The sequence below is a fragment of the Microcoleus sp. ARI1-B5 genome, assembly GCF_036705795.1.
Classification (GTDB): domain Bacteria; phylum Cyanobacteriota; class Cyanobacteriia; order Cyanobacteriales; family Microcoleaceae; genus Microcoleus.
The window spans coordinates 1-57,671 of record NZ_JAUBVK010000006.1 but is presented as its reverse complement, the minus strand read 5'-3'; the positions used below and the strand labels follow the sequence as shown (position 1 = coordinate 57,671).

Genomic DNA, 57,671 nt, shown 5'->3' with positions numbered 1-57,671 from the left:
CTAATTAATACCACAGAATGTCACAAATGCGGCAGCCGATCGAACTTTTGCACCCTGGCGATCGACTTTTGGCATCGCTGCCCCCGCAAGACAAGTCTGAGGCGAAGTCATCTAAGTTGAGTATAACTTGATGACTTACCAAAAGAAACTGGGTTCCTGGGAGTCAGTCGATTTTCCATTTTTCGATTTGAGATTTTAGATTTACTCTACAGATGAATCTGGCAGCAGGAACAGGAGTCTAAAATTTTGATTTCTCGACAAGGCGAGTGTACGCGGCACGGTATCCGTTTTTGGTGGGGTCAACTGCTGGCAATTGCGATCTCTCTCTGGAGTAGCAGCGGTTAATTCGATCGCACAAGCTTATACCAGTTCAAAAAAACAATGCAACTCTAGGTAAGCTCTAAACCCTTAGACAATAAGTCATTCCCAATTCTTTAATCTTCAATCTAAAATCTCAAATCGCATAACTTACCGTTTCTACCCAAAGCTTCATCGGCCAATTCCACAATCCAGCGATTCGGCCTGGCTTGGGGTCTGGCGGCGAGCACAAAGGCCCAAGCTTCCCGTTCTTGGCCCCGGCCCAACAGGGCAGCACAAACAGTCAAAGCGACGGCCGTTGAACGGCTGATGCCGCTTTGGCAGCAGACGAGCAAATTGCCCGGGCCCGCCGACATTTTGAGGGCGAAGTCAATAATTTGGAGTACGTCATCAAGTGCAGGCAAAACCCGATCGGGGTCGTCAACCGGGGTTTCGAGGTCGTTAAATTCTAGCCGCAGTCGGTTCGGGACTTTGTGAAAAGTTTTGGGCTCGGGTACGCCGGGAGTGCCGATCGAGATCAGGTATTTGAACTCGCGCCCCGCAGCGCGATCGATAATGTATTCGCAAGCTTCTGCTTCCGAAGCAATCAGGATTTTCGGCAGTTTTTGGCCCCAGAAATCTGCAGAAGCTGAACTCTGAACATCAACTGTTTCTGCCTCAGTCCTGACATCCGGCAAATATTGGGCAGCCAGGGCGCGAACGTCAGCCAATTCGCGGTTTAAAGCTGCTTCTAGAGCCAAAATAGCAGCGTTCGAGCCAATTTGACCGAGGCATTTAACAGCCTTTTGGCGCACTCCAGAGGTTTCGTCTTCCAGCAGCCGCACCAAACCTGCTACAGCCTCGTCTGTCCCAATCTGCCCCAAAGCAGCAGCAACTCTCCACCGCACATAAGATTCGCTGTCGCCTCGCGCGATCGCCAGTCCCGCAGCCACCATTTTTTGCAAGTTACCATCTCCGGCTGTATTGATGTTCCCGAGGGCAACCGCCGCGCGGCCGCGCACGAAAATGTCTCGATCCGAGAGCGCTCGCATTACTGCCACCGCAGCCACCTCGCTGCTGATTTCTCCCAACGCAGAAACTGCACTGCCGCGCACATCTGAGTCGTCGTGGTTGAGGGCTTGCAGCAGCCCCGCCACAGCCGTTTCCGTGCCGATTTGTCCCAAGGCCTCGGCGGCCCTCAAAGAAACTGCATAGGAGTCGGGATCGTGGAGCAATTCTACTAAGCGGGGTACTGCCTGACGATCGCCGATTTTCCCCAAAGCCGCAGCGGCCCTAGCGCGGACGATGAGATTTTCGTCTCTGAGGGCGGAAAGCAGCCCGGGAACTAGCTCAGAGGAGACAATTTTCCCGCAGTTGACGGCCGCCCGCCAGCGCACTTCCGAGTCTTGATGTTTCAGGGCTTCGATCAGTGCGGGGACGGCTGTTTTCGGGTTGATTTTGCCCAAGGCCCAAACCGCCCAGGCGCGCACCCCGCCGGCTTTGTGGTTGAGGGCTTCGAGCAGTGCCCGGGCTGCTGGTTTCGAGTCAATTTCTCCGAGGGCCCAAGCTGCCCAAGCTTGCACTTGGGAATCTTCCGATTCGAGCGATCGGGCTAATTCAATTACTGCCGCGGACGAGCCAATTTTCGCTAGCGCCCGAATGCTGTGAAAGCGCACGGTACTGTCTTTGTGGTTCAATGCTTTTACCAGCATTGGAATTGCCCTATCGGAACTTGTTAGCGCCAGCAGTTTAATTTTGAGCTGCGGCGAAGTTTTAATTTTTGCGATTAATCTTACTGTTGCTTTTTGAAATTCTGGCTTTACCGTTCCTGCTAGTTTCGAGCCGAGTTTTAAATTTACTTTTAGGGCTAATTTTATTGCGCGCAAAGCCAGACTTTGCTGTTCTACTTGCGGCAATATAGCCGCCAATGCGTGCATCCCTTGTTTTTGTTTCAAATATTTTTGGTTGAATTGATCGTCGCTGAGCTCTGGTAGCTGTTGGATGAGGGTTGCTGCTGAGTTCATTGATTTATCCTCATATTTTGGCGGTCGCGTGAGATTGCTCTTTTTAACTCGCCGGAGCGTCGATTTTCCATTTGAGATTTTAGATTTTAGATTTACTCCACAGGAGATGAATCACCGGAGCAGGAACTAGGGTTTAAATTTTCGGCTATCCACGATTTAAGTCAGGGGCTTGTCCCTGTTTTTGGGCGGACTGTCAAAAAATCTAGCTGCACCACAAAACTCTCATTATAAAAAAACTTGCACCACTTATAAAATATGTCCGATTAGACTATTTTTGCAACTCCCCAATGATTAACGATCGGGTTTTTTGGGGCGCGAGGCTTAACAATTAGTAGCGCTTGCTGCTGGGCATCCCTGCGCTCTTAACTAGGCGAGCTTCGCTATATCATTTTATACCAAGTTTGCTGCAAATATCGATCGGCTCCGTTGAACCCAACAAACCGGAAACAGCCGGATTCCGGTACAGTGTCACCTGTAGGGCCCATTTTTCAAAGCCTCAGCCAAAGCATTACCGTTATCTCGCAAACCTTCGTAAAAAAACAGCACTTCTCCAGGAATGCCGCTCTGGCGGTTGTAAGCAATTACTTGCAACAACAGCTCCGGATTCATGCTATAATGGCTGCCTCGATTCGCCAACAAAACACCGGGCGACACGCAGTGCAGTTGCTCGCAGGTAAGTTGTCGATCGATCAGTCGATCGACCAATTGTTTGTAACCGTTAAAATCCCGGCGGTAAAACTGGGGGTGAAGCATATCGACCAACTTTCTGTCAACCCAAGCTTGAGAATCTTGCAAATATTCCACCAATCCCCATTCATAAGGACTCGGCGACATCGACAGCAACAAATCAGGATTAATAGCCTTCAATTCTCGGTGCAAGCGAGCCACAAACTCAGTAATAATATCGGCGCGCCAGTGCAGCCAATGTCGCTCTTTCGGATTCTGCGGCGGTTCTCTCCCGCACTCTTGGAGGTAGCGTTTAACCGTTTTTTCGTCATAACCGCCTTCGCAAGGAAGCGCAATGCGATCGTCTCCTTGAACGCCATTTACCGGATAATTTCTAGCAACTTCCAGCATCAACCCCAGCAAAAAATCTTGCACTTCCGAGTCAAGAGAATTCATCCATTCAAACTTATTTTTCTTAAGTAAATTGCCGCTGCAATCGCGCGCCGCCCATTCCGGTTTTTTCGCCAGCAAATGACCGCCGTTGAGATTGTAAGAACTGACAAATCCGTATTCAAACCAAGGAATCACTTTTAAATCAACTCTGTTGGCTTCAACAATTAACTCTGCCAAAGGGTCGCGCCCTTGATAGCGCGCGTCAATTTCCGCGCCAAATTGTTCGCGCATAATTTGAGAAGGATAAGCAGTAAAACCCCGGTTCCAAACTACAGGAAAAACTGTATTAAATCCCGTCTCGGCGAGAAAGTCCATTGCTGAAGCAATCCGCTGTTTTGAAGTGAGAACTTTGCAGTCGGTGCTGGGTATCCAAACGCCGCGAATTCCACTGTCAGGCGCCCACGAACTTGGCAGCGCTGCTTGATTTTGTTGTGCCAAAAATCCCGCGGCAAATCGCTGTTTTAGTTCCGAGGCAAATCTGCGAATTGCTGACTGGAAAGAAGGAAAAAATGGCATTTCTTTTGTACGGCGCGTCAGCTATTAGCAGATCGATTATAGAGAAAAAAACACGCTACTGGCGCACCCTATGGAACTTAATTTTTAGTTAGGTACGTTGTTGCGCTTGGGCGCTCTTATATATAGCCTTTAATTACCAATAATCAAATAATAAGGGCGCCCAAGCGCCCCCAAATTGTACTATCGAGCTACTCCAGACAACTGCTGGCTCAAGGCTTCCTTCAAAAGCTGTGCCTTATCAGTTTGCTCCCAAGGCAACTCTAAATCAGTGCGTCCGAAGTGACCGTAAGCCGCCACATCTTGATAGAAACGGCCGCCTCTTTCCGCAGGCAAATTCTGCAAATTAAATGCCTGAATGATGCCCGCAGGACGCAGTTCAAAAAGTTGCTTCACAACTTCCAAAAGGCGATCGTCATCAACCTTACCAGTGCCAAAAGTTTCGATCATCATGCTAACAGGGCGCGCTACGCCGATCGCATAACTCAACTGCACTTCGCACTTATCGGCCAAACCAGCCGCCACGATATTTTTAGCAACGTAGCGACAAGCATAAGCCGCGCTGCGGTCTACCTTCGTGGGGTCTTTTCCAGAAAAAGCGCCGCCGCCGTGACGGGAATAACCGCCGTAGGTATCCACAATAATTTTGCGGCCCGTCAAACCCGAATCTCCTTGAGGCCCGCCGACGACAAATTTGCCAGTGGGGTTGACAAGGAAGCGAGTTTCTGCATCCGGCTTGACGCTAATATCGGCAAACACGGGTTCGACGACAGCAGTCCAAAGGTCTGCTTTAATCTTGGCTTGAACAGCGGCTGTTTCTGCGATATCGCCGATCGTCTCAGTATGCTGGGTAGAAATTAAGATCGTATCAATGCCAACTGGTTTCCCGTCTTCGTAAGTTACGGTAACTTGGCTTTTGCCGTCGGGACGCAGGTAAGGCAACTGACCTGTTTTGCGGACTGCTGCCAGTTGGCGGCAAATCCGGTGCGCTAAACTAATTGGCAGAGGCATCAATTCCGGCGTTTCGTTGCAAGCAAAGCCGAACATCAAACCTTGGTCGCCAGCGCCGATGGCATCCAACTCCTCTTCACTGGATTGTTCCCGACTTTCGTGAGCCGTATTCACCCCTTGGGCAATATCGGGAGACTGAGCATCAAGAGCCACCAACACCGAGCAGCTACTGGCACAAAAGCCGTTGTCAGCGTGGATGTAGCCAATATCGGCTATTTTTTTCCGCGCCAATTCTATGTAATTTACGTGAGCTTTCGTGGTAATTTCGCCCGTCAGCAGCATCAAGCCGGTGTTGACGACAACTTCGGCTGCGACCCGGCTTTTAGGGTCTTCGGTCAGCAAGGCATCTAAAATCGTATCTGAAATTTGATCGCAGATTTTATCGGGATGACCTTCAGTGACGGATTCAGAGGTAAACAGGTAGCGGCGTGACAATGATTGTTCCTCCTTTGATGGGGGCGAAGCCTGCGCTCAAGTTGGCGACCGACGAGTTATTTTTCAGGTAGAGGCGCAGAATCATCGCGTCTGGGCCGCCGTCGAATTTTTGTCGGTCAGCAGAACTGTTGAAGCAGGGTTTGAGATTGGGTAAAGTCACACTACTATAGCAAAGTCAGTCGTGGGAAGTCCTTAAAAACTTAGATTTTGTAGGATTGTCGATCGATCTTTGACAGCGCTCCTCTACCCCCCTAACCTTGAGATGTAAGATACAGTCAGGGTATCGCCTCGCACTCTTAACCATGGCAGGAATCCAAAAATCACCAAACTTAATCCAAACGGTTGCAGACCTAGAATTTCCCGGCGGCCCAATACCGCTTGACTCTCGATTTTATATCGATCGATCGCCCGCCGAAGCCCGAGCTTGCGCAGAAATTAGCAAGCCCGGGAGCCTGATTCGGATTAAAGCTCCCCGAAAAATGGGCAAAAGTTCGCTGATGCTGCGGATAATTCACGCGGCGGTCGATCGGGGATACCGCACAGTTACTGTAGACTTTCAGCAAGCCGACGCAGCAGTTTTTGCTAGTTTAGATAAATTTTTGCGCTGGCTGTGTGTCAATGTCGCTCGCCAACTCAAACTCGAACCAAATCTCGATGAATTCTGGGATGAAGATATGGGGAGCAAGGTAAGCTGCTCTCTTTACTTTGAAAACTATTTGCTCGAACAAATTGACAGTCCCCTTGTCTTGGTACTCAACGAAGTAAACCGAGTATTTGAACGCGCCAATATTGCTCGAGAATTCCTGCCGCTGCTCCGTTTTTGGTACGAACAAGCGCGACAGAGCGAAACCTGGCAAAAACTCCGCATCGCCGTCATTCACTCGACAGAAATTTATATTGCTTTGAGTCTCAATCAATCTCCATTTAATGTAGGACTGCCGATTAAACTCTCAGAATTTACTGCCGAACAAGTCCAAGATTTGGCGCGCCGACACGGATTGAACTGGAGCGACAGCTATCCGGTCGAGCAATTAATGAAAATGGTAGGCGGGCATCCTTATTTAGTGCATTTAGCGCTCTATCACCTGGCAATTTTGCTGCAAAACCGCCTGTCTGTCGGGGATGATGCCTGGGAGGAGCTGGGGCGAGCCGAGTTGGAAGAACTGTTAAAAGCAGCTCCGACTCAAAGCGGAATTTATAGCGACTACCTGCGAAATCAGTCGATCGCCATTCAACAGCAGCCCGAACTAGCCTCGGCATTCCAACAGGTTCTGGATGTTAAAAATAGCATTCACCTCGAACCTTTGATGGCCTATCAGTTAGACAGCATGGGACTTGTCAAACTAGAGGGAAATAACTGTAGCTTGTCTTGCGAATTGTATCGCCTGTATTTTCAAGAGCAAAATTTTTGCGAGGAAAGTTTCTCTGCTGTTGGTTGGGAGGAGTTGCAGCAAGAAAATGAAAGGCTGCTAGCTTTGGTGAATGTGGACGAACTTACTCAAATTGGCAACAGACGGCATTTTGACAGTTGCTTGCGAGCCCAATGGAAACACATGGCTCGCGATGGAGCGCCGATATCTTTGATTTTGTGCGACATCGATTATTTCAAAATATATAATGATACTTACGGACATCAAGCTGGAGATGATTGTTTGCGATCGGTAGCTCAAACAATTCGCCGATCGCTCCAGCGTCCTGCTGATGTAGCCGCTCGCTACGGTGGCGAGGAATTTGCTATCATTTTACCTCAAACTGATGCGGCGGGCGCTCTGGTTATTGCCGAACACATTAGAGCGAAAGTTAAAGCTTTGAGTATTATTTTTAACCCGGAGACTGTTGACTGTTTGCCTAATTATGTGGTAACGATTAGTTTGGGAATTGCCAGCGTTGTTCCGGGGGCGGAAAATGATGCAGCAACGCTGGTACTGGCGGCTGATGAGGCTCTTTATGACTCGAAAAGGCACGGGCGCGATCGGCTGACTATGAGCACGCTTTTAAATTTTCGATTTGCTGCTGTTAATTAAGATTCAGATCCTGTCCGCCCCAACCCGATAATAAACAAAGGTTCGCAGCATCGGAATGCGAGTCCGCATCCATAACTAGGACTCGCATTCCTGACGGAGAACCTATATTGCGGTAGTTGGAGCGGGCATCAGATTAATAGCGGGGGATGCTGCGATCGACCAGCATTGAGTAAGCATCAATGCCGCCAACGATATTTTTAACGTTGGTAAAGCCTCGATCGCTCAGCCACTGGCACATTTGAGCCGATCGCACTCCGTGGTGGCACAGCACTAGGGTTTCTGTATCGCTCAAAAGTCGATCGTCAATATCACCAGACCATTCGGCAAACTCGCTCAGCGGAAAAACTGCAAATCCCGGCAGAGCAGCGAGTTCAATTTCGTAAGGTTCCCGCACATCTACAAGCTGCAATCGATCGGCATTGGTTTCTGCTAATTTACGACCTAATTCTTCGACTGTAATTTGACCAAAATTTTCTGACATTTGATTAGAAGAAAGAAGGAAGTTCGGCAACGGATTTTGTAACGGATTTAACGGATGTTAGTCAGTAGGAAGACTTGTCCTGAGCGTAGCCGAAGGAAGGAAGAAGAAAGAAGGAAGAGAGAAGAAGGGAGAGGGAACAAGGGAGAGGAAGAGGCGAGATTTGCCTAATTACCAATTACCAATTACCAATTAGCAATTCCCAATTCCCCAGGACCAATTCCCAATTAGCAATTCCCCAGGACCAATTACCCATAACTAATTGACCCGCGAAGGCGGTGGAATTAGCTCCGCAGGAGGAGTCGGTGCAGGACGCCCGTCCAACTGGCTCACTGTGCCCCTGGGATCGAGACAAGTGGCAACTAACCTGTCCGTGGGAAAGTCGAGCCTGCCGCTCAACCCGATGACGCATTCAGCAAACAGTTCTGGCAATAAACTGCGGCGGCACCCATCGAGGACTACCAGGGGAGCAGCAGGTTGAGTTTTAGTTTTGCTGTTAATATTCACCACGCAAGTAGTTAATTCGTCGGGGCGCCTCACCCGCCGACAGCTAGAGAGCGCTTCGATACCAGAAATATTGGTTTTGCGGTTGATTTGCAGGGCGCATCTGGATATGTCCCGGGGGTGGAGCGCGTCGGCACAAGCTGCTGCTGCTTCCTCTGCACCGACTCCGGCTTCGATTAGTTCCTTGGCGCAGACGCGATAGGGATTTTGACTTCGGGGGAATCTCAGAGTGATGGCTGATGCTGGCGAGATTGGCAGTGCTGCTGCCAACAAACTCAGCGCGACTAAGGGAGTGCCGAGAGCCAACATCCAGCGCGGTGCGGGCTTTGAGGAAGAATTTTGGGAAAATTTGCGGTTGTGCATGGCAGCTCGGTTTGTGAGTTTTTTGGGCTGGTTGGGTCGATCGCTCGATCGGCTTTTACTTCAGAATTTACCGCACATTACGGATGGCTGCGGTCGATCGATTTTTTTTATGGATATTTGTGGGAATTTTGACCGTTACACACATATAATATAGAGTCTGCATAAAATTGCATACAGATATTAGAGAGGAAAATAAATGTCTCGATATCGAGGCCCCCGATTGAGAATCGTCCGTCGCCTGAAAGAGTTGCCGGGTCTAACCCGCAAAACCCCCAGACGAGATTATCCGCCCGGACAGCACGGTCAAAACCGCAAAAAGCTCTCTGAGTATGCGGTTCGCTTGCAAGAAAAGCAAAAACTCCGTTTCAATTACGGTGTGACGGAACGCCAACTGCTCCGTTACGTCCGCAAAGCCCGCCGTGTCACGGGCTCCACAGGTCAAGTGTTACTGCAATTTTTGGAAATGCGCTTGGACAATACTGTGTTCCGGATGGGAATGGCTCCAACCATTCCGTCCGCTAGACAATTGGTAAATCACGGTCACATCACTGTTAACGATCGTGAAGTCAATATCGCCAGCTATCAGTGCAAGCCCGGTGATGTGGTTGCTGTGAAAAACAGAGAGCGATCGCGCGCAATGGTTGAAACTAATCTCAAAGATCCAGGCTTGGCTCACTTGCCCAATCACTTGGAATTTGACAAGCAAAAACTGGTTGGCAAAGTTAACGGCGTTATCGAACGCGAGTGGATTGCTCTTCAGATTAACGAACTGCTAGTGGTGGAATACTACTCGCGTCAAGCTTAATTTATTAGTCATCAGTCTTTGGTCATTAGTCATCAGTTAGTTGCTAGCCAGTAATTAATAATTCGGTACAAACCCAGTTATTGATTAATTGCTACTGAATAATGAGGATTAAGGACTGAGGACTAAGAATTAATAATTTTCAACACTCCCACCCCCTAAAAAGGGATGGGATTTTTTGAAGGTTTCGCTTGTTAACTTCTTTGAGTTGCTATTTGCTCAGACGACACCTGCCTGATGGCATTAAATCATGTCCGGCCCCAAATTCTTCCCTTAAAAAGTTTCTTCTCCTGTTGGTTCTTGGTGGACAAGACCTCGCTTTTGAAGGCGATAATTCGCTACAACGGGGTAAACAACACCGCGTATCCGATTGATCGCACCTACTGGACGATGAACTGCTAAGCCGTTCCAAGGAGAAAATCGCAGGTTTTCGTTGAAATCAGATTGTTTTTCATAATCAATAATCTGATGCTTGACAGTGAGACGACCTACTCTCAAGAAGGGTGATTCCTGTTCCTTCCAGACATTGATGCCATCGTCGATCGGCATTTTTAGGCTGGTTTGGAACTGAAGGCCAAAATCCCACCAGTATTGAGCATTAGGTTTCGCCAAGGCTTGAATTAGATCGTCCCGGTAATAATTGTCTGGTTTATTGGGATCTAAACCCAAGGCTTTAGCGCGATCGACAAAGGGAAATTTAGGAATTCCCGGTCGAGATTCTTCTGGAATTATCTCGTGGGGTGGTTTGCATGAAACCGGAGTAAACCCATACTTAATTACAGCAGGATATTCGACAGGAACTAGACCAGGCTGGGAGGGATCGAAATCGGGATAGAGACCCAAAGCAGAGGGTGAACCGCTCCAATATTTGGCTGTTAGCAAACTCTTCGGAGTCCGGCTACCCGTAAGCGTCGAGACTGCTATAAAGTGTCTGGGATGTCGTATTAGCCACTTTTTTAATGCCTCTTTTGATTCAACCAGAGCAGAAAAAAAGCCGTAGTAATCTTTGATGGTTTGGCTCACAAATAACTCTGAATTGTGAACAATGATGTCCTGGGTTTTTGACTCGTGGCTTTGCGCCAGTCGTTCCCCTTCCACCCCCATCACTTTCACTGACATTGAGCGCGAATCTTTTTGGTAATCAGGGTATACTGTGGTAGCCCCGTTAGCAAATCGCAACCAAACAGGATATTCTTTGGGTTTTGCTAGCAAACCTTGCTTAAGGGAAATAGCATTGAGTTGGGAAGAACTTAACGAAGCGCGTTTGCCCAATTCCCGTTTAATCGCTTCCTCATCAAAGTCAAAAATTTCCAGAGTTCCTTTAACGCAGGCATGAGTTTTGGCGTGAGTATCTCGCAGCGCCCGCTCCTTATCACCGTAAAGATTATCCATCCGAAGCTTGGCCTGCTCAACCAAAAGATCGTAGTATTTGCGTTCGTCCTGTTCGGGATATTCGGTAAATAACTTCTTGCTCATAACATAACCTTCGGTTAATAGCTAAAAAAGGTTCTACACAAACCGTTGCCTCTGTTAAATAGTATAACTGCTGGTGCAATTGCTTCCGAATAGCCGTAGCTGATCGCTTGCGAAAAGATCGCCTTTTTCTTCCTCATTTTTGAGGGCGCAGGTGTGTTTGCGCCCCCCACTACCTTGAGTCTTAGTTGTCAGCTACAACTTAAAGCTCGAAGGAGACTTTGTACTTAGGATCGCTTGGAGGAACATTACGATTCACTAAATCAGAGACTGTTTTGGTATTTTGGATAATTTCCCAACCAACCTCGGAAAAAGTTTCCTTATTGAAGACTTTAGGCGATAACAAAGGATTAGTTAAAGCTTGGGAGAAAGCATCAATGCCGATTATCCGTGCTACTAAAGGCGGAATTGCTGAATTTTTCCGGACATCTTCAGCGTACAATCCGACAAATAATTCAATCTTATCAACATGACCGTACAACTCTTTTAATTTCTGTTGAGCGTATTCGTCACCCGTAATTTGATTGAAATCAGTCACCCTGGGATAACCACACATTTCGCGGTAATCGTTATAACTGGCTAACTGCGCCTGCCGTCCGAGTTTAACAGATGCTAGTTCGGTAGCATCAATAAATGTATAGGGTGTTCCTGCGATCTTAAAATCAGGTGTGTTAAACAAACCAATTCTAGTGCCTGGTTGGGAACAAGTTTCTTCCATCAATGCACCCAACCCTTTATCGATTAACATCTGATTATTCCAGAGGGAATCGTACATGGATTTTTCTTTGCCGTCATAGATAAAGGTTTCAGGAACCGCACTATGCCAGCGATAGACAAAACTAAACTCAATCGCCATCCAATTTTCTCGATACCAACTTTCCTTGGTAAAAGCTTCAGGATCGGCAAAAAACCTAAAATTATAGGGCGTAATGTGGAAAATGTACTCTTCCATAATGATATTGAGAACAATCACCATGAGAATATTTCTCGCGGTTTGGAAGAGCCTCTCATCGTCCCATTCCGGATAGCTTTTGGACAAAACATCACAAATTCGATTATGCTCCCTGATACATAAAGTGTTGAGCATGACATAGCCAATTTGGACGTTTGCCCGTTCAACTCCCATTGCAAATAGCTTGCTTTTCTTTTCGGGGGGTTGTCTTTTCTCATCATTAAGGGGTGCATGAAGGCCTTCAAATTGAGGATCGATAATACCCTGCTCAGGATCGGCATAATAAAAGAGTGGATACTCTTCTTCTACGCCATCTTTGCGCTTGAGTTTTTGGGTTTTAAATTTACCGTCTTTGAAAGCTCTGAGCATATTTGTTTGTTTGCGGGTCAACCCGTAAACATTACACATATCAATCTGATGGTTGGAGGTATTTTTGAAGCGGTTTTGCTGATCGATCCGGAGAAAACTATCTGTAAACCACTGCACCCAATAGGGAAAGAGCAGAGTCGATTTTTCCGAATAAATGGTTTTTCCGTCTCTTTTTTGGAATAAGGTCTTTACTTTGTCCAGTGGTGGTAAATTCCCTTCTTTGTTAAATTCCGGATCGGGAGGTAAATGTCGCCCAGTATAAGTCTTGTCTGTAAGTGAATCCCAAGAGATATAGGTATCAGTTTTCTTGGGAATATCTGTCCCGGGAATTTTGGGATCTAAGCCCATTAAGCTATAGGGAAGCGGGCGAGTCGGAAGTTTGTAAATGATGCTATTGAGAAAAAATTTGTTTAGTTTACGTTTCAGAGGCTCGTAACTTTGAACTAAGTTCCAAATTGGTTTGAAATGAGTCAACGTATATGCTAAAGCTTTGTTGCTCAATCCATCTCTAGATGTATCTCTTGTCATGATTCCTTTTCCTTTCGATTGTTGTAGATTAGGTAGATTACAAAGTCTTCTGATGTTCGGTTCTGAGAGTTTGATCGAGTTTTATCATTTTTCTAGATTTTCAATTACTTGGGAGAGAATTTTTTGCAGATTCTTAGGCCGATAGTCTTGGCTTTTTTTCAATCGCTCGATCGCGCTTTCATGAAGATCCTCAAGGGTCTCCCCCACCTCGCGCCACTTGATTCCTGCCAATTTGAAGAACCCAGGATCGTTTTTAAATGGAGCCTTATAATCAGGCTTGATATCCTCAATTGCCTCTGGCTCGAATTCCAGCTTCAATTCCAACTCACTGATTTGATCCAACATCCACTTCAAGACAGCATCTGATAACCCCCGGTATTCTGGCGTACCACCGCCGATGCAGCCATGCTCGCCTGGAAACCAAACTTGACGAAGCTTCTGCTTGGGGGCATCAGGATTTTTCTTCATCAGGGTAACATCAAAGACTTCGCGAATTTCGTCGATCGCAACGGCGTGCAACGCATTCTCAATATCCTTATTTAAAGTGGTGTCGTGGAATTTGTACCTTGTTTTGAGCTGTCCCTCAAATTTCTTAAAGGCGGGTACAAGAGGAATACCAAGGGCTCCAACGGTGTCGAAACAACCAAGCAAGGTAATCGGGACCCGCTCGCCGTTATCTTTGCCGTAATTTTCGCGGAAACTCTTTGCTTTGTCATCATTTGGTTTAACGCCTCGCTCACGGTAAAGCTCGTAAGCTTCTGATGCCTTGGTAATATAACGGCGGGATAGGAGACCGGAGCAATAGATCATCCCCGCTAAGCTCCTGACTGTGTAAGCACCGCGACTGAACCCGAATAGATAGATTTCGTCACCCCGATCGTAGTTGAAAGAAAGAAAACGATAGGCATCTTGTATATTTTTATCGATTCCCAGCCCAGTGACTCCGCCCACAATCTTGTTACTGTCCACTCCAATCCCCTCGTCATAAAACACGATCTGCGGAACCCCGTCACTGGCTGTCCGTTTCACGGCCTGGGCAAGCTTAACCACATTAGTTGGGCACTGAGTATCTAGTTTGTTCCAAGTTCCATCACAGCAAACTATCAGACGTTTCCCTGGTTTCGTCATTTTTATATTCTCCCTTTGAATCTGAAATTTGATAGGGACCTGTCATTGGTAATCGGTTACTTGAGAATTGCCAATTCCCCTTTTTGGGTCGCCTCAGGCAAGCCCTCCTAATTTCTTACTCGACGAAATTGTTATCGGGTTGGGCAATCTTGAGTTATTTCGATTCTCCGGATATTAGTCCCAAAATACCATCTAGTCTAGTTGGCTGTATTAAAATGTGAATTTTATTTATATTTCTTAAATTAAAAAATTTACAGTGTGAAATAGTAGGTTTGGTTCTGGGAAAATGCTCGATTCTCCTAAAACGTAAAAAATTCCGAGCGTGAGATCGTAGGTTTGGTTCTGGGAAAATGCTCGATTCTCCTCACTGGAGTAGCGATCCGACGCCCTACCTAACAAACCTTTAAACACATTTACGCTCTGCCTTGTCAGCTTTTAAAACAGCTATATCTTGTAGATTTGTGGGTTGGCGACAAGATAATAGTGACGTATTAGCCACACCCATAGCAGATTTGGGCTGTGTTTAGGGTTAAAATTTGTTTCAGTCACTCTCAGATTTTCTGCGATGTGCTTTAAGTTTTTAACAATGTGTGGGCTTTTCTGGTTTCTCGATCGGTAAATTTGTGCGAAAATTTCCTAGCCCCGGTTAAATTTGAAACGTCCAAAAGTGGGGACGATCGACCGCAGCGACAAACTGCGGGGTTCTCGCACCAAAATCAAAGGCAGCAGGCCCACCAACCGCACAGCAGCCGAGAGGGCAAACAGTGCCCCCAAACTCATGCCCGGAAGTTCGGCAAGAAAGCCTCCGGCGGTAGTTCCCAAAGCCCCAGCTACTCCCGAAACTGCTGCGGCGATCGCAAAATAAGTCGAAGGTTGCTGATGAGGCGCGATCTCCATTTGAATGTTGTTAGTACACAGGGCGATCGCCCCTAAAGTCGTCCCCCCCACCAAGTGCAGCAGCGGCAGCCACACCCACACGGCAAATGGGTAATTGCCCGTACCCAACCACAGCAAAGGCGTTACCGCTACCACCAGCCCCACCGCAATTAGCAGCGGGCGATTTCCCCAGCGATCGGCCAACTTGCCCCAAAACAGCAGCAGCAACAGATTTGCTCCCGAACTCAAGCTGCTGTAAACCGTTACCAAACTCACATCCAAGCTTAAATCTTTCAGCAGGTAGATATTAAAAAAAGGCGCGCTGAGATTAACTGCAAACGTCCACACGCTAAAGTAAAGAATAAACATTAAGAAATTAGAATCTTTCAGCACAGAAGGTACAAAATCTGTTGATTGCTTTTCTTTTTTCTCTGTAAGTCGATCGCTCTGTGCATCTTTTCCGTATACCTGCGGATTCACATCAACCATCAAGAATTGATACCCCAAACTAATCATTCCCGCCACAACACCCAAAAATAAAACCACACCGTAGCTCAAAATTGGATCGGCGCCCCAAGTTGACACGAACAGTCCCATCAGCGGCACTCCCAGCAAAGTAACTAAGCTGGTAGCACTGTTGCGAAAGCCAAAATAGCGTCCCCGCAAGCGGTGAGGAACCACCGCAGCCATCCAACTAAACCAGTTAGAAGTGGCAAAAGCTGCCAGCACGCTAGCGGCTATGACAGTTACCAGCGTCCACTGGAGTAGTTGTTGGGGGTCTGCGTGCTGCCGGCCCCAAACAATTGCCACCACGAGCACCAGCCACAGCAGCCGCGACAAGCCGAATATCGCTAGGTTGTACCAGTGGCGGCTGGTTGTGCGATCGGCGATGTATGCTCCTAATGGTTGCAGGAGATTTACCAGCATCGGAATAGCAGATAATATACCTATTTCCACGCTGCTCGCGCCGACTTGCAGTAAGAAGTTGCTCAGCAGCAGGCCGGTAGTCGCCGACTCGAAGACAGTGGCAAAAACGCCCTCTATAGTTGAGGCTTTGAGGGTCGATCGAACGTCTTGTTTAGAAATTTTGAGAGCTGTTTTTGCAGGTCGAACGAGCTGAGATATTGTCTTTTCTAATATTTCTGAAGTTTGAAGAGCTAGAGGCTCATTTAACTCTGCAACTGGTTCAACCATAGTCATAGGATTTTAGATTTTAGATTTTAGATTTTAGATTTTAGATTTGCACAATCCTTGTTTGGTCAAGGTTTGGGGCTTGCTGGCGATTAAATTATTGTTGGCGCACGGGCGTCAATACAATTTAATCCTGCGGTCAATTGCTGAGCTAACCTGCTAAGATAAAGCCAGCCTAGCCTTCAAGATGTTAGCTTGAAAGCTAGACTGGCACTTCCGGGTAATTATTATCAATATAGATGGCAAGCCCTCGCTGGGACATCAACCGCTTGGGAGATATAAATTTGCTAATTGTAAACAAGTAGGTTTTAGGGCTTAACCAGGAAGCGATCGCAACATTTCGCCTGCCAAAAATTGCTCGAATTCCCCCTCGAATAAGTCGCCCCAAGGGCCAAAACAAATTTCGCGCGAGATCCTCCACTCGGCTCTCAAACCTTTACGGCTAGCTAAATCTATAGAATGAAAGACGATCGACTTGCCGAGTATGGCTGCTAACTCCAGCCCTCGGGCGATCGCGGCTATTCCCTCTGGGGCGACAGCATCCACTTGCTGCATATCCACGACAACTCTCAGGGCGGCCCTTTCCAAAGCTTGCTCCAAATTATTTTGGAAATCTAGGACAGCGATGCCGCCGAGACAGCCCTTGGGTTGCAAAACAATGGTGTGGGATGCGGTGGTTTCGGGAGCGAGTTGAGCGGTTGAACCGCAAACAAATGAAGGCATGAGGGTAGTGGCGGTTTTCATCTTTCTTCCCCCTGGGAGACAGTCATAGCTGTAGTCAGTACGGGGTAGATGGGGCGATCGAGGATGCAAGGTGTATGGAAGATAGCTATAACCATCTTGTTTTTTGAGCCTGTTTACAGTATTTGTACTTAATTCCAGGAATCAGTTTGTTGCTCTTGGACGCGCTGGCGCTCAGTATTTCGGGTGTTTTGTGAAAATCCGCCGCACGTGCCCGTAGGACTTCGGAGTAGGTTGCGCCCGATCGCACTTCCAAAAAAGTCTGGCTTGCTTCAAGGCAACTAATAGCACAAAATTATCACTTGACAAAAATTACGGTAACTGCTGATAATAGCAAACCCTAGAATTAAGCTTAAATGTTTGAGGGGTATCACTGCTACTGCGTGATGTCGATCGCCGGCAAATTTACTGATTTCTGCATTTGAGCGTGACAAAAACTCAACCTTTATCCGGGTATACACTGCCAGTATTTGCCTGTGCAGCCGCACTTGCAGCTTTGCGGTGCTTGCGCGCAGGTATTCAGTCTGTAGATAGCGTATCAGTAAATTTACTGGAACCGCCAATAACGGCAGAAATTCCGATCGAACAAGCATCTGTACTCAAAACTGGTACAGCTTTAGGCGTGACTCGCTCAGATCCGGGAGACAACCTCGATCTGACTCGCAATACTCCCGTTTGGGCAATGGTGGAATTGCGGAGAGAGGGAGAGGGGGAGAGGGGGAGAATGGGAGAGAGGGAGAGGGGGAGAGAGGGAGAGCAGATTGTGATTCTCGGCGGTGAAGGTATAGGGCGTCACGCAGTCGGTGGAGGAGCGGCAATTTATGATTACGCAATGCGGCTGCTGCGATCGAATCTGGGCCGAGAACTCGCACCGTCCGAGAGAATTACTGTCACCCTGATTCTGCCCTTGGGGCGCCAGCTAGCCGCCCGGACTTCTAACGAAGCTTTCGGCGTCGTAGAAGGACTTTCGCTGCTGGGTACAACTGGCATTTCTCAACCCCTGAGCGCCCCCGGACAGTTGGAAGTTTACCGCGAACAACTGCAACAAAAAGCCGAACTGTTTGACACTTTAGTGTTTTGCATCGGCGAAAACGGCTTGGATTTGGCGCGACAACTGGGCATCGATCCGCAGCGGCTGGTGAAAACCGCTAACTGGCTCGGCCCGCTGCTGGTAGAGGCTGGAGTTCAGGGCGTGCGATCGATCTTGCTGTTTGGCTATCACGGCAAATTGATGAAATTGGCGGCGGGGATTTTTCATACTCACCACCACCTCGCTGACGGGCGCCGGGAAATTCTCACAGCTTACTGTGCTAAGGCTGGAATGCCCGCCGATGCGTGTTCCGCAATTTTTGCCGCAGCGACAGCCGAAGATGCTCTCGGGCAACTGCGGGCTTTGGATGGGGCAACTGGCAGCAATTGGGTCGATCGAATTTACGGCGACATCGCCCGAGAAATCGACTTGCGATCGTCGGATTGCATTTTTACTCACACCAACCAGCGTATCCCCGTGGGATCGGTGATGTTTGGGCGCGATCGCAAAATTATTGTTAAAAGTGACATAGGAGATACATTTTTGACCCAAATTTGTTAATGTAGTGTGAATATCCCTGAATTCTGTTTAAAACATCGGTCAGGGATAATATTTAACAAGTAATAATTTTCAGTCCCTAGACCTTAATTATACTAGGTTGCTTCAGGACGCACTTTCTGAGGCAAGAGTTCAAATTAATTAGGGTAAGGCTTGAAGTAAATCTATGCTTGTCCTCGGCCCTATTAATTGACTAAAATCGCAGACAGCAATCTAGTATAAATAAGATTTATTCCTAGCGACCATTTGTCGCTCGCCTTAATCACTCTTACACTCAGGCGGCGACAAATACCTCCGCAACTTTCGGCCCAATTAGCAATTAGCAACTACGCAATAACCGTGACTACTAAAATAGAAACTGAATCAGACCTCACAAACTCTTCTCTGGGGGAAATAGCTCGCCAGACGATCGTGATTCTCGACTTTGGTTCGCAATATTCCGAACTGATTGCTCGCCGCATTCGCGAAACTCAAGTATATTCAGAAGTTATTTCTTACCGCACTACGGCAGAACAGTTAAGAACTATCAATCCTAAAGGAATTATTCTTTCAGGAGGCCCGAGTTCTGTATACGATGAAAGAGCTCCCCAATGCGACCCGGAAATTTGGAATTTGGGAATACCGGTGTTGGGCGTCTGCTACGGGATGCAGTTGATGGTAAAGCAACTCGGCGGGACAGTTGAGCGGGCTAAGTTGGCCGAATACGGCAAGGCATCGCTATTTATTGACGATCCTACGGATTTGCTGACAAATGTCGAAGAGGGCAGCACGATGTGGATGAGCCACGGAGACTCCTGTAGCGAGCTGCCGGCGGGTTTTGAGATCCTCGCTCACACAGATAATACTCCGTCTGCTGCTGTTGCTCACCACGATAAAAATTTGTACGGGGTGCAGTTTCACCCAGAAGTGGTTCACTCGATCGGCGGACAAGCTTTGATTCGCAATTTTGTTTACCATATTTGCGAGTGCGAACCGACTTGGACGACAGCTACTTTTGTTGAGGAAACTATTCGCGAAATTCGCGCCCGAGTGGGAGACCAACGAGTTTTGTTGGCTCTATCAGGCGGGGTTGATTCTTCAACTTTGGCTTTCTTGCTGCACAAGGCGATCGGCGACCAACTTACTTGTATGTTTATCGACCAAGGGTTTATGCGCAAGCAGGAACCGGAACGGTTGGTGAAATTATTTCAAGAGCAATTTCACATTCCGGTGCAGTATGTCAACGCTCGCGATCGCTTTTTGGCTCAGCTTGAAGGCGTTACCGATCCTGAAGTAAAACGCAAGCGGATCGGTCACGAATTTATCAGTGTATTTGAAGAAGAATCGAAGCGCCTCGGCCCCTTCGATTACCTCGCTCAAGGTACTCTTTACCCGGATGTGATTGAGTCGGCTGACACGAATGTAGACCCGAAAAGCGGCGAACGAGTTGCTGTTAAAATTAAAAGCCACCACAATGTCGGCGGTTTACCAAAAGATTTGTGTTTTAAGCTGATCGAACCGCTGCGGAAATTGTTTAAGGATGAGGTGCGAAAAGTCGGCAGATCGATCGGGCTTCCTGAAGAAATCGTCAACCGACAACCTTTCCCGGGCCCGGGATTGGCGATTCGGATTACCGGAGAAGTTACCGCAGAGAGACTAAATATTTTGCGGGATGCTGACTTCATCGTGCGCCAAGAAATTAACCGGCACGGATTGTACGGCGAACTTTGGCAAGCTTTTGCAGTTTTGCTCCCGATTCGCAGTGTAGGCGTTATGGGCGATCAGCGCACGTATGCTTACCCGATCGTTCTGCGATTTATTAAGAGTGAAGACGGGATGACGGCTGACTGGGCGCGGGTTCCTTACGATTTGTTGGAATTGATCTCGAACCGGATTGTGAATGAGGTTAAGGGCGTTAACCGGGTGGTTTACGATATTACTTCTAAGCCGCCTGGTACGATCGAGTGGGAGTGATTGCTAGTTAGCTAATTGAGTGGGCGGACAATAAGTAGGTGGACATAAATAAATATAATAATGTCCGAAGAGAGGAACGAAGCAATCGCAGGGTTTTGAGATTGCTTGGTTGTCTCGAAGGACAGGAAATATATATGTCCACCTACTTAGTTTTGTCCCTCTGCTGGACTTACGAACTCTTGAATGAGAAACGCGGTTTCTGACTAGGAATTTGGGCGGCACTCTGGCACTGTGCAGTGTTAGGTAACATTTTGATACTTCTTTTGATACTTCTATCCTAAAGGAAGAAACCTAACTTGCCCCTCCCATTCTCCCTCAATACTGCACTCAGCAATCAGTATAATTTCCTCGATTGCTAACCCCACTGAGACTCGGCGGCTTACTTCAAATAATCCAGGCATAGACAATCCTGATTCAATCCGATCGCACAGCAAAAGCGATCGTGGTTGCAACATCATGGGTTAGGACAATACGCCCTTGCTGTGCAGCCCATTCTAAAACAGTTGGATCGTCAGTTCCTGATAATTCCACATCTTGAACGCGCACAATATCAACATGACGACTCTGCCGAAAAATACCGCGAACAATCTGATTATTGAAATTCTCGTCAGCAAGGAATCGAGCCATGTTAGATTACCTCTGCCGATATCGTCTAGCCAATAACCGAGATCGTATTCCAATCGGATTAAAACGCTGCTCAGTTTCCTGCCGAATTGCTGCTGCTTGATGTTGACGTTCTAAAAGATAAACATCAACTTCAGCCTGATGTCTCAAGTAGTAACCAATGGTTGAATAAATATCTTGGATCTGAAGTGAGGTGTATTGCTCTCCTATCTCTTCTGCTGTAGCACCTTCCAGGAAAGCCATCACAACGGTGTCTAGGGTGACGCGAGTTTTACCGACTCGTACAACGCCATGAGCATCAATTTCTAAAGGTGCTGGTTCGATCGCAATTGCTAATGTCATAGGCTCTACCAAGTTACTACTTCGATTATTTTTCGCTCTTTACATCAATTGTATCATTAGTTATCAAAGCTAAGTCTAGAGGATAATCGCCAGTTGTTAGTTGCGCTTCAACTTCTATTTTGCCATCTATATATACATTTGAATCTGGCTTCGTATATTTAATTTCCGCACAGTCGAAATAGCTAACAGCTCCTAACAATGAAATAAGATGCTCTCTTAAATTATTCAGATCGAAGTCCTCAATCTTAATTGTATGACCGCTCTTTAACTCAATTTCAATCTGGTCGTAGGTTCCATCAAGCTTTGTTCCATGAAAAATATCAATTTCTTTTCCAGTTAGTTGAGTGTAACGTTTAGCTAATTTGCTCATACCATAAAGAGTTCCTATTTCTTTGGTCGTAAACTCGATAGATTGAATTGCAGCAATATCAATGATGTGAGTGTTGTTGAGGTTGATAAATTTTCCCATGCTGCTTCACCAAAAGACCTACCCATGAAACCTTATCTAAGAATATTAAAATATTTTAGCATTGAACGCGAATAGATGACCTCTATAAACTGCAATATCGACAAGAGAGGCTGTACAACTAAACATCAACTTGTAAAGGCGGGATAAACGCATTATCTAAGCCCAAGATACCGCATAGTTTGTGTCTTGTCAAATTCTACCAAGTAATTCATTGACGCCAAGTGGGTATGCCAAATTCGTTAATGAAGCCATTGTAAATCTGTTCAAATCCTATTGCAGCAACCCGATCGCACACGCAGGTTGCTGCAATCCAGCATCGCGCTAAAGCCGATCGTTTCAATAACATATCCTGATTGCAACTTCCTTTACAACCATAAAAAAAGATGTGCTAATCAGCAGATTTAGGAAATGGCTAATTCAACTTCAAGTCATCCATAGGGCCCTTAAAAATTGCCGAGTCCCGCACCGGACACGGCATTGCCGTGTCCCTGCGGGTATCCCGTACAAATTAGCCAACAATTAAGGCAAAGTCGAGCAATTGTGTGGTTCTATGTATTCATTTTCCCACACCAGCCGGCTGGCGGTTGCGCACTTCCAGAAAAATCAACAAAGCATTAACATCAGCCGGATTCACCCCACCAATCCTCGACGCTTGCCCAATAGTCAGCGGCCTCACCTTAGTCAACTTTTCCCGCGACTCCTTCGAGAGAGTTGTAATCGCCATATAATCCAAATCCGCAGGCAATTGTCGGCGTTCGTGTCTCACAATTTCATCAATTTGATTTTGCTGTTTTTGCAGATAGCCAGAATATTTGATATCAATTTCCGCACCTTCTTTTTCAGCCAACTTCAGACTAGAATCTCCCAAATTGTACCGTTCCAAATCGACATAGTGAAAACCGGGACGGCGCAGCAAATCAGCGAGAGTAATTGAACCTTTAATCGCTTGTTGGGTATCGGCAAAAATTGTCTTACCAAGCTCCTCGTGTTCTTTCACCCGCGTCGAGTACAACCGTTCTTTCTCCGCCACAATATTAGCTTGCTTCCGCTCGAACAACTCCCAGCGCCGATCGCCAATCAAACCAATTTCCCGTCCCAGCGGAGTCAAGCGTTGGTCGGCATTGTCCGATCGCAGCAACAGCCGGTATTCCGATCGCGAAGTCAACATCCGGTAAGGTTCCCGCAAATCCTTCGTACACAGATCGTCAATCAAAGTCCCGAGATAACTTTGCTCGCGAGGAAACACAATCATCTCCTGATTTTTCGCAAACCGAGCCGCATTAATCCCCGCCACAATCCCCTGTGCAGCGGCCTCCTCATATCCAGTCGTACCGTTCACCTGTCCCGCGCAAAATAGACCTTCAATCTTCTTAGTCATCAGCGTCGGAAAGCACTGAGTTGCCGGCAAATAATCGTACTCCACAGCATAAGCAGGGCGCATCATCTTGCACTTTTCCAAACCCGGAAGAGTCCGCAGCATTTGCAGTTGCAAACTTTCCGGTAAACCAGTCGAAAAACCTTGGATGTAAAGTTCGGGAATATCCCTACCTTCCGGTTCAATAAAAATCTGGTGGCTTTCCTTATCCGCAAACCGCACAATCTTATCTTCAATACTCGGACAGTAGCGCGGCCCCTTGGCATCAACCCAGCCGCCGTAGACTGGAGAAAGGTGCAAATTGTCTCTAATTAATTGATGAGTTTCTGGCGTAGTTCGAGTTAAATAACATGGCATTTGTTCGCGTTCGATCCAAACTTCTGGATCGAAACTAAACCAGCGGACATCTGCATCTCCCGGCTGCGGTTCCAAGTTGGTATAATCGAGGGTGCGCTTGTCAACTCTGGCCGGAGTTCCGGTTTTCAACCTGCCTGTTTCAAAGCCCAAACGGTTGAGAGTTTCCGTCAAACCGACGGCGGCAAATTCTCCGGCGCGTCCGGCTGGCATCGATTTATTGCCCACCCAAATTGTGCCGCCTAAAAAAGTGCCTGTGGTGAGAATTACGGCTTTGCATTCAAAGGCAACGCCGAAGTATGTTTCAACTCCGATTACTTCTTCGTTTTTGCCCAAAACTAAGTCTGTTACCATCGCTTCGCGGACGGTCAAATTAACTTGATTTTCGACAATATTGTTCATGACAGCGGCGTATTCCCGCTTGTCTGTCTGTGCTCTCAGCGCCCAAACTGCGGGGCCTCTCGAAGCGTTGAGGACGCGCTTTTGTAGGTAAGTGCGATCGGCCATTTTGCCGATTTCTCCGCCTAGGGCATCGACTTCGTTAGTAAGTTGAGTTTTAGCCGGGCCGCCGACAGCGGGATTGCAGGGTTGCCACGCGATTTTGTCGAGGTTGAGGGTGAGTAAAAGGGTGCGGCATCCGAGGCGAGATGTGGCGAGGGCGGCTTCGCAGCCGGAGTGTCCGCCACCTACTACGATGATGTCGAAACTATCTTGGAATTGTACTGGTGTTTGTGCGGTCATGGGATTTTAGATTTTAGATTTTAGATTGAATAATAGACATCTGGCAAAATTAGGTTTTGGTCTGGGTAGGACTAGGCTTCCATAATCTTTTTAGGAGATGTCTAATTGACTTCAGAGCGTTCCACGAGCGCCTCGCGCCCGTTATGGATGAAAGAAACTCTTTCTCCCCCTCTCCCCTTCTCCCTCTCTCCCCCTCTAATATCATAGATAATCTAGATGCACAACACCTTAAAATCGATGTACGGTAAGTCCCTATACCCTCACCCACCAACACCATGACACAGATCGCCCTTTCCGACCTTCCCGAAACCATCCAAGCCCTACTCACCCAAGCCATACAAACAGGCGAACCCCTCACCATCGCCCAAAACGATCGCCCTGTTGCCATTATCTCCCCCATCAAAAAAAGTAAACGAGCAGCCTTCGGATCTGCCAAAGATAGCGGCAAAATTATCGGAGATATCATCGAGCCAACCTCGAACTTCGTAACTTGGGATGTCCTGTCATGAAACTCTTACTAGATACCCACATTTGGCTTTGGTATCGTCTTGGGAATCCTCGCCTATCAACTACTTTACAAACGGCGATCGCTAACGAAGAAAACGAACTTTGGTTAAGTCCCATTAGCATTTGGGAAACCCTGCTACTCGCCGAAAAAGGAAGATTAATCCTAGAACCCACACCAGAAAAATGGATTAAAAAAAGCCTACAAGAACTCGACACAACAGAAGCAATCCTCACCAATGAAATTGCCCTTCTGAGCCGTCAACTAGATATAATACACCAAGACCCCGCCGATCGATTCATTGCCGCCACCGCCGTTCATTACGGACTAACCCTCGCCACCGTCGATGCCAACCTAACCCAAGCTACTTGCCTAAATACTCTCAGCTAATCCAAAATTTTGCACACCGCAAACAACTTTGAAGACTCGATCGATCGCACTCAAACAACAGGTGTTCGTCAATTAAAACTCTTCCTCTCCATTAGTGTAGCTGCTTTCTTCAAACATCGATGTTAATCCAGTAATTTTTACGGGGGGTCGATCTTTTAATTCTACGACAAATGACAACTCCCCACCCATTTGGGATTAAATATCGCGCAAACCTTGGTTTCGCTGATGGGAGGCGAACTCAATGTCGAAAGTTGTTGGGGCGTTGGGAGTACGTTTTGGTTTGAAATTGAATTGTCGAGCACAGATTTTGCAGCACCAATTTCGCCCCAGCAGCAACAGCCCGTCATTACAGGTTATGAAGGAAAACGGCGCCAAATTTTAATTGTTGACGATCGCCCATAAAATCGCTCTTTGATGGTGGATATTTTAGCACCGCTGGGTTTTGAGTTAATTGAGGCCAATTGCGGTGAAATAAATTGAGAAACAGCCATTTCTGAGGAACCGGATTTGATTGTTGCTGATTTGTTGATGCCCGGAATCAGCGGTTTTGAACTCTGCGCTAAACTGCGCTGTTTGCCAATGTTTCGGGAGACGCCCATCTTAATTGCTACTAGCGGGCTGTGCGAGTTGGAGTTGGAAAAGCAAGAGGAAATAGGCTATAACGATTTTATCAGTAAATTTTTTCAAATCGATGATTTTTTGGCAAAAATACAAAATTATCTGGGACTGTCTTGGATTTTTAAGGCTGCGGGCGATTCACGCTCGGGATAGCTTCGCTTCACGACATGAATCTGAATTGGCTCACGGCTCACAATACCCAGAAATGCCTCCGGGCTAAGAGTTGCTCGATTTGTACGAAGCAGCTCAAATCGGTAATTTCGAGCAAATTAAGCGCCAAGCGCACCGCCTGCAAGAGTTAAATTCCAAGTATGCGCTATTTGCTCGGAAAATTTTGCAGTTAGTCGATCGCGCTCGACGATGACGCGATAATTCTACTAATTCAGCCTTGTTTAAATATGGATGAATAAATAAAGCGGGCGCGAGTTTACCTGGATTTAAATAAACCCCGTGTCTCTGAAAAAATCCGATTTAGCCACGAGTTATCTAGGAATAAACCCAAACTTTTCAACAAATGCGCGCCACTCCTCAACATAATTAAACAATTATAAAAGTCGCTTCGAGCGAATAATTTAGAAGTATAAATAGTAATGAGGAGAGGGGGAAAATACGTAAGTAAGTTTTTGCGGGCGAAACGCAATCGTTGAGCTCGGCTCTGAAAGCTGCTGGCATTTATGACGGTTGTACTTCGCGACTTTGAGAAATCGGTTTTTTAGCCCGCGCCGCAAGCAACCCGGTTTCTCACACCCTAAAGTTGATATGAGGAGAGCAAAATAGAAGTATAAATAGTATTATGATATATTGCAGATACTGCCTCCATCTGGATCGTCCGCTCTGTTGCACCAATTTCAACCAAACCCAAGCAATCGCGTAACAGGAACGCAACTTCTCGGCTATCAGGTTGGGTGCGAGTGCCTCAACCCAACCTACTTTGTATTAATTGCCGAGTTTGTTTTATTTTAAAGGATCAAAAAATATGCAGTATCAGCAAAAAAGCAAATTATTAATCGTAGACGACCAACCGGATAATATTAATATTTTATCTTATTTCCTGGAGGAATACGGATTTGAAATTATTGTAGCGACGACCGGAGAAAAAGCGCTGCAGAGAGTCGAGAAAATCGTGCCGGATCTGATTTTGCTAGATATTATGATGCCGGGAATAGACGGATTTGAAACCTGCCGCCGCCTGAAAGCAATAGAAGAAGTTAAGGACATTCCCGTAATTTTTATGACTGCTCTTTCCGAGGCTGCGGATAAAGTGAAAGGGTTGACTTTGGGAGCAGTAGACTACATCACTAAACCGCTGCAGCACTCCGAGGCGATCGCCCGGATCAACCTGCACCTGCAACTGCGAAACCTCACCAAACAATTAGAACAACAAAATACGCTGCTGCGAGCAGAAGTGCGATCGCGCCAATTAGCCGAGTTAGGGCTGCGCTTGGGCGAAGAAAAATTTGCCAAAGCTTTTCGCAGCAGCCCCGCCGCCATGACAATCGCCACCTTGGAAGAGGGATACTTGACGGAAGTCAACCAAAGCTTTTGCAATCTCACCGGCTATTTTCCCGAGGAAATATTGGGCAAAACCGATCGCCAAATCAATTTGTGGGAGAATCTCCAAGAGCGATCTCGTTTCTCGCAACTCTTGCAACTATCCGGCGCTATTTACAAACAAGAATTCCAGTTTCGTACCAAGTTCGGCCAAATCAAATTTGTCCTGGTATCCGCAGAAATTATTAGCATTGGGGACATCAACTGCATTCTGATGATGACTTACGACATTACCGAGCAAAAGCTGGCCCAAGAAACCTCATACCGCCGCGAACAAGAATTCAGAGCCTTAGCGGAAAATTCCCCGGATATCATTGCCCGATTTGACCGGCAACAGCGCCACCTTTACGTCAATCCAGCAGCCGAATTAGCCACAGGAATCCCCGCCGAAGCATTCCGAGGTAAAACCCATCGAGAGTTAGCAATCCCCGCAGAAGTGGTGGCGCTCTTTGAAGCAAATGTGTCCGCCGTGTTCGCTAACGGAAGCGAACAGTGCTTTGAGTTTAATTGTATCACACAATTCGGCACTAAATTCTATCAAGTTTGCATGGTTCCTGAATACAAGCGCGATCGGACAATTGCATCTGTCCTATCTGTGGGCCGCGATATCACCGCTGTCAAACAAGCAGAACTAGAACTGCGAAAAAGCGAACTGCGGGAACGAGAAAAAGCTGCTCAATTAGAATTAACATTAAACAATTTAAAACGCACCCAATCCCAACTGATTCAAACCGAAAAAATGTTTAGTCTCGGGCGAATGGTAGCAGGAGTTGCTCACGAAATTAACAATCCCAATAGTTTTATTTTGGGCAATATCAATCCAGCCCGCCACTATTTCCAAGATTTAAACAATCTCCTGGAACTTTACAAAAACAAATATCCATCACCCGGAGCAGAAATAGAGCAACTAGCTGAGAGTATAGATTTAGATTTTTTGCAAAAAGATTGGTCGCGGCTGATGCAGTCAATCGAGTCGGGAGCCTCGCGCATTCAACAAATTGTTGAGTCGTTAAAGTTTTTCACCAAACTCGATGAATCCGGCATTAAAGATGTAAATCTCAATCAAAATATTGATAATACTCTGCTATTCGTCCAGCACAGAGCGCGAGGCAAAGGCATTAGCAAAAAAATCAACGATCGCATTATTTCCCAAGAGATTGAGGTAATTAAAAACTACGGCAGCCTGCCGCAAGTTGCCTGTTACAGCAGTCAGTTGAATCAGGTGTTTGCCAGTTTGCTCAATAATGCCATTGACGCCCTAGAGACTCAACCTGACCCGAGAATTGTGATTCATACTGAGCTGGAAACGGCAGAATGCTCCGGGGTTGACAAAGACTCAGAAGCAAGAGCTGACCATCAGTTGTCAACAGCAATTTCTCCCGACAATCCTCCTAGTCTATTCGCGGTGATTCGGATTGCTGACAACGGTATTGGCATGAGCGAAGAAGTGTTAAAAAAGATGTTTGACCCATTTTTTACCACAAAACCTGTAGGGAGCGGCACCGGATTGGGTTTATCTATCAGTCACCAAATTGTTGTCGAACAACACGGCGGTCAAATTAGTTGTATTTCTGCTCCCGGGAAAGGGACAGAATTCGTTGTAAAGATTCCTTTACAACCCGTAACTTGCGAGCAGGAAACTCGACACGCGGTTTCTTTGTAGCAGGAGTTACGCAGAATATGTAGCAATACCCGATTGTTAAGACTCCTTATACTCGGAGATCCTTGCAGCGCATACCCCCTACTCGACCCCTACTCCCCGATCGCGCTTTCTTGACGCAAGAGAGCTTTCTTATTCCCCCCGATCCTCGGGGGGCGGGCGAGTGGGATCTGCCTCGGGCGATCGCCTATTGGAATATGTAGGGCGATGCACACCGCACCGGATAGTTCAAGCATTTGAGGGACTTTTTGACCGCCCGGCCAGCGGGCTAGCAGCGCGCACCCTACAATAACTGTTCTGCCGAATGCCGAATGCCGAATGCTATAACAAATAATTAACAACCGTGCACAGCAAATGAAATATTTCTTTTTATCCGACGGCTGGAAAGTGGGGCGAGTCTGGGGGGTAGGCGGCGAGTGGACAGCAGCCGGCTGGAGGCGCCAGCCGGACATCCAACAGCTCAACCTCTCTCTTTGCGATCGCAGCGAAAAAATGTGGCTCTACCGCGTAGAAGACGCCGTACTAATGGTAGAAGTCAAACCCTGTGCCCCCCCCGATCCAGCCGCTCCGGCAAAAAATATCGGCAACGTCACGCTCACCAGACTGATCGATGCCGAGCAAGTCCTCGAACGCCTCGGGACGATCGCCACCCGGTGCCAAATCGAGAACCCGCAATTAATGTAAGGCCGAACATATTGCAATCGGTTCTAACACTCGATACACTTCTTTAAATAACTTTCATTTTTATGCCTCCACCTGTGAAGGTAGAAAGGATTCGGCAAAAGGCAGAATTTAAACCCCGGACGTAACTGCTGGGGATGGAGAATCTGATTTTTCCGTCAAAATAGACATCATCACTTACACCTTGGAGAACCGCAGTCAATGGGACTACCCTGGTATCGCGTACACACAGTCGTCTTAAATGACCCAGGCCGATTGATTTCTGTACACTTAATGCACACTGCCCTCGTGGCAGGTTGGGCCGGCTCGATGGCCCTTTACGAACTAGCAGTTTTCGATCCCACAGACCCAGTTCTGAACCCGATGTGGCGTCAAGGGATGTTCGTGCTACCCTTCATGACTCGCTTGGGAGTCACCGGTTCTTGGGGCGGTTGGAGCATCACTGGCGAAAGTAACGTCGATCCTGGCTTCTGGTCTTTTGAAGGCGTCGCCGTCGCTCACATCGTCCTTTCTGGTTTGCTGTTTTTAGCAGCAGTCTGGCACTGGGTATTCTGGGACTTGGAACTCTTCAGAGACCCTCGCACCGGCGAACCAGCCCTCGACTTGCCAAAAATGTTTGGCATTCACTTGTTCCTCTCCGGCTTGCTCTGCTTCGGCTTCGGCGCATTTCACCTTTCGGGACTTTTCGGCCCGGGAATGTGGGTGTCCGACCCCTACGGCTTGACCGGTCACGTCCAACCAGTGGCGCCTGCTTGGGGCCCTGAAGGCTTCGATCCGTTCAATCCGGGCGGTATCGTCGCTCACCACATTGCAGCGGGTGTAGTCGGCGTAATTGCCGGTTTGTTCCACTTGACAGTGCGGCCGCCGGAACGTCTTTACAAAGCCCTGCGGATGGGTAACATCGAAACCGTACTTTCTAGCAGTATCGCTGCTGTGTTCTTTGCAGCTTTTGTGGTTGCGGGTACGATGTGGTACGGTTCTGCTGCTACTCCGATCGAACTTTTCGGCCCCACCCGCTATCAGTGGGACGGCGGTTATTTCCAACAAGAGATCGATCGCAGAGCTCAAGCTAGCTTGGCTGCTGGCCAAAGCTTCCAACAAGCTTACGAGCAAATTCCCGAAAAATTGGCTTTCTACGACTACGTGGGCAACTCTCCGGCTAAAGGCGGTTTGTTCCGCGCTGGCGCAATGGTCAACGGCGACGGCATTGCTAAATCTTGGCTGGGCCATCCAGTATTTACTGACAGCGAAGGTCGGGTGTTGTCGGTGCGCCGCCTCCCGAACTTCTTTGAAACTTTCCCAGTCATTTTGACAGACAAAGATGGGGTCGTTCGCGCTGACATCCCCTTCCGCCGCGCTGAATCAAAATACAGCTTTGAACAAAGCGGAGTTACTGTCAGCTTCTACGGTGGCGAACTTAACGGTCAAACCTTTAAGAATCCTCTAGATGTTAAGAAGTTTGCTCGCGCCGCCCAAAAGGGTGAAGTATTTGAATTCGATCGCGAAACCTTGAATTCTGACGGTGTTTTCCGCACTTCAACTCGCGGTTGGTTCACTTTCGGACACGCTTGCTTTGCTTTGCTGTTCTTCTTCGGCCATATCTGGCACGGGTCTCGGACTATTTTCCGCGACGTGTTTGCTGGTGTTGAGTCTGACATGGAAGAACAAGTCGAGTGGGGCTTGTTCCAAAAGCTGGGCGACGTGACCACCAGAAGAGAAGAATCTCTCTAGATTTCGCCAGCCTAACAGAGCACCGGGAAACTTCCCCGGTACACAAAAACCCGGTTTCTTCAAGAAACCGGGTTTTTTTAGTTAATAATCAAACCACTAATTACGATAAAATAATACGGCAAGGGAAGATAGGGAAAATTTAACATGGAAAGCGTTGCTTACATTTTGATTCTGGCTTTAGCCATAGGTGTACTATTTTTTGCGATCGCCTTTCGGGAACCACCCCGGATTGGCAAATAATTAGCTATACGCCCGCGGCCTTTCGTCGTGTCAACTTAATGAAAACCTTTGTCTCTGTCGTTTATAGCTGAGGCCCGATACCCCTCGCATCCCCGCAACGATTCGGGGGACGAAAGAGAGAATTTTCGGTTCCCCCCGGATAGTCGGGGGACGGAAGACGCTCTTGTCCCCCCGCAACGATTCGGGGGATTCGGGGGCTCTTCCGGCGGGGGGATCGGCCCGAGTCATCAAACAGCAGACTGATACTAGGTTCGCAGCTCAAGTTGACACACATCCCGGGCGCTGTATCCTGAGTCATTTTTCGAGTCCAGCCATTCATCAGACCGGGCGCGGTTAGATGAATGGCAATTTGCTGGCAACGCCTGTTAAAATCAGCAATCATGCGCTGTTCCTCCTGCCAACACACAAATAGCCGCGTTCTCGAATCGCGTTCAGCCGAATCAGGTCAAAGCATCCGTCGGCGGCGCGAGTGTTTGAGCTGCCAGCACCGCTTCACAACTTACGAACGGATAGAATTTGTGCCGATTACGGTGATCAAGCGGGACGGCAAGCGCGAATCTTTCGATCGGTCAAAATTAGTTAGGGGACTGGTTCGGGCCTGCGAAAAAACCGGTTTGTCTTCCGGGCAGCTCGAAACCCTGGCAGAAGAAATCGAGGCGCAACTCCAAGGTCGATCGCTCCGAGAAATCGCCAGTTCAGAAATAGGGGAACTGGTGCTGTTGCACCTGCGGCCGCTCAGCGAAGTCGCTTATGTCCGTTTTGCCTCGGTATACCGCCAATTTCGAGGCATCCGAGATTTTGTAGATACCCTAAATCACCTTCAGAATCCCCTCAACGAAGCTGAAGATACAGAAACGGGGACAAATTTTGACGCAGATTTGCCGGATGCCGAAGCAGTCGATCGAGAAAGCCCAGCATCCTGCGCTAGTCCCAGCTAAGCTCGCTTAAATTAATTTATAGAAATATTCTGGGAGATTGAAAACCGTGTCGCGAGGAAGGCCCGGAGGAATAGCGACTCAAGGGACTCTCATTCGAGCGAGTGTTCTTTTTTCTCAGTAAGAGTGCTGGGTGTGATATGATCGTCATCGGTCTAAAATAGAGTATAACTAGACAACGTAAAAACTTAACTGGATTAGTTGAGTGCGTAGTCACACCGATAGGTGTTGCAGTTTAGGAAAGCTCGCATTTGAACAAAACCTAACTAAAGATCGGTGACTAATTAAATACGGTAGGGCATACCGAAATTTACGCTTCTGGAGAAACCGACCTCTACTTAGACTGGAGTAATCCTGTCGCCAGCAAGTCGGCTCGTTGAATGAAGAATCTCAGTTTATTTATACCTGAGAGTGTCAAAATAGTCTACTTGACTCGGAATGTTAAGATTCAACGTTTTAACACAGAGTATGGACTAACAGTAATGGCAAGCGCTGGTGTGCAGTTGCACCTGGCAAAAGTTAGCGAAAACTGACTTTAGTAAAAGATTTTGAAAAAAGTTAATCGCTTTTTCACCAAAATCTCTAATATCTGCCGGCACAAACGAAAAACATGAAGGAGAGAAATCCTAGGAAACTATTCGCATGGTCAATCTCAAAACCACAGTCAAAGACATCGGCTTTACTCACGAAGATTTTGCAGCCCTACTAGATAAATATGACTATCACTTTAGCCCGGGCGATGTAGTAGCGGGTACAGTTTTTAGTATAGAACCGAGGGGCGCTCTGATTGATATCGGTGCTAAAACAGCAGCGTACATTCCCATTCAGGAAATGTCGATCAATCGAGTCGAAAGCCCTGAAGAGGTATTGCAATCAAACGAAACCAGAGAATTTTTCATTCTAACCGATGAAAATGAAGACGGACAATTAACCCTGTCCATCCGGCGCATCGAGTATATGCGGGCCTGGGAAAGAGTGCGACAACTGCAAGCAGAAGATGCCACAGTACGATCGCAAGTATTTGCCACCAACCGCGGCGGCGCACTCGTGAGAATAGAAGGCTTGCGAGGCTTTATTCCCGGTTCTCACATCAGCACCCGCAAACCGAAGGAAGAATTAGTCGCCGAAGAATTACCATTAAAATTCTTAGAGGTAGACGAAGACCGCAACCGCTTAGTGTTGAGCCACCGCCGCGCTTTAGTAGAAAAGAAGATGAACCGTCTCGAAGTCGGGGAAGTCGTAACCGGTACAGTGCGCGGCATCAAGCCTTACGGTGCTTTCATCGACATTGGCGGTGTCAGCGGCTTGCTGCACATCTCGGAAATTTCGCACGATCACATCGATACGCCCCACAGCGTGTTCAATGTCAACGACGAAGTGAAAGTGATGATCATTGACTTGGACGCTGACAGGGGCCGGATTTCTCTCTCCACCAAGCAGTTGGAACCGGAACCGGGCGCGATGGTCAAAAATCGCGAGTTGGTTTATGAAAAAGCTGAAGAAATGGCAGCTAAGTTCCGCGAGAAAATGCTCGCTCAAAAGCAAGCTAAAGCAGGCATAGATGTTCCTGTAGAATCAACCGATGCTTTGGACATCTCCGATGAAATACTTGAGGACGTACCCTCAGCAATGGAAGAGGATCTGCCGGAAGCAGCAGCGGAAGCAGTATTAGATGTAGAAGAGGAAGAAATCCCTCCTGCGACGGTCGAATAACATCGCAGTCTCTGTGATTAAAAGAGGGTATTGTCCCTCTTTTTTTTTGCAGTTAGTCATGAGTCATTAGTCATTAGTCATGAGTAATTAGTCATTAGTCATTAGTCATTAGTCATTAGTCGCTGCTTAGTGGTTGACAATTTACAATTCACAATTAGCAATTCACAATTTACAATTTACAATTTACAATTCACAATTTACAATTACCAATTCACAATTTACAATTACCAATTACCAATTACCAATTACCAATTACCAATTACCAATTACCAATTACCAATTATTTAACATCTTCCTGCCGACAGATGCAGCGATCGCTCTTTGGATTAATCCAAGGAGCAACTACCTCTGCCTCAAGAAACATCGCCTTTAGCGTGAAAATTTGTTAAGATTTATAAACATCAGGGACAACTGCACAGGTGCCAACTCATCCTAATTCTTAGGCAACAACAGAGCAGACGAGCAAATCCTACAACAAAATGCTTATAAAATTCTTGCCCTGAGGCTCAAAGGCAAGCCGACAATGAACCTCAAACTATTAAAAGAAAAACTAGAACAGCTTAAAAAACGTCCCAATTGCAGCAAAGGAACGATCGACCAAATCGAAAACTGGTTAATCGGTTCCCACATTTTGCAGCGATTGAGAATTAACCCTTACTACGTAGCAGGCGATACTGTCAAGAATGTTAAAAAAATTACTTCGGAATTTCTGCACGGAGTAAAAGCTGGCGCCTTCGACCTGCACTGGGACATCCACTGCCCGCACTGCAACATGATAGCAGACGAATTTAAGGATTTGGCAGACACATCGGAAATGTCTTTTTGCCCGATGTGCGATCGCGAGTTTAAAATTGATTTGCTCGATCGCGTCGAAGTTACTTTTTCCCTCAACAAAGAAATCGAAGACCCGCAACTGCGGCCCGTCTGCGCTCCCCCTCCCGTACTCCAGAACAAACTGCAACTGGTGACGCCTTTATACTGTACCGAATCCGAGACTGTCACCTTAGAAAACGGTCGGTACCGCTACTGCTGTCCCCTGACTTTAGCTAAAGGGATTTTAAAGGTTGAAGGCGAAGAAACAGAAGATATACAAGAAATTAAAATCAAGCAGTTAGCGGGCAAAGATTTTGACAAAAAAGAGCTGGCAGTGCGTCCTGGAAAAGTTAAGATCGAACTAAGTAATACCGAACACAATTTGTCGGGGCTGATTTTGCATTCAGATGTATTGCCTTCGGAACTGACATTAGAACAGCTCCCCCTGCGGCTGTCAGGAATCCAACTGCTGCATCACCCCGATTACAAGCGTTTGTTTGGCGATCGAGTAATATCGGAAAGAGAGCGAGTTAAGATTCGGGCGATTACTATTATGTTTACCGATATTACCGGTTCTACCAGAATGTACGAAACGCTGGGAGATACTAAAGCTTACAATATAGTGCGCGACCATTTTGAAATTTTCTTTGAGTCGATCGAGAAATGTGGCGGTAAAGTCATTAAAACCATCGGCGATGCCGTTATGGCTTCCTTTATCAGCAACGAACAAGCAATTATGGCGGCCGCGGCTGCTGTCGCCTGTTTCAGGGAGTACAACTTAACTCGGAAACAACAAGAGTGGATTCAAGTCAAAATTGGCATTCACCGAGGTACAGCCCTGCTGGTAAATCTCAATAATGCGATCGACTATTTCGGCTCCACAGTCAACAAAGCCGCCCGCATTCAAAATCTTTCTAAAAGTGACGAAGTTTCCTTTTCCGAAGATGTTTATCACGACCAAGCTTTTTTAACTGCATTAAAAGCTACAAGAGTGTCGGAAATTCAAAAACGAGTTGAAGATTTAAAGGGAATACAAGGTGCACAAGTCGCCTACACTGCGAGAATTAATACTGAATCGGTAATCGCGCTGTCTGCTGAATAGGTAAGTGGAAGAAGCTATGTATAGCCTCGATCGCCCCGGGTGAGGTATGTGTGTTCAGTTGACCGCTTGACCGCTTGACAGCTTGCCCGAAAAGCCGGTCGTTGGGTTGACCGCAAGAGGGCGACCTCTACCTGGAAGTCCGAGGATTGGAGTAATGAATAGTCTTCTTTTAATTTCTCCCGAAAAAGCTTTGGGCTTTAAACCAATTCTTTCTGGTAATGGGTAATGGGTAATGAATAATGGGCGAGTGAGCTTTGGAACCGCAAGCTTTTTCCCCATTACCGATTACCTTGGAGTATGTGAAATCTCTAACTATTCAAATATGGCAAAATTTGTCAATTTTTGCCAACTGCTGCTTTCGGTTGCAGTGTCAATCAACTAGCCAAAGCCCGAGCGCACTTCTCCACCAAGTGTAAAGTTTTGTTACAAAAACCTATTCGGTAGCTTTAGATACAGAATTATCTGATATAGTTATAAATAGGAACAGAAAAGCAGCCCAACATTAATCTAGGAATACGGAGGAACCGGATATGTCTACCGAAAATCAAGCCCGCTCTCTGATGATGCGCCACCACCAACTGGTGAAGAACCGGCAGCAATCCATGCTCAACCGCAGCGCCACCGAAGTCGGGATGGAAGACACCCACTACTGGGGTCACATTCAAGGCAAAGCCCAGCCCAGCCTTAAAGACAGCTACGATCGCAGCAACGCCACCATGAGCTAAGGCAAAGCTCAATTTCCCCAATTGCCCGCAAACCTATTACCTAGATTTGGAGAAAACCAGTGATGTCTACCCAACAACAAGCGCGCAGCCTGATGATGCGCCACCAACACCTCGTCAAAAACCGTCAGGAATCCATGTTGAGCCGCGCGGCTGCTGAAGTTGGTTTAGATACTGGTTCTGTGGCGAGTGTCGATCGCAAATAACTCGTTTTTTCAACAGCGAGACAGTTGAATCGAGTTTGTTGTTTGCCAGCTAAAAATTAATAATGACAGTTACAAAACCGTCGCGACTTCTTCTTGAGTTCGATCTTTACAGAGGAAGTCGCGATTAATTTTATAGGGTTGGTTAAAGACAAAAAGTGAGGCACAGCCTCGCTTAACTGCATTTCCACGCCTGGGAAGCAGAAAACGAGCAACCCTTACATTCGTCAGTTGTTCGCAATGCGAAAATCTAAAATCTAAAATCTCAAATCTAAAATGATATAATCCCCTCTCAATAGAATAGAAGGCTCTAGGGAGGTCATCATGTCGGACTGGAAAAAAATTGACGGCGGAGTTACAGCACCGAGAGGGTATCGAGCATCGGGAATTACAGCGGGTTTGAAGCCTTCAGGCTTGCCGGATTTAAGTTTAATTTTGTCAGAGGTGGACGCGATCGCCGCAGGAGTCTTCACCACATCCACAGTCCGGGCCGCTTGCGTGGACTACTGCCGCCAGCGCTTGCAAGCTAAACCCAGCGCCAAAGCAATTTTGTGCAATGCGGGACAAGCAAATGCTGCTACTGGCGAAGCAGGCTTAGCAGATGCCCTCGAAAGCGCGAAATTGTTGGGCGAAGCGCTGAATATTCCTCCTGAATCGATTCTTTTGGCCTCCACTGGCGTCATCGGACAGCGGATTAAAATGGAGCCGCTGAGGGCGGGAATTCCGCGATTGGTTGCTGAGGCGTCGGAAACTGGTTCTGATGCGGCGGCTAAGGCTATTTGTACGACTGATTTAGTGCCGAAAACGATCGCCCTGGAAACCATGTTTGGCGATCGACCCGTGCGCATCGGCGGCATTTGCAAAGGTTCGGGAATGATTCACCCCAATATGGCAACAATGCTAGCATTTGTAACTTGCGATGCAGCAGTGTCGTCGCATTTGTGGCAGGAAATGCTGAGTCGGGCGGCGAACAGAAGTTTCAATCAAATTACTGTTGACGGCGATACCAGTACCAACGACTCGCTAATTGCTTTGGCTAACGGCCAATCTCGCACGCCGGCAATTACAGAAATGGGTGCGGATGCTGAAAAATTAGAGGCGATGCTGACAGAAGTTTGCGTGCATTTGGCAAAGGCGATCGCCCGCGACGGCGAAGGTGCAACTTGTTTGGTGGAAGTGCAAGTTAGCGGGGCCGCCGACGAAGTTTCTGCGAGTAAAATTGCCAAAACAATTGTCGGTTCTTCTTTGGTGAAGGCTGCTATTTTTGGACGCGATCCGAATTGGGGCAGAATTGCGGCGGCGGCGGGGCGCGCTGGCGTTCCTTTTGACCAAGAGAATTTGCGGATTCAATTGGGAGATTTTTTGATGATGGAAAATGGGCAACCTTTAGCGTTCGATAAATCTGCTGCGAGTAATTACATGAAAGCGGCCGCCTCGGGAGAATATTTGAAGGAAGACACGGTTTTAATTCAGGTTGGTGTCGGGAATGGTGCGGGTTTTGCGAAGGCTTGGGGATGCGATTTGAGTTACGACTACGTGAAGATTAATGCGGAGTATACGACTTAAGTTGAAGAGGCCCAGGCGGTTGGAAACTGCGGCGACACCGACTCTCACCCGCCTCCGCAGGTTCAAGAAGCCCAGGCGGTTGGAAACGGCTGCGACACAGACTCTCACCCGCCTCCGCGGGTTGAAGACAAAAGCCGCGGGTTGAAGAGGCCTCGGCGGTTGGAAACCGCGGCGACACAGACTCTCACCCACCTCCGTGGGTTGAAGACAAATTTCACACACTTTCCATAAAAATGAGAGACAATTTTACGAAGTTATATATCCATTTTACTTGGGAAACCTAGGATAGATTGCCGTTGATTACTCCTGATAATGAAGTTCACCCCACCTTTATAAGAGGTGGGGGTGTCTATGCTAATCTAGAACTACCTAAAGTCCAGAGATCACATAAACAAGCCCAACTTCTAGGCAAACCTCCAGAACTTTTGCTGGGACGTTTCTCGTAGTCCTTTCGGCTACCCTTGTTTAAGCCAACCTCTAGCGGCAATATTGAGCGAACCATTCAGATCGCAGTTATATTGTTTGCCGCTAGCAAAAGTGGCTAAAGCGTAATTCTTTTTGTCTCGTTTCACCTTGCCAGAGCCATCAAAAGCCAGCTTCGAGGTATAAGCCGCAATGACTGTAATAGTCCTGCCCCCTAACTCTTTCCACTTGTTTTCAGTCAGATCAAAGATCAGGCTTTTTAACCAACCGTGAAAACGTTGCTTCAGATTGGATCGTTTCTTCCCACCTTTGGGCTTCCACCCTTTCAAATCCTCAAACACAATAGCATCAGCACTATAAGCCTGCGCTATTTGAGTAACTCGTTTTGAAACGATGTGGCCTATTTGTTGGTTGATGTTGCGGCATTTGCGATAGGTATTTTTGCAAAAACCTTTACCAAGGCTTCCACCTTTACCGATTGTTTTTTTAGCCCGCCCGGAAACTGATTTCAGGCGTTGATCGCGACGGTCTATGTCTCTTCCAGGGTGAATAAATTCACGGTGGATTACAGTACCATCGCGACTCACGACTGAAACAGTGGCAGTCGTATTAATCCCCAAATCTACAGCTACAACAACCCCAGAACCTGCGACCTTTTCAGGATGACACTCAAATGGAACAGAAAGGTGACAAGCCTTATCGGTCACAATGAGATAGGGTGATTTGATTTTATTGGTAGCAACTTTATGACGTTCATGCAATGAACTGATGGGTATGGTTATCCAAATCCAATCAGTTCCAGTGAACACCTTAATTTCCACTTGCTCAAATCCATGTAACTTGAAACACTGTCCTTTGTACAAGGCAGGGTAACAACCTGCATCAGAATTGAGAATAGGAGGCTTGGCATCACGCCGATTCCGACTCTGGCCAGATTGCCAGTCACGGTATCGAGTCATATAGCTGCTTACTTGACCCGCTGCAAACATGATTGCCGCACGTCGTAAATAGCTGGGGAATTTGTGGAACGCTTTGCCTATTTGGGGATACTTGATATCGGGATTTTGAGAAGTCGCATGAACAAGTCTTTCCACTGCTGGGACAAGATTATCAGCACTCAAAACGCCAAGACTAGGCCAGTGAGTTGAAATCACCGTAACAAGGAATCGACAAAGGCGGCGATACTCCACAACCGTATTCAGCAAATACTGTCTTTGGTGCGGGGTGGGAGAAATCTGCCATTTATCGGTTCTGATTGTTTTGGGTGCTTTTTTCGATGCCATAAATAGTGTAGTCCATAGAGTATAAAAGTGTAACAAAGTCTAAGGTCTTTTGCTCATAGTGTTTGCAATATCCAAATACACATGGTGTTTGTTAGGAAGTATAGGCATCCTGTCATAACTCGAAAGATGGAAGCTGACACGATCCAGCTATTCCGGGGAATTTGCGAGAATAACCGCTGTTACTTGGTGGAATGCAAGGCATATCTAGTCTTGAAAGACCATATTCATTTATTGGTCGATTTGGCTCCTGACGTGGCAGTTTCTACTTTGGCTAATCTGAATCGCCCGCGATTTTTGAATCTAAAATTTCTTCAACCCGCGCACCATCCGGGTTTCGTTTGTGTAGCCGCGAATTCGAGTCGCCGGGAATCTCAACCGCGAATTCCATTCGCCGGGAATGGAATTCGCGAATTCGATTCTCCCAAAATCTCAACCGCGAATTCGATTCTCCCAAAATCTCAACCGCCCGCGAATTCGATTCGCCCAAAATCTCAACCGCCAATTCGATTCGCCGGGAATCTCAACCGCCCGCGAATTCGATTCGCCGGGAATCTCAATTCCCCGCAATTTCAAGCACTATTTTACCCGTTACTGAACCTGTTTCTAACAACTCATGCGCAGCTTGAGCTTGTTCGAGGGGGAAAGTTTGGCTGACATGAATTTTGAGCAAATTACGATCGCACAAACGAGCGCACTGCTGCAAAATCTTCGCCTGCTGTTGCTGTTCCTCCACCAAACCTTGCAGCATCGGTGTTAACATTAATTCCAGACTAATTCGCAGATTTCGCGTTCTCGCCGTTTTCAAATTGCCCAAAGCCGGATCGGGTTCCAAAATCGTTACCAAATCTCCATAAATCTTCACAGCCGGAATAGTTTGGTAAAAAGTTTCTCCCCCGACTGTATCGAAAGCCAAGTCAACTCCTTCTCCCTGAGTCCAAGTCAAAACCTGATCGACAACATCGCTACTTTTGTATAAAATAACTGAATCTGCACCTAACTGCCTTACAAATTCGGCTTTTGCTTCGGAACTAACAGTAGTGCAAACCTCAGCACCCTGCAATGAAGCCAACTGTACCGCGACGTGGCCGACACCGCCTGCACCTGCTAGAATTAGCACTTTTTGGCCAGCTTGCAAGCGCCCTCGATCGTACAGCGATTCCCATGCTGTAATTAAAACTAACGGTGCAGCCGCTGCCTCAGCAAAACTTAAAGCAGCAGGCTTGAGGGCGAGAAACCTTTCGTCTACAACGGCAAACTCAGCATAAGTACCGATCGACCCGCCCAAACCCCCATTGCAGAAAAAAACCTCGTCTCCCACTTGGAAACTCTGCACAGCAGCACCCACAGCTTCTACCACTCCAGCACCGTCGCACCCCAAAACGTGAGGAGTTTTCTCGGGGTAAAAAGTGCCGCGCGATCGCAACTTAGTATCTATCGGATTGATACCCGCCGCCCGCAACCTCACCAAAACTTCAGTTTCTGTTTGTATAGTAGGGGCTGAGATATCTTGCAGTTTCAATACGGACGGGCTTCCGGGCGTTTCAAAAACGATCGCTTTCATCAGGGTATTAACTCTATTTTCGCGTTCACCTGCGATCCTACCTTGTATTCGTTACTCATCCGTGACGATACTTAATTATTTTTAATAAATAAATTGGCTTCAAGTAACTACTATAATTGTCGAGCGGTGTTAATCGATGTTCGAGCTAGATTTATTCTTTTACTTTGAGATTCTTGCATACCTTCTGGGATTATCGGCGACTTTAGTCTTGGCGTTCGCGATTTATCTCAAATTGCAGCGAAGGCCTCCCAGTCTGCCACCAGCCGCAGAACAACCGCAGTTGGCAGAATTAAAGGACGATTTATCTGCGGGATTGAAAATTAGGAAAACCTTTTTGATTTTCCCCAACTCAAATCCGTTGCAGCCAACTAACAGCTTCTTGGGTAAACTTTTAGGTATTGGCTGCGCTCTATTCTTCGGCCAGCAACAACGCCCAACTGTGAATTCTTTGCCTCAGGGAGGGCCGAGCACCAGCCAAACCCTAAGTCTGAGCATCGACAGTCCGATCGAGCAAAATGCCGTGAGCCCTTCCAATCTCAACCCTCCCAAAGTCAACGCTTCCGGGCAATTAGAGGAAGACTTGCTCGGCGACATCCTCGCAGGTACTAATTCGCCCGGGGGAGCAGAATTCTTTGATGCCTTAGTTGCCCACTTAGCCTCAGCACTCGCCTGTCGCAGCGCCGTCGCTGCCAAATCGATTAAGTCGAGGAAACGCAGCGCTCCGACTCCCGCTAAATTGCAAGTTATCAGTTTTTGGAGCGACGGACAGCAGCAGCCAAACTTTGAGTGCAACACCGCCAATACTCCCGAAGCGCTGGTGTTCGAGCAGGGAATGTACTCCTGTCGGGACTGCCTCCTGGAAACCTTTCCACAAGACCGCAGACCGATCGTTACAGGTGCGCGCAGTTTCCTGGGAGTCTTGCTCAAAAACTCTTACGGCGAACCTTTAGGCATTATTTGTATTTTCCACGATCGACCTCTGGTAGAGTCACATATTGCCAAATTTCAACTAATTCTCAGCATTTTTGCCTCTCGCGCCGCGGCCGAATTAGAGCGCCAGCGCCTAGAAGCAGCACTCTGCACCGTAGAAGCGAAATACTGCGCCCTTGTAGAACAAATGCCGGCTGTCACCTACATTTCTCCCCTCAACCGCAGCGCTGCCAAACTTTACATCAGCCCGCAAATCGAGACTTTTCTGGGTTATTCTGTAGCTGAATGGAAGGCAGACCCCGACCTGTGGCTGAAACTCGTTCACCCAGAAGACCGCGATCGCGTGTTAGTTGAAAACGCCACACAGAAATTTACCGGCGGAGAAGATATCTTTGGCGACGGGCCGCTGGTTTCAGAATACCGCGCGATCGCCCGCAACGGCCGAGTTGTCTGGTTCCGCGATCGAGCGATTGCAGTTCGCGATGAAGCCAGCAAGTCCGTCATCCTTCAAGGCGCAATGTTTGACATCACGGAGACTAAAGTAGCCGCCAGCGCGCTGCTAGAAAGCGAATACCGCTATTACACCTTGGCAAAAATACTACCGGTCGGGATTTTCCGCGCCGACGCTGCAGGAGATTGCTTGTACGTCAACGAGCGATTTTTGGAGATGGCGGGACTGACTGCGCCAAAGGCACTGGGGGAAGGTTGGGCCGAGAGTTTGCATCCCGAAGACCGATCTCGGGTTTTGACCCTGTGGTATCGCGCTGTCCAAAACAAGTCGCCCTGTAAGTTAGAGTACCGCTTTTGCAACGGCAACCTCACAACCTGGGTATTTTGGCAAGCAGTGCCGGAAATTGCCCACAGCGGGGAAGTTATCGGCTATCTCGGTACGCTAACTGATATCAGCGATCGCAAACAGGCCGAATTCGCGCTGCAACAAGCCGAAGAGAAATACCGCAGCATCTTTGAAAACGCGATCGAGGGGATTTTTCAGACGACGGCTGACGGGCGCTACCTCAGTGCTAATCCTGCTTTGGCGAGAATTTACGGCTACTCCTCGGCCGCCGAACTGATCGCAAACATCCACGATATCGATCGCCAACTCTACCTCGATCCCAACCGCCGCGTCGAGTTTTTGCGCGCGATCGAAAAATACGGTTCTGTGTCAGAGTTCGAGTCCCAAGTTTACCGCGCTGACGGCACCGCCATCTGGGTTTCCGAGAACGGCCGGGCTGTTCGAGACGAGGAAGGCGGCAATTTGCTTTACTACGAAGGAACTGTCGAAGATATCACCCTCCGCAAAATAGCAGAAGAGAAGTTAGTACACGATGCTTTGCACGATACGCTGACGGGTTTGCCGAACCGATCTTTATTTATGGATCGCTTGGGACACGCGATCGAGCTTTCAAAACGCCGTCCCGAAGTTTTGTTTGCGGTGCTGTTTATCGATCTCGACCGCTTTAAGGTTGTCAATGACAGTTTGGGGCATTTAGTGGGCGATCGCTTGCTGATCGCGATCGCGCAGCGCCTGGAAATCTGTTTGCGCGCTGGAGATACCGTTGCCCGTCTCGGCGGCGACGAATTCGCTATTTTGCTGGAAAATATCAAAAATACCGAAGATGCGATCCACATTGCCGAACGAGTGCAAGCGGAACTGGCACAGCCTTTTTACCTCAACGAATATCAAGTTTTTACCAGTGCTAGCATTGGCATTGTTTGTTCTGGTGTGCCGCAGCCTCCAAGGGAAATCAGCGAAGTTTCCCGATCGGGAAATCTCGGAAATGTCGATCGGGAAACTTCTTTGTCTTGCTTGTCTTCCGACCCCCCCGGGCCCAATGTCCCGTTCCGAATATTGTACGATCGACCAGAAGAACTGCTCCGAGATGCAGATGCTGCCATGTATCACGCTAAGGGATTGGGCAAAGCTCGCCACGAAGTTTTTGACTTAAGTATGCACACTCGCGCCGTCGCCCTTTTGCAACTGGAAAACGATTTGCGGCGCGCTCTAGACTGCCAGGAATTTCAGCTTTACTACCAGCCCATCGTCTCTCTAACTAGCGGTAGAATCAGCGGTTTTGAGGCGCTGCTGCGCTGGTATCACCCCCAGCGGGGTTTAGTATCTCCCGGCGAGTTTATTTTAGTAGCAGAAGAAACTAGATTGATTGTACCTATTGGTTGGTGGATGATGCGATCGGCTTGCCGTCAGATCCACCAGTGGCACCAAAAATTCCCAGCTAATCCGCCGTTGACTGTCAGCGTCAACCTTTCTAACGAACAATTTAAACAGCCGGATTTAATCGATCGCCTGAGCGAAATTTTACAAGAAACTCAGCTTGACCCCCGCACTTTAAAGTTAGAAATTACTGAAGGCGTCATCATGGACAATGCCGAATCAGCAGCCGCTATCCTCGCCCAATTAAAAAATTTAGAAATTGAATTATATATTGACGATTTCGGCACGGGCTATTCTTCTTTGAGCCGCCTGCACACTTTTCCCACTGACGCCTTAAAGATCGATCGAGCTTTTGTCAGCCGCATGACTGAAGATGAAGGAAACGAAGCCATCGTACAGACTATTTTAATTTTAGCCAGTCATTTAGGCATGGATGCAATTGCTGAAGGAATCGAAACCATCGAACAGCTTAATTTGCTCAGAGCGCTGCAATGCGAATACGGACAGGGATACTTTTTCTCAAAGCCCGTAGACAGCATCGCCGCCACACTTTTGATAGAAACTCAACCCAAATGGTAATTTGACTGCTGACTGTTGACTGTTGACTGTTGACTGTTGACTGTTGACTGTTAACGGTTGAGGGTTGAGGGTTGATTATTAACTTTTGGTTTTTTGTTTTAGTGAGTTAAGATAAGCATTAAGTTTTGGTGAAAGTTCCTTTAATAAGGGATGCAGTCGATCGATCTGTTCTTGAGTTAAAAGATTGCGGGCTCCGTCAAGTCTTAACCAGTGTCTTGTTTCGTTTAATGAACCTCTTGCAATTTTCACAAAACGCTGATTATCTTGGCAGCTATAGCGTCCATGTCCTTCTGCAATATTAGCACCAACACTATCAGCCGATCGCACTATTTGTTTACCCATCGTATCCTTCGTAAACTCGTCCCATTTTTTTACAATAAACCATATTTCGTTTGATATTTTTTCAGCTAATTGATAAACTTGTAGCTGTTGAAAGCTTTCCATATTAGCTTCTTTAAATAATTGATAGCCAACAATTGATTAATGACTAATACAAGTTAACTGTCAACAGTCAACCGTCAACAGTCAACCGTCAACAGTCAACCGTCAACTAAGTTAAACTTTCGCTTCCAAAGACTTGAGAAACTCAGTATTTACCCCCGACTCCCGCGTCAGGGCAATTTTTCCAGTACGAGCAATTTCCTTAATCCCAAATCTATTTAGAACTTGGACGATCGCCACCATCTTACCCGGATCTCCGACAACTTCCAAAGTCAGCGTATCATCACCAATATCCACCACTCGCGCTCTAAAAATCTGAGCTAACTCAATTATCTCCGATCGCGTCCCGCTAGCAGCATTAACTTTCAGCAACATCAACTCCCGTTCCACACAGGGAATTTCCGTTATATCCTGAACTTTAAGCACATTAATCAACTTGTACAGTTGCTTGGTCAACTGCTCGATAATCTGGTCATCTCCGGGTACAACCATGGTAATCCGAGATATTCCCACTTGCTCCGCCGGGCCAACGGCCAGACTTTCAATATTAAAACCCCGACGGGCAAATAAACCAGCAATTCGAGTGAGGACACCCGCTTCATCTTCAACTAAAACCGAAAGAGTGTGTTTCATTTCTCCAAAAAAAGACGCATTTCGTGCAATTCTACTGTCGCCCATTCGCCTTTTAGCAGAATTGCACGCCCATTGAACCTGCCTTAGACATTTTTTTAGTGTACGAACGTACACAATTCCTTACTAGAATAAAAACTATTCAGGTCTGGTGGCTGGCGAAAACAGCAATTTTGACACCAATTGGTGACAAAACTGCGAAGTACCAAGCCACCATAACTTACATAAAAACCCGGTGTTGCAGCGACGGCATCTGGCGGCGGACTTGTTCTAGCCGATCGGGATTAATCTCTGCAATCGCCACACCCGGTTCCTCTCCAGCATCCGCCAAAACCGTACCCCAAGGGTCTACAATCATCGCGTGACCGTGAGTTTGACGGCGACCGTAGTGGCGGCCTGTCTGTGCGGGGGCGATCGTGTAGCAAGTATTCTCGATCGCCCTAGCTTGCAACAAAACCTTCCAGTGATCCTTGCCAGTGTAAGCAGTAAACGCCGCCGGCACGAACAAAACATCAGCACCCTTGTACGACAAATGCCTGTACACTTCCGGGAACCGCACGTCATAGCACACCGAAAGTCCCAGCGTCCCCAACTCCGGCGACACATAAATCGGCGGCAAATCTTCACCAGCTTTCACAGTGTTCGATTCCCTGTAAGTAATGCCGTCTGGCACATTCACATCGAACAAATGTACTTTTTTGTACCTTGCCACTTCGCTGCCGTTTGGGTCTACCAGCAAGCAAGTATTGTATACCTTTCCCCCATCCGTCGGCACGGGAAATCCGCCGCCCAGAATCGTCACCTGGAACCGCCTTGCCATCGTTTTGAGGAATTTTTCGCTTTGGAGTCCGATCGCCTCTGCAAGAGCCATCTTCTCCTCCTCTTCTCCCATAAACGAGAAATTTTCTGGTAAGGAAACTAACTCCGCACCCCGACGCACTGCCAGGTCGATTAATTCCTCTGCCTGAACCAAATTTTTTTGCAGGTCAGGCAAGCTAGTCATTTGAATTGCTGCGGCGAGATAAGACTTCATCGATTCACAATATTAGTCAGTTGTCAGTGGTTAGTGGTTAGTGGTTATTGGTTATTGGTTATTGGTTATTGGTTATTGGTTATTGGTTATTGGTTATTGGTTATTGGTTATTGGTGAGGCTATACAAATAACCCATGCCTATGCCCTATGCCCTATGCCCCATGCCCCATGCCCCATGCCCGGTTTGCCCAATGCCCGGTTTGCCCCATGCCCGGTTTGCCCCATGCCCGGTTTGCCCCATGCCCTGCGCAGGCCGGCGCCGGCCCATGCTACTGAGAAAGTCTATAGAGTTTGAGAGTTTTGATGTTTGAGCTTTAAATTAACCTTTAACTCACAGCTCACAACTCAAAACTCTCAACTTTTGCGCCCTAGGTTTTGCGACCTAATTTCGCTCAAATCTTAAGGCATCGGATGGAAAAGCAAGTCTGGGAAAAAGCGGTTAAATTCAATCAAAGCCGCACCTTGAATAGAGAGCCAAAGGATTGCCAATACTGGCGCGGTCGAAAGAAACTTGACAAAATATTGCATGAATTCTGCTCCTGAAAATTCGAGACAGTTGGTAATTGCCGATCGCTCGGTAAGACGCTCATTGCTAACTTGCAGTTAATTGATTAACTGTTAGCCATTAGCGCTGCTCCCTTTCCCTATTTTAGCGGGGGGAAACAGTAATTTCGTCATCCTTGGCAAACATTTCACCAGTGGTGATTTCTTTGAGTGCTGCCAGAGGCCACAAAAAGCCGCTCAGCATACAGGAGATTGCCAAAGGAACATCGATAATAATCTCTTTTTCCTCTGGAGTTGCTGATTTTTTGGTAACTTGCAGGTAAGCGCGGCCCACCCAACCAATCCAACCAGCAATATACAAGAACAGCACGCTAGGAATCAAAAAGTCGCCAGCCTTGTTCAAGCTACCGTCCACAATTAAGTGCGGGTAGCCTTCCGGGCCGCACATCTCTTGAGAATAGCGATCGAATCTTGCCTTCGCAGATGCCGGATCGCCATTGGTAGAACGCGCATTTTTAGCCAGTTCCTTGAATTCGGGAGAGTCCTTGCACGGCACTAAATTGTAAGCCGAAGCAACTGGAGCAAAACTGATCCACAGACTAACCACTAAAATTGCAGCAAACAATCGTCGCATGAAATTGTTTCCTTTTGTTACAAAACAATAAGTTTTTGTACAAGCATTTCAACTTGCAGAGCCCGAATCCAGATTACCGCGCTTGCTGAGGGTGTAAAGTCTCCATCATTGAGGCGGCAAAGCCTTCATAGAATGAGGGATTCGGGTTTCATAGGTGAGTGCGCTTGGCGATGCAATACCGCGAGGATATTCCACAGCTTGCATCACTTCGATCGCCACCGCCCACTCCAACGGCTGGCAAATATCCCGCGAGCAATAACCTGAGAACAGATCGAGCCGGGGACTTGCGCCCAATTAGTTAAGCTAGCAATAGCTAACCTATCAAATAAAATTACCAGTTAATGGCAACCATTTTCGCGATCGAAACAAGTTGTGACGAAACAGCAGCAGCAATTGTTAAGAATCGTCAAGTTTGCAGCAATGTTGTAGCATCACAAATTAAAATCCACGAGCAGTACGGCGGGGTAGTGCCCGAAGTAGCTTCGCGGAGCCACCTAGAAATGCTCAATCAGGTAATTGCCCAGTGTCTGAGTGAAGCCAACCTGAGTTGGTCAGAAATTGACGGCATTGCAGCGACTTGTGCCCCCGGTTTAGTAGGTGCATTGTTAGTCGGGCTGACAGCGGCGAAAAGTTTGGCAATAGTCCACCAAAAACCTTTTTTAGGCGTCCACCACCTCGAAGGGCACATCTACGCTTCTTACCTGATTGAACCAGAGTTACAGCCGCCGTTTTTGTGCTTGTTAGTTTCCGGGGGACACACCAGCTTAATTTACGTCAAAGATTGCGGCGTTTACGAAACAGTAGGACAAACGCGCGACGATGCGGCGGGCGAAGCTTTTGATAAAGTCGCCAGACTGTTGCAGCTAGGATATCCCGGCGGGCCGCTGATGGACAAATTGGCTGCCCTTGGCAATCCCCAAGCATACCCCCTCCCAGAAGGCAGAATTTCGCTGCCGGGTGGCGGCTACCATCCCTACGACAGCAGTTTTAGCGGGTTGAAAACAGCAGTTTTGCAATTAGTGCAGAAACTCAAAAAACAAGATATTAATGCCGGCGGCGAAGGCATCTTAGCTGCCTCTACAATTAATGATATTGCGGCGAGCTTTCAGGAAACAGTAGCTAAGAGTTTAACAAAAAGGTCGATCGACTGCGCGCTAAATTTCGGACTCACTACTATTGTAGTCGGCGGCGGAGTAGCAGCCAACAGCGGACTGCGAAAACACTTACAAGCAGCAGCAGCCAAACACAACTTGCGAGTATTGTTCCCCCCATTAAAATATTGCACGGACAACGCAGCAATGATCGGCTGTGCGGCGGCCGAACACTTGCAGCGAGGACACACATCACCCCTGACTTTGGGAGCAAATTCAAGAATGGCTGTTAGCGATATCATGGAACTGTACATTAGTCATTAGTCATTAGTCATTAGTCAACAGTTAACAGTTAACAGTTAACAGTTAACAGTCAACAGTCAACAGTCAACAGTCAACCAAACGATGAAAATCCGATCCGCAGTAGAAAGCGATTTACCCGCAATTGTCCAAATATACAACGCAGCAATACCGGGGAGAATGGCCACAGCAGATTTAAAACCAATCTCAGTCGAAAGCCGCCTCGCGTGGTACAGAGCACACTCCCCCAATTCCTGGCCGATTTGGGTAATGGAATCAGAAGAAACTATCGTTGGCTGGCTGAGTTTTCAGCTTTTCTACGGACGCGCCGCCTATCAGCATACCGCAGAAGTTAGCATCTACGTCGCGCCCGATCGCCAGCGCTGCGGAATCGGACAAAAATTATTGCAATCCGCCATCGCGCGGAGCCCCCAATTGCAACTTAAAACCTTGATGGGCATAATTTTTGCTCACAATCAGCCGAGTTTAAGGTTGTTCCAGAAATTTGGGTTTCAGCAGTGGGGATATCTGCCGCAAGTCGCCGAACTTGACGGCGTGGAAAGAGATGTGATAATTCTCGGTTTGCGTTGTTTTTAGGGACTTAGGCAATGCTTTTTATCGTGTCAACTTAAGATTAAAAACCTTTGTATCTCTCGCTTATAGCCGAGGCCATATCCCCCCGGCGCCCCCCTTCAAAAGGGGAGTAGGGGGTGGGACAAGATTCTTATCAAAGTCTCCCAACAATCAGGGGGACGCAAGAACACTCTTGTCCCCTTCGATTATCCCGGCGATGCAAGAACACTCTTGTCCCCTTCGATTATCCCGAAGACTTTGAACACTCTTGTCCCCCCCTTGGGAAGGGGGGCGCCGGGGGGATCTGGACTCAGCTACAAGCGAGATTTTTCAAAGCAAAACCTGCCCGGGCCATGTTATCTTTACTCAATCTGCTACAATCATCATCTCATCCAAAGATGCGATCGCCACATCAGCCTTTTCCAGATGACTAACCTCGGCATTTCCCCAACAAATCCCGATACAGCCAGCCGCGCCCGCATTCTTACCCATCTGAATATCACCCGCCGAATCTCCCACCATCAAAGTCGCTGCGGGATTTACTCCTAGTTTATCGCAAGCTTGCAAAAACAATTGCGGATCGGGTTTGTTAAGCGTTGAATCCACACCCATTTCTAACTGAATGTAGTCGCCTAATGCGTGGTGTTTCACAAACTTTTGCACCGCAGAAGTCGTAGCCGCCGAAAGAATTCCCAGCTTCAAACCCGATTCCGAAAGAAATTTCAGCACTTCCAAACTGCCGACAAACATAGGAGAAGAAGCACTATTTTTAAACATTTCGTCAGCTTCGTCAAAAGCGCGGCGCGCAATAGTTAAAGATTCCAACCATCCCCTGCCGGTTTCCGCGATGTATCCCGCCGCCACAATCTCATTTTCCCGGCGACTACCCACTGCTAGTAAACCCGTGGGGTCAATGCTGCCGCCGTCGATACCGAAAGCCATTTGTAACGGCTCTCCAACGCCGGGAATTTGAGCGTCTGCGAGGCGCGAGCGCTTAATTCCCAACAATCTCAAAAACTCCTGAGAATCCTCTAGAGTGCCGTCTTTGTCAAAGATTACGGCTTGGATATTTGAGAAAGTAATGCCCCGACATTTAATAGTTACCAAGAATCTGAACTCCGCAATTTATATATTTTTGTGTATTGTCTCATATTGTGCTATTTTTGGCAATTGTTTTGAGCGCAAGATGATACTCTTGTCCCCCCCTTATTAAGGGGGGCTAGGGGGGATCTGGCCCTAAGAATGACGATCGCACGCACCCAACAACTCCTGACAAACTCCCTCAAAACACTGCAACACATCAACATTCGCAAACCTGACTACTTTCAGTCCATACCCCTCTAAAATCCCTGTTCTTTCCGCATCATATTGTTTACCCTGTTCGGTAAAATGACTCTCGCCATCAACCTCAATCACCAATCTTAAAGCAGCACAATAAAAATCTACAATAAAATTGTCGATCGGGATCTGTCTCAAAACTCGAAAAGGGAAATTTCTCAGAAAATCTTGCCAAAGTTTTTTTTCGGCTGGAGTTGGATTTTTCCGAAGTTCCTGGGCGATGGGGATAAGTTTTGGGTTGTAAGGTAGGTGGAAATTGGAGTCGTTTAATTTCGTCATAATCCTCTTAATCTCGGATAGATCCCCCCTAACCCCCCTTAAGAAGGGGGGGACAAGAGAGTTCTTAAAGCCCCCCTACAACCAGGGGGGACAAGAGTTAAAGCGTCTAATCTCGTATCAAATATCATAAATCACAACTCCAAAATTATTTAAAACCTCCCGGCTAAATTGGCAACCATTAATGCTAGTTGAACAGGCTTCACAGGCTTACCAATATGTGTTTGAAAACCAGCTTCGATCGCCCTTTCGCGTTCTTGCTCGATCGCATACGCAGTCAGGGCCGCCGCTGGGATGTTTCCTCCGGCTGGCGCAGCAAGAGCTCGCACTTGCCGAATTAAAGAATATCCGTTTTCCTCTGGCATTCCAATATCCGAGATTAGCACGTCAAATCTGCCCGGATTTTTCGTCAAAGCAGCCATCGCCGAAGCAACAGATTGGGCTGTCACAACCTCGGCGCCGTAGCTTTCGAGCACAACTTTTAAGAGATCGCGGGTATCAGCCTCATCATCCACAACTAAAACCTGCAAATTTTCCAAAGAAGGGACGCGCTCGCTTGAGTCGTTCAAAGGCTCTGACAAAGCAGCCGGCTCTGCTGGGTTTGGCGGTGTCAATTCTTGGGGCGAACCTCGCAGAGGTAATCTCACAGTTATTGTAGTTCCTTGTCCCTCCCCCGGACTTTCGGCTTCCACTGTTCCCCCGTGCAATTCCACAAGATGGTACACGATCGACAAACCCAATCCCAACCCTTGATTAACCTTAGTGGTGCTAGAATCTCCTTGGCGGAAGCGATCGAAAATATGCGGCAGCAAGTCAGGCGCAATCCCTTTTCCCGTGTCGGTAACTCGAATTTCAGCATAATGCTCGATCGGCGAGAGCGCAATTTCCACTCGTCCTAACGGTGGAGTAAACTTAATCGCATTAGACAGGATATTCCAAAAAACTTGCTGCAAGCGATCCATATCGCCTAAAACAGTTGCACAACCCAACTGCGAAACTATTTCAATGTTTTTGGCTTGGGCCGAACATTCAACCCCATCAATTGCAGCTTGCACCACTAACCGCAGATCGATCGCACGGGTGTTAAGTTGAAGCTTGCCGTTCGTAATCCGGGAAATATCGAGAAGATCTTCGATTAACTGAGCTTGCGCCCTGGCGCAGCGCTCGATCACCTCCAGAGCGCGATTGGCGGCTGCTTCCTTCAGGTTCCCCGAGCGCAGCATTTGTGTCCACGCCAGAATCGGAGTCAGGGGATTGCGTAATTCGTGAGAGAGATTCGCCAGAAATTCATCTTTAGCTCGGTTAGCAATTTCTGCCTGTTGGCGGGCTGACTGTTCCTGCTGCAATAACTGCGATCGCTCTGTCTCAAACTGCTTGCGATCGGTGATATCCTCGACCGACAGCAGAATCATGGAAACGCTGTCTTCTGGTTTAACTTTACAAGCATTTATCAGCAGAGTTTTCAGTCCGATCCGCTCAAAAACCTGCTCTATCTCAAAGTTGTTAACCTCAACATTATTAACCAGAATATCTTCCAAAAGCCCTCGCAGTTGCGGGATATTCCCCTGCCCGCTAGCCCCTTCAAACCAGTCAGAGCGGGCGGTTTCTGAGGATGAAACTTGAAACGTTTCGTATAACGCTCGATTGGCGCTGTTCACTCGGAAATCATCATCCAGCACCATTAAAGGAGTCGGCACGCTTTCCACAATAGTTTCCGCATAGTTGCGGGCTGTTTCTATGGTAGCCGCACTGCGTTTGAGAGCGTCAATATCGATCAAAACTATTACCACACCCTCAATCAGGTTGTCGCTCGTCCGGTAAGGACGAATGCGGAGAGCGTACCAATATCCCGATAGAGTTTGCACTTCTTGTTCTTTCGTGTTGAGAGTATCGATCACCTCCAAAATCATCGGTTCCAAGCCGGGAATTTCCAGATTGGAGCGGATATCGCTAAAGGGACGCCCGACATCTGCAGAAATCATATTGAACAGCCGCTGCGCCATCGGCGTAAAGCTGCGAATCCTTAAATCGTTTGCCAGCATTAAAATAGGAATATTGATACTGGCAAGCAAATTAGTCACGTCGTTATTAACCTGCTGCAAATCGACATTTCGATTGCGAAGTTCCTCGACAGTGGTAATCAGTTCTTCGTTAGTAGCTTGAATTTCTTCTTTTGCCGTTTCTAGTTCCTCGTTAATGCTTTGCAGTTCCTCGTTGCTCGAAATAATTTCTTCGTTGGCAACTCTCAGGTCTTGGTTGAGATTTTCTTGCTCTTCGATCACCGCTTGCAGGTGCGTTTGAGCCATTGTTTTCTCTTGGTTGGCGGTGGCAAGTTGCTGCCTGAGCCGCACTATTTCCAGCTCTAAATCGCTTGGTTCTAAGCTGTCCAAATTTACGGTTCTCAGGTCGATCGCACCGCGTGAAGCTTGTTCAAACAGCACCAAAATAAATTTTGTTTCGGCCCTCGCTGGTTGGAACGGAATCACCTCAAAATTGACGGTATTCGTGCCATCGCCCTCTTGCAGCCTCACCCGTTCTTTTCTCACCGTCACGTTCTGAGTTTGCGCTTGATAAATTGCGGTGCGAAGCTCCACAGACAATCCTGGCACCGCCATTGCAAACAAGTTTAAACTCGGCGTTCCCGGTGTGAGTCTCAAGTAGGGGTTGGTGTCACCCCGCAGTTGCACGATCTGCATCTGGTCGTTCACCACCACACCGACAGGAGCACAGCGACTTAAAATCAATTGGTCTGTTTCACGCTGCAAGTCAAAGCTATGAGAAAAATTGGCATTCATGCGCTGCGGATTATCAACTTGGGTTAGGGGAGAGAAACTTGTCCCAAAGGAAAGTGGAACACGATTCGCGGTTAACTTCTTAGCATAAATTTTAGACGGCGCGTCGGCTAAAGTAAATAAGTCCGAGGATTTGCCCGTACTTTCGGAAGTGCCGAGAATCAAGAAGCCTGTGGGGTTGAGACTGTAATGAAAAATTGAGAAAACTCGTTTTTGCAAAGGTTCTGCCAAGTAAATCAGCACATTGCGGCAGCTAATTAAATCGAGATTAGAAAAAGGCGGGTCGATGCCTAAGTTTTGTCGGGCGAATACGCACAGTTCGCGGACTGGTTTGCTGATGCGATATTTCCCTCCTTCTACGGGGACAAAGAAGCGGAGGCGCTGCTGTGGTGAAACGCCTAACATCTGGTTTTCTAAGTATAAACCAGACCTCGCTTGGGCGATCGCCGGCTCGCTGATATCTGTGGCAAAAATCTGGATCGGCAGCTTCAGGTTTCGATCGCCCAAATACTCTAACAAGCAAATGGCGATCGAGTAAACCTCTTCCCCTGTCGAACATCCCCCCACCCAAATCCTAATCGGAACTTCTGCTGACTTATTTTGGGTAATCGTGGGAAAAACTTGCTCTTTCAAGCGGACAAAAACTTCTAAGTCGCGGAAAAAACTCGTGACGTGGATCAAAATTTCTTCATACAAAGCTTTGACTTCCGCCGGATGGTCGAGCAGGTATTCGGCGTAATCTTCCAATTGTTCCATCTTGTACAGCAGCATCCGCCGCTGCATTCGCCGGTTCAGGGTGGCCGGTTTGTAGTTGGTGAAGTCAACGCCTGTAGTCGATTTCAGCACCGCAAAAATATTCCCCAGGGCAGATCCCGGTGCGGGCAATTCTTCAGCGACAACCAGGGGAAGCGGCCCGGCCAGAAAGGCATGGCGGCTGAGATTTGCCAGTTCCCGCGCAATTGCCTCAGGTGGCAGAATGAAGTCTACATCACCTGTAGCGACGGCGGTATTGGGCATACCGTCGAATTTTGCAGTGTCTTCGCATTGAGCGAATGTCACGCCTCCGGCTGCTTTGACTGCCATCAGCCCCAGCGCGCCGTCTCCATCGGCTCCCGATAAAACTACGGCGATGGCTTTGTTGCCGCGATCGGCTGCTAAGGACTCGAAAAACGCATCTGCGGGCATATATTTGCCATCAATCTTCTGCCGGGGCAGCAGTCTCAGCGCCCCTTCTTGCAGCAGCAGCTTGGTATCCGGCGGAATGGTATAGGCATGGTTCGGTTCTACAGTCATCCCGTCTTCCACCTCATGCACGGGCATTTGCGTGCTTCGGGCGAGAATCTCGCTCAGCAGGCTGAGGTGATTGGGGTCTAAGTGCTGGATCAGCACAAATCCCATGCCGGTATCTGCGGGTAAGTGCCTCAGCAACTGGATGAATGCTTCCAACCCTCCCGCAGAGGCCGCAATTCCGACCACGGGAAACGGGGCGTCTGTATTGGCTTCCGGATCTAGGTCTAGCGCGCTAGGCTCGATCGGTGCGAATATATTTTCGTTAGATAAGTTCATAAAATCCACTTAAGTACCGCAGTTACGAGCCGCCAACCCTTGTCACCCTGGAAGTTAATAATGCGGACTATTCTAATAGCTGGTAAAAGTATAGTCATTTATGACATGACATGGGAGGCATCAAGTCCCTCCCCTTTCACTTTTACTTTGAGCGGATTGACCCGCATTGGCTGAACTACACAGCTCCCTATCCCATCGCTAAACGCATAAGGGAAAAGCTTTTCTGAGGATGTTGTAAGCTCCATTTACATCAGAATTAATTAATTGACCAACTGATGTTTTGTACAACCCTCTCTTAATTCGCTTGCCACTAAATGCAGTATCTTTGTCAGTCTTTCCGTACACAGGGATTGGATCTAAGCCAAGAAAATTGGCTCTTGAGGTATAAGACTCTTCTTGCTGTAGTACCTTAATCCCAACCAGTCGAGCTTTGTATTCCAACATATCAATTAGTCGAGTATGAGGAATACTGACAAAGTTCTGATTAGTTTGTTTTTCCAAATCAATCTCAGTTTTCCATTGTACATTCTTGCCAATTACTAATCTCCCAATTTGTTTGGCGATTAAAAAGTCAACAATCAGGCGACTGGTATGATGCAAGTAGTTATCAATTTTTTGGTGGCGACAGCGACTCAATCGTTGAATGCGAGATGAATTCTTGCGGATCGCTTTCAATTGAGCTTGTAGCCGTGCTTTACGTTTGTTGTAAAACTGATTGATTGATTTCAATGGTCGCCCGTTAATCAGGAGCGGGGTAAAACCCGGCTGATTTGAAGTTAACGCCACTAAGTTATCCAGTCCTAAATCAATACTAGCTACGAATTTATCATCGTCCAGGGT

General features: G+C 47.5%; 49 protein-coding genes and 2 pseudogenes. 24 read left to right on the top strand and 27 right to left on the bottom strand.

Going from position 1 to position 57,671, the window contains the following annotated elements; genetic code table 11:
- Positions 1–446: 446 nt before the first annotated feature.
- The 4 genes from QUB63_RS11740 to QUB63_RS11725 all read right to left on the bottom strand — a co-directional run bounded on the left by QUB63_RS11740 (position 447) and on the right by QUB63_RS11725 (position 5,559).
- Positions 447–2,321, bottom strand: a complete 1,875-nt coding sequence (locus QUB63_RS11740; protein ID WP_332945284.1) for a HEAT repeat domain-containing protein — start codon at positions 2,319–2,321, stop codon at positions 447–449.
- Between the two features lie 468 nt (positions 2,322–2,789).
- Entirely contained in the window at positions 2,790–3,956 is a 1,167-nt protein-coding gene (locus tag QUB63_RS11735; RefSeq protein ID WP_332945283.1) for a glycoside hydrolase family 10 protein, read from the bottom strand.
- A gap of 180 nt (positions 3,957–4,136) precedes the next feature.
- Positions 4,137–5,399: a methionine adenosyltransferase gene (gene metK, locus QUB63_RS11730; protein WP_332945282.1), complete on the bottom strand. Its 1,263-nt coding sequence runs from the start codon at positions 5,397–5,399 to the stop codon at positions 4,137–4,139.
- Positions 5,371–5,559, bottom strand: a complete 189-nt coding sequence (locus QUB63_RS11725) for a hypothetical protein (RefSeq protein WP_332945281.1) — start codon at positions 5,557–5,559, stop codon at positions 5,371–5,373. The genes metK and QUB63_RS11725 overlap by 29 nt, the downstream gene beginning before the upstream one ends.
- A gap of 142 nt (positions 5,560–5,701) precedes the next feature.
- Between QUB63_RS11725 and QUB63_RS11720 the strand changes: the two genes are divergently transcribed.
- Entirely contained in the window at positions 5,702–7,423 is a 1,722-nt protein-coding gene (locus QUB63_RS11720; RefSeq protein WP_332945279.1) for an AAA-like domain-containing protein, read from the top strand.
- A 133-nt stretch (positions 7,424–7,556) separates the two neighbouring features.
- On the opposite strand, the gene QUB63_RS11715 is transcribed toward QUB63_RS11720, so the two are convergent.
- Positions 7,557–7,904 carry a rhodanese-like domain-containing protein gene (locus QUB63_RS11715; RefSeq protein ID WP_332945277.1) on the bottom strand — a complete coding sequence of 116 codons (348 nt, stop codon included), beginning with the start codon at positions 7,902–7,904 and terminating at the stop codon, positions 7,557–7,559.
- A gap of 255 nt (positions 7,905–8,159) precedes the next feature.
- A complete protein-coding gene (locus tag QUB63_RS11710; protein WP_332945276.1) occupies positions 8,160–8,768 on the bottom strand; it encodes a hypothetical protein in 609 nt (202 codons plus the stop codon).
- On the opposite strand from QUB63_RS11710, the gene QUB63_RS11705 reads away from it, so the two are divergent.
- Together QUB63_RS11705 and rpsD are read left to right on the top strand one after the other, a co-directional pair.
- Entirely contained in the window at positions 8,767–8,922 is a 156-nt protein-coding gene (locus tag QUB63_RS11705; protein ID WP_332945274.1) for a hypothetical protein, read from the top strand. The two genes, QUB63_RS11710 and QUB63_RS11705, sit on opposite strands and share 2 nt — an antisense overlap.
- A 42-nt stretch (positions 8,923–8,964) precedes the next feature.
- Complete coding sequence (rpsD, locus tag QUB63_RS11700) at positions 8,965–9,573, top strand: 30S ribosomal protein S4 (RefSeq protein WP_332945273.1); 609 nt, start codon at positions 8,965–8,967, stop codon at positions 9,571–9,573.
- A 270-nt stretch (positions 9,574–9,843) separates the two neighbouring features.
- On the opposite strand, the gene QUB63_RS11695 is transcribed toward rpsD, so the two are convergent.
- The 5 genes from QUB63_RS11695 to QUB63_RS11675 form a co-directional block, all read right to left on the bottom strand.
- Complete coding sequence (locus QUB63_RS11695; RefSeq protein ID WP_332945272.1) at positions 9,844–11,046, bottom strand: catalase; 1,203 nt, start codon at positions 11,044–11,046, stop codon at positions 9,844–9,846.
- A gap of 199 nt (positions 11,047–11,245) precedes the next feature.
- Positions 11,246–12,865 carry a peroxidase family protein gene (locus tag QUB63_RS11690; RefSeq protein WP_332945271.1) on the bottom strand — a complete coding sequence of 540 codons (1,620 nt, stop codon included), beginning with the start codon at positions 12,863–12,865 and terminating at the stop codon, positions 11,246–11,248.
- A gap of 111 nt (positions 12,866–12,976) precedes the next feature.
- A complete protein-coding gene (locus QUB63_RS11685; protein ID WP_332945270.1) occupies positions 12,977–14,020 on the bottom strand; it encodes a DUF2235 domain-containing protein in 1,044 nt (347 codons plus the stop codon).
- Positions 14,021–14,656: 636 nt separating this feature from the next.
- On the bottom strand, positions 14,657–16,090 hold the full coding sequence (locus QUB63_RS11680) for an MFS transporter (RefSeq protein ID WP_332945268.1): 1,434 nt from the start codon (positions 16,088–16,090) through the stop codon (positions 14,657–14,659).
- 312 nt (positions 16,091–16,402) lie between these two features.
- Entirely contained in the window at positions 16,403–16,831 is a 429-nt protein-coding gene (locus QUB63_RS11675) for an STAS domain-containing protein (protein WP_332945267.1), read from the bottom strand.
- 424 nt (positions 16,832–17,255) lie between these two features.
- Here QUB63_RS11675 and cbiD point away from each other — a divergent pair, with 424 nt between their 5' ends.
- Both cbiD and guaA read left to right on the top strand, forming a co-directional pair.
- Positions 17,256–18,419 carry a cobalt-precorrin-5B (C(1))-methyltransferase CbiD gene (cbiD, locus tag QUB63_RS11670; RefSeq protein ID WP_332945266.1) on the top strand — a complete coding sequence of 388 codons (1,164 nt, stop codon included), beginning with the start codon at positions 17,256–17,258 and terminating at the stop codon, positions 18,417–18,419.
- A gap of 348 nt (positions 18,420–18,767) precedes the next feature.
- The gene (gene guaA / locus QUB63_RS11665; RefSeq protein WP_442921766.1) at positions 18,768–20,369 is read left to right on the top strand and encodes a glutamine-hydrolyzing GMP synthase; all 1,602 of its coding nucleotides are present in this window, start codon (positions 18,768–18,770) and stop codon (positions 20,367–20,369) included.
- A gap of 414 nt (positions 20,370–20,783) precedes the next feature.
- On the opposite strand, the gene QUB63_RS11660 is transcribed toward guaA, so the two are convergent.
- The 4 genes from QUB63_RS11660 to mnmG form a co-directional block, all read right to left on the bottom strand.
- Complete coding sequence (locus QUB63_RS11660; RefSeq protein WP_332945262.1) at positions 20,784–20,996, bottom strand: DUF5615 family PIN-like protein; 213 nt, start codon at positions 20,994–20,996, stop codon at positions 20,784–20,786.
- A 6-nt stretch (positions 20,997–21,002) separates the two neighbouring features.
- Positions 21,003–21,335 carry a DUF433 domain-containing protein gene (locus QUB63_RS11655; protein WP_332945261.1) on the bottom strand — a complete coding sequence of 111 codons (333 nt, stop codon included), beginning with the start codon at positions 21,333–21,335 and terminating at the stop codon, positions 21,003–21,005.
- A 25-nt stretch (positions 21,336–21,360) separates the two neighbouring features.
- Positions 21,361–21,804 carry a hypothetical protein gene (locus QUB63_RS11650; protein WP_332945260.1) on the bottom strand — a complete coding sequence of 148 codons (444 nt, stop codon included), beginning with the start codon at positions 21,802–21,804 and terminating at the stop codon, positions 21,361–21,363.
- A gap of 556 nt (positions 21,805–22,360) precedes the next feature.
- Complete coding sequence (mnmG, locus tag QUB63_RS11645; protein WP_332945259.1) at positions 22,361–24,274, bottom strand: tRNA uridine-5-carboxymethylaminomethyl(34) synthesis enzyme MnmG; 1,914 nt, start codon at positions 24,272–24,274, stop codon at positions 22,361–22,363.
- A 275-nt stretch (positions 24,275–24,549) separates the two neighbouring features.
- On the opposite strand from mnmG, the gene QUB63_RS11640 reads away from it, so the two are divergent.
- The 15 genes from QUB63_RS11640 (at position 24,550) to argJ (ending at position 38,704) form a co-directional block, all read left to right on the top strand.
- Complete coding sequence (locus QUB63_RS11640; RefSeq protein ID WP_332945258.1) at positions 24,550–24,783, top strand: type II toxin-antitoxin system Phd/YefM family antitoxin; 234 nt, start codon at positions 24,550–24,552, stop codon at positions 24,781–24,783.
- Positions 24,780–25,169, top strand: a complete 390-nt coding sequence (locus QUB63_RS11635) for a type II toxin-antitoxin system VapC family toxin (protein ID WP_332945256.1) — start codon at positions 24,780–24,782, stop codon at positions 25,167–25,169. Before QUB63_RS11640 ends, QUB63_RS11635 begins: the two co-directional genes overlap by 4 nt.
- Positions 25,170–25,358: 189 nt before the next feature.
- Positions 25,359–25,571, top strand: a complete 213-nt coding sequence (locus QUB63_RS11630) for a hypothetical protein (RefSeq protein ID WP_332945254.1) — start codon at positions 25,359–25,361, stop codon at positions 25,569–25,571.
- A gap of 87 nt (positions 25,572–25,658) precedes the next feature.
- Positions 25,659–25,940, top strand: a complete 282-nt coding sequence (locus QUB63_RS11625) for a response regulator (protein ID WP_332945617.1) — start codon at positions 25,659–25,661, stop codon at positions 25,938–25,940.
- Between the two features lie 79 nt (positions 25,941–26,019).
- Positions 26,020–26,151 (top strand): hypothetical protein, encoded by a 132-nt coding sequence (locus QUB63_RS11620; RefSeq protein WP_332945253.1) that lies wholly within the window; start codon positions 26,020–26,022, stop codon positions 26,149–26,151.
- A 612-nt stretch (positions 26,152–26,763) separates the two neighbouring features.
- Positions 26,764–29,001, top strand: a complete 2,238-nt coding sequence (locus tag QUB63_RS11615) for a PAS domain S-box protein (protein ID WP_332945251.1) — start codon at positions 26,764–26,766, stop codon at positions 28,999–29,001.
- A gap of 351 nt (positions 29,002–29,352) precedes the next feature.
- The gene (locus QUB63_RS11610) at positions 29,353–29,682 is read left to right on the top strand and encodes a hypothetical protein (RefSeq protein WP_332945250.1); all 330 of its coding nucleotides are present in this window, start codon (positions 29,353–29,355) and stop codon (positions 29,680–29,682) included.
- Positions 29,683–29,880: 198 nt separating this feature from the next.
- On the top strand, positions 29,881–31,410 hold the full coding sequence (psbB, locus tag QUB63_RS11605; protein WP_332945249.1) for a photosystem II chlorophyll-binding protein CP47: 1,530 nt from the start codon (positions 29,881–29,883) through the stop codon (positions 31,408–31,410).
- A gap of 144 nt (positions 31,411–31,554) precedes the next feature.
- Positions 31,555–31,650 (top strand): photosystem II reaction center protein T, encoded by a 96-nt coding sequence (locus QUB63_RS11600; protein WP_006635641.1) that lies wholly within the window; start codon positions 31,555–31,557, stop codon positions 31,648–31,650.
- Positions 31,651–32,030: 380 nt separating this feature from the next.
- The gene (gene nrdR, locus QUB63_RS11595) at positions 32,031–32,588 is read left to right on the top strand and encodes a transcriptional regulator NrdR (protein ID WP_332945615.1); all 558 of its coding nucleotides are present in this window, start codon (positions 32,031–32,033) and stop codon (positions 32,586–32,588) included.
- Positions 32,589–33,227: 639 nt separating this feature from the next.
- Positions 33,228–34,298, top strand: coding sequence for a 30S ribosomal protein S1 (locus tag QUB63_RS11590; protein ID WP_332945245.1), 1,071 nt, complete (start codon positions 33,228–33,230; stop codon positions 34,296–34,298).
- A gap of 523 nt (positions 34,299–34,821) precedes the next feature.
- On the top strand, positions 34,822–36,213 hold the full coding sequence (locus QUB63_RS11585; RefSeq protein WP_332945244.1) for an adenylate/guanylate cyclase domain-containing protein: 1,392 nt from the start codon (positions 34,822–34,824) through the stop codon (positions 36,211–36,213).
- 530 nt (positions 36,214–36,743) lie between these two features.
- Positions 36,744–36,938, top strand: a complete 195-nt coding sequence (locus QUB63_RS11580; RefSeq protein ID WP_332945243.1) for a hypothetical protein — start codon at positions 36,744–36,746, stop codon at positions 36,936–36,938.
- A 62-nt stretch (positions 36,939–37,000) separates the two neighbouring features.
- Positions 37,001–37,141: a hypothetical protein gene (locus QUB63_RS11575; RefSeq protein ID WP_332945625.1), complete on the top strand. Its 141-nt coding sequence runs from the start codon at positions 37,001–37,003 to the stop codon at positions 37,139–37,141.
- 321 nt (positions 37,142–37,462) lie between these two features.
- The gene (gene argJ, locus QUB63_RS11570; RefSeq protein ID WP_332945242.1) at positions 37,463–38,704 is read left to right on the top strand and encodes a bifunctional ornithine acetyltransferase/N-acetylglutamate synthase; all 1,242 of its coding nucleotides are present in this window, start codon (positions 37,463–37,465) and stop codon (positions 38,702–38,704) included.
- Positions 38,705–39,159: 455 nt separating this feature from the next.
- On the opposite strand, the gene QUB63_RS11565 is transcribed toward argJ, so the two are convergent.
- Positions 39,160–40,410: a transposase gene (locus tag QUB63_RS11565; RefSeq protein ID WP_332945241.1), complete on the bottom strand. Its 1,251-nt coding sequence runs from the start codon at positions 40,408–40,410 to the stop codon at positions 39,160–39,162.
- A 54-nt stretch (positions 40,411–40,464) separates the two neighbouring features.
- On the opposite strand from QUB63_RS11565, the pseudogene tnpA reads away from it, so the two are divergent.
- Positions 40,465–41,064 (top strand): annotated as a pseudogene (tnpA, locus tag QUB63_RS35025) (IS200/IS605 family transposase); the annotation flags it as partial.
- Here the strand turns inward: tnpA and QUB63_RS11560 are convergent.
- Complete coding sequence (locus tag QUB63_RS11560) at positions 40,964–41,971, bottom strand: zinc-dependent alcohol dehydrogenase family protein (RefSeq protein WP_332945240.1); 1,008 nt, start codon at positions 41,969–41,971, stop codon at positions 40,964–40,966. The pseudogene tnpA and the gene QUB63_RS11560 overlap by 101 nt on opposite strands.
- A gap of 136 nt (positions 41,972–42,107) precedes the next feature.
- On the opposite strand from QUB63_RS11560, the gene QUB63_RS11555 reads away from it, so the two are divergent.
- Positions 42,108–45,653 carry a sensor domain-containing protein gene (locus tag QUB63_RS11555; RefSeq protein WP_332945239.1) on the top strand — a complete coding sequence of 1,182 codons (3,546 nt, stop codon included), beginning with the start codon at positions 42,108–42,110 and terminating at the stop codon, positions 45,651–45,653.
- Positions 45,654–45,731: 78 nt separating this feature from the next.
- Here QUB63_RS11555 and QUB63_RS11550 read toward each other — a convergent pair whose 3' ends face one another.
- From QUB63_RS11550 to QUB63_RS11525, 6 genes are all read right to left on the bottom strand, one after another.
- The gene (locus QUB63_RS11550) at positions 45,732–46,097 is read right to left on the bottom strand and encodes a four helix bundle protein (RefSeq protein WP_332945238.1); all 366 of its coding nucleotides are present in this window, start codon (positions 46,095–46,097) and stop codon (positions 45,732–45,734) included.
- A 111-nt stretch (positions 46,098–46,208) separates the two neighbouring features.
- A complete protein-coding gene (gene ilvN / locus QUB63_RS11545; RefSeq protein ID WP_332945237.1) occupies positions 46,209–46,727 on the bottom strand; it encodes an acetolactate synthase small subunit in 519 nt (172 codons plus the stop codon).
- A gap of 217 nt (positions 46,728–46,944) precedes the next feature.
- Positions 46,945–47,757, bottom strand: coding sequence for a carbon-nitrogen hydrolase family protein (locus QUB63_RS11540; RefSeq protein ID WP_332945236.1), 813 nt, complete (start codon positions 47,755–47,757; stop codon positions 46,945–46,947).
- Positions 47,758–48,156: 399 nt separating this feature from the next.
- Complete coding sequence (psaJ, locus tag QUB63_RS11535; protein ID WP_106151078.1) at positions 48,157–48,285, bottom strand: photosystem I reaction center subunit IX; 129 nt, start codon at positions 48,283–48,285, stop codon at positions 48,157–48,159.
- A gap of 121 nt (positions 48,286–48,406) precedes the next feature.
- Positions 48,407–48,895, bottom strand: coding sequence for a Photosystem I reaction center subunit III (locus tag QUB63_RS11530; RefSeq protein WP_332945235.1), 489 nt, complete (start codon positions 48,893–48,895; stop codon positions 48,407–48,409).
- Positions 48,896–49,000: 105 nt separating this feature from the next.
- Positions 49,001–49,189, bottom strand: a complete 189-nt coding sequence (locus tag QUB63_RS11525) for a hypothetical protein (protein ID WP_332945233.1) — start codon at positions 49,187–49,189, stop codon at positions 49,001–49,003.
- A 47-nt stretch (positions 49,190–49,236) separates the two neighbouring features.
- Between QUB63_RS11525 and tsaD the strand changes: the two genes are divergently transcribed.
- Together tsaD and QUB63_RS11515 are read left to right on the top strand one after the other, a co-directional pair.
- The gene (tsaD, locus tag QUB63_RS11520) at positions 49,237–50,310 is read left to right on the top strand and encodes a tRNA (adenosine(37)-N6)-threonylcarbamoyltransferase complex transferase subunit TsaD (protein WP_332945232.1); all 1,074 of its coding nucleotides are present in this window, start codon (positions 49,237–49,239) and stop codon (positions 50,308–50,310) included.
- Positions 50,311–50,391: 81 nt separating this feature from the next.
- Positions 50,392–50,883: a GNAT family N-acetyltransferase gene (locus tag QUB63_RS11515; protein WP_332945231.1), complete on the top strand. Its 492-nt coding sequence runs from the start codon at positions 50,392–50,394 to the stop codon at positions 50,881–50,883.
- A 342-nt stretch (positions 50,884–51,225) separates the two neighbouring features.
- Here the strand turns inward: QUB63_RS11515 and QUB63_RS11510 are convergent, their stop codons facing one another.
- From QUB63_RS11510 to QUB63_RS11495, 4 genes and pseudogenes are all read right to left on the bottom strand, one after another.
- A complete protein-coding gene (locus tag QUB63_RS11510; protein WP_332945229.1) occupies positions 51,226–51,966 on the bottom strand; it encodes an HAD family hydrolase in 741 nt (246 codons plus the stop codon).
- Between the two features lie 129 nt (positions 51,967–52,095).
- Complete coding sequence (locus tag QUB63_RS11505) at positions 52,096–52,476, bottom strand: endonuclease domain-containing protein (protein WP_332945228.1); 381 nt, start codon at positions 52,474–52,476, stop codon at positions 52,096–52,098.
- A gap of 149 nt (positions 52,477–52,625) precedes the next feature.
- Positions 52,626–56,831: a chemotaxis protein CheB gene (locus tag QUB63_RS11500; RefSeq protein ID WP_332945227.1), complete on the bottom strand. Its 4,206-nt coding sequence runs from the start codon at positions 56,829–56,831 to the stop codon at positions 52,626–52,628.
- Positions 56,832–56,929: 98 nt separating this feature from the next.
- Positions 56,930–57,671: pseudogene (locus QUB63_RS11495) on the bottom strand (RNA-guided endonuclease InsQ/TnpB family protein); the annotation flags it as partial.

Excerpts from the sequence above, each read along its gene's own strand:
- QUB63_RS11655 (WP_332945261.1), bottom strand. The coding sequence starts at position 21,335 with ATGACATTAGCAATTGCGATCGAACCAGCACCTTTAGAAATTGATGCT.
- mnmG (WP_332945259.1), bottom strand. The coding sequence starts at position 24,274 with ATGACCGCACAAACACCAGTACAATTCCAAGATAGTTTCGACATCATC.
- QUB63_RS11505 (WP_332945228.1), bottom strand. The coding sequence starts at position 52,476 with ATGACGAAATTAAACGACTCCAATTTCCACCTACCTTACAACCCAAAA.
- ilvN (WP_332945237.1), bottom strand. The coding sequence starts at position 46,727 with ATGAAACACACTCTTTCGGTTTTAGTTGAAGATGAAGCGGGTGTCCTC.
- QUB63_RS11710 (WP_332945276.1), bottom strand. The coding sequence starts at position 8,768 with ATGCACAACCGCAAATTTTCCCAAAATTCTTCCTCAAAGCCCGCACCG.
- QUB63_RS11530 (WP_332945235.1), bottom strand. The coding sequence starts at position 48,895 with ATGCGACGATTGTTTGCTGCAATTTTAGTGGTTAGTCTGTGGATCAGT.
- QUB63_RS11675 (WP_332945267.1), bottom strand. The coding sequence starts at position 16,831 with ATGAAAACCGCCACTACCCTCATGCCTTCATTTGTTTGCGGTTCAACC.
- QUB63_RS11680 (WP_332945268.1), bottom strand. The coding sequence starts at position 16,090 with ATGGTTGAACCAGTTGCAGAGTTAAATGAGCCTCTAGCTCTTCAAACT.
- QUB63_RS11615 (WP_332945251.1), top strand. The coding sequence starts at position 26,764 with ATGCAGTATCAGCAAAAAAGCAAATTATTAATCGTAGACGACCAACCG.
- QUB63_RS11705 (WP_332945274.1), top strand. The coding sequence starts at position 8,767 with ATGGCAGCTCGGTTTGTGAGTTTTTTGGGCTGGTTGGGTCGATCGCTC.
- psaJ (WP_106151078.1), bottom strand. The coding sequence starts at position 48,285 with ATGCAATATTTTGTCAAGTTTCTTTCGACCGCGCCAGTATTGGCAATC.
- QUB63_RS11610 (WP_332945250.1), top strand. The coding sequence starts at position 29,353 with ATGAAATATTTCTTTTTATCCGACGGCTGGAAAGTGGGGCGAGTCTGG.
- QUB63_RS11650 (WP_332945260.1), bottom strand. The coding sequence starts at position 21,804 with ATGGGAAAATTTATCAACCTCAACAACACTCACATCATTGATATTGCT.
- QUB63_RS11565 (WP_332945241.1), bottom strand. The coding sequence starts at position 40,410 with ATGGCATCGAAAAAAGCACCCAAAACAATCAGAACCGATAAATGGCAG.
- QUB63_RS11550 (WP_332945238.1), bottom strand. The coding sequence starts at position 46,097 with ATGGAAAGCTTTCAACAGCTACAAGTTTATCAATTAGCTGAAAAAATA.
- psbB (WP_332945249.1), top strand. The coding sequence starts at position 29,881 with ATGGGACTACCCTGGTATCGCGTACACACAGTCGTCTTAAATGACCCA.
- QUB63_RS11585 (WP_332945244.1), top strand. The coding sequence starts at position 34,822 with ATGAACCTCAAACTATTAAAAGAAAAACTAGAACAGCTTAAAAAACGT.
- QUB63_RS11740 (WP_332945284.1), bottom strand. The coding sequence starts at position 2,321 with ATGAACTCAGCAGCAACCCTCATCCAACAGCTACCAGAGCTCAGCGAC.
- QUB63_RS11555 (WP_332945239.1), top strand. The coding sequence starts at position 42,108 with ATGTTCGAGCTAGATTTATTCTTTTACTTTGAGATTCTTGCATACCTT.
- QUB63_RS11720 (WP_332945279.1), top strand. The coding sequence starts at position 5,702 with ATGGCAGGAATCCAAAAATCACCAAACTTAATCCAAACGGTTGCAGAC.
- QUB63_RS11580 (WP_332945243.1), top strand. The coding sequence starts at position 36,744 with ATGTCTACCGAAAATCAAGCCCGCTCTCTGATGATGCGCCACCACCAA.
- QUB63_RS11715 (WP_332945277.1), bottom strand. The coding sequence starts at position 7,904 with ATGTCAGAAAATTTTGGTCAAATTACAGTCGAAGAATTAGGTCGTAAA.
- QUB63_RS11600 (WP_006635641.1), top strand. The coding sequence starts at position 31,555 with ATGGAAAGCGTTGCTTACATTTTGATTCTGGCTTTAGCCATAGGTGTA.
- QUB63_RS11575 (WP_332945625.1), top strand. The coding sequence starts at position 37,001 with ATGTCTACCCAACAACAAGCGCGCAGCCTGATGATGCGCCACCAACAC.
- QUB63_RS11660 (WP_332945262.1), bottom strand. The coding sequence starts at position 20,996 with ATGGCTCGATTCCTTGCTGACGAGAATTTCAATAATCAGATTGTTCGC.
- QUB63_RS11500 (WP_332945227.1), bottom strand. The coding sequence starts at position 56,831 with ATGAACTTATCTAACGAAAATATATTCGCACCGATCGAGCCTAGCGCG.
- rpsD (WP_332945273.1), top strand. The coding sequence starts at position 8,965 with ATGTCTCGATATCGAGGCCCCCGATTGAGAATCGTCCGTCGCCTGAAA.
- QUB63_RS11515 (WP_332945231.1), top strand. The coding sequence starts at position 50,392 with ATGAAAATCCGATCCGCAGTAGAAAGCGATTTACCCGCAATTGTCCAA.
- QUB63_RS11540 (WP_332945236.1), bottom strand. The coding sequence starts at position 47,757 with ATGAAGTCTTATCTCGCCGCAGCAATTCAAATGACTAGCTTGCCTGAC.
- QUB63_RS11590 (WP_332945245.1), top strand. The coding sequence starts at position 33,228 with ATGGTCAATCTCAAAACCACAGTCAAAGACATCGGCTTTACTCACGAA.
- QUB63_RS11695 (WP_332945272.1), bottom strand. The coding sequence starts at position 11,046 with ATGAGCAAGAAGTTATTTACCGAATATCCCGAACAGGACGAACGCAAA.
- argJ (WP_332945242.1), top strand. The coding sequence starts at position 37,463 with ATGTCGGACTGGAAAAAAATTGACGGCGGAGTTACAGCACCGAGAGGG.
- nrdR (WP_332945615.1), top strand. The coding sequence starts at position 32,031 with ATGCGCTGTTCCTCCTGCCAACACACAAATAGCCGCGTTCTCGAATCG.
- QUB63_RS11735 (WP_332945283.1), bottom strand. The coding sequence starts at position 3,956 with ATGCCATTTTTTCCTTCTTTCCAGTCAGCAATTCGCAGATTTGCCTCG.
- QUB63_RS11685 (WP_332945270.1), bottom strand. The coding sequence starts at position 14,020 with ATGACGAAACCAGGGAAACGTCTGATAGTTTGCTGTGATGGAACTTGG.
- QUB63_RS11640 (WP_332945258.1), top strand. The coding sequence starts at position 24,550 with ATGACACAGATCGCCCTTTCCGACCTTCCCGAAACCATCCAAGCCCTA.
- QUB63_RS11560 (WP_332945240.1), bottom strand. The coding sequence starts at position 41,971 with ATGAAAGCGATCGTTTTTGAAACGCCCGGAAGCCCGTCCGTATTGAAA.
- QUB63_RS11635 (WP_332945256.1), top strand. The coding sequence starts at position 24,780 with ATGAAACTCTTACTAGATACCCACATTTGGCTTTGGTATCGTCTTGGG.
- tsaD (WP_332945232.1), top strand. The coding sequence starts at position 49,237 with ATGGCAACCATTTTCGCGATCGAAACAAGTTGTGACGAAACAGCAGCA.